Genomic DNA, 57,671 nt, shown 5'->3' with positions numbered 1-57,671 from the left:
CATCTGCAGCGCTCAAGGCGATACCTTCGAGCAGTGCCTGCTGCATGTCTGCCTGTGTCGTCGCCGCCGACATGCCCAGAAACAACGACGCCGCAGTCCGGTCCCAGTGCGGGCAAGCAAGGCCGGAAAGCGCCGGAACGAACACAACGTCACGGTCGATGGCGGGCTCGGCGTCGAACCATTCAAGATCCTTCTCGATGTCTACGATCAGTCCGATACGCCGCGCCCACTCGACCGCCGAACCAGCGTCGTAAACGCCGCCGTCGATCGCATAGGTCATTGTCCCATTGATCGACCAGGCGACGGTCGGCAGTAGCCCCTTTTCAGGCGCATGAGCGATCTCTTTGCCCGTCACGGCCAGCGCAAACGCCCCCGTCCCGAATGTGATCTTCGCATCTCCCGGCTCGCGGCAACCGTGACCGAAAAGTGCAGCCTGCTGATCAACGACTGAGGCAGTGACGGGCACATCATTGATGCGGCCGAAATTTGCGACCGTCGGTCTTATCTCCGGCAACGCCGAGATCGGCACACCGAACAGATCGCAAAGATCGGTGTCCCACTTGCCGGTTTCGAGGTCCATCAATGACGTCCGCGACGCGGTCGTCACGTCCGTTGCAAAGGTCCCGGCGAGACGATCGAGAAAAAATGCGTCCGTCGTGCCGAGCCGCAAACGTCCCGCCGCCAGGGCATCCTTCGCCACCGGAATATTGGCGACGATCCAGGCAAGCTTCGATGCAGAAAAATAGGCGTCGAGCGGCAACCCCGCACGCGAGAGTGTCAGTGACGCTGCGCCTTTATCTTTCAAGCGCCCGACAGCATCGGCAGTGCGATTGTCCTGCCAGACGATAACGGGTGATAGCGCTGCGCCGGTTTCGGCATCCCAGGCAAGGCAGCTTTCGCCTTGATTGTCGATCCCGATGGCATCGACTTCGCCTGCCGCATCGAGACAGCGCCGGATGTTTGTCAGCAGCTCCTCCGGATCGTGCTCGACCCAACCGGGATGCGGATGGAATTGCTGATGCGTCACCGAGGACGCAATCTCAAGTCTCCCATCCGTGTCGGCGACCAGCACACGCGTCGACGTTGTCCCTTGGTCGATCGCGGCTACTCGCATGTGGAACGGCTCCGAATGTCAGTGGCTTGCATTCCCTCGACACCGATGGTGATGTCGGAATTGGCATTCTCGAATGCCGAGATAGGCGCCAGGATTCGCCGCTCCGGCGACGAGGTCAACGGTTGCTTGCAGATGATCTGGCCGTCGGCCATCGCGACCAGCGATCCCGAAACGCTATCCGCCGCACGCAACTGAAGATGCGACAGGCCTTCGCCGCCGGGAACGATCCGTTGAGGCACGACATACCGAATGCCAGGGCCCGGTTTCAGGCGAATCGCTTGATCCGCCGCGGGCAGCCTGGCGTTGAGATCATCGGCGATGAAGCCGCCGACGCGCCGGCCCTCGCGCCACGACCAGCCGGCTGTTTCGACGGGATGCAATATATTCCCTGCCGCAAAGATGCGCGGCTCACTCGTGCGCGCGAATTGGTCGATGACAGGGCCACCTGTTCCCGCGTCGATATCCAAACCCACAGAACGGGCAAGCGAGGCTTCCGGCTTGAACGACCCCGTAAACAGCACACCGTCACATGCGATGTCTTCATGCGTCCCGTCCGGGCACAGCAGCGTGACGGCTTCCACGCGTGACCGACCCTTGATGTCGACGAGATGTGTTCCATAGCGAACGGGGATACCGAGCAACCTCGGCAGCCACATGGAAATAGGTCGCACGGTCGGTTGGTTCCGGCTCTCGATCATCGCCACGGGTTTCGCGCCGATGTTACGGCATGTCAGCAGACTAGAAACAGAGACGAGCTCCGTCCCGACGATCAACGGGCGTCGAAATGGAATGAGCTTCTGCAGATAGGCGTATTCCTGCAGCGCGCCAGTGTTGATGACGCCGATCGGCCGTTCGCCCGAAACCAGCCGCGCCGAGCGAGGCCGTTCGCGAACGCCCGTAGCGATAACGACACGTTTCGCAACGACTGTGAGCGGGCCGCGATTGCTGGCGCATGTGACGACAAGATCGTCGGCATGGTCGATCGAGACGACCGTGCAGCCAAGCTGAAGCTCCACGCCGGATTTCACCGCCCGATCGACGAGCCGCCGCGCATAAGCAGGTCCTGTCATGACCCAACCAAATTCGCGAATGCCGAACGGCGGGTGGCCGCAGTGGCGCGGAATGCCGCCGCCCATCGGTTCGCGCTCTACCACCATGACGTGGGCGACGCCGAGCTTGCGAAGCTGTGTCGCTGCGGACAGTCCAGCTGGACCCGCGCCGATGATAAGAACATCGGCGCTTCGAACTCCGAATGGCGCCGACATCACCCTGCGTCTCCGACCGCGAGAGGCGATGCGAAACAGCCCGCCGTTAGAAGCGCGAGCTGCGCATTGCAGTAAAAGCCCTGGCAACGTCCCATGCCGCAACGCGTGCGCCGCCGCAGGCCGCCGAAATCGCCTGCCGGGATCGACCCTGACAAGGCTTTTTCGATTTCGCGCAACGTCACCATTTCGCAATGGCAGACGATCTCGCCGTATCCGGCGGTCTGCCAATCCCTCGGCCGATGCTCGGCGAGATTGGGCACGCGCGGCATTATGGGGTCGATAATGGCGGCGTGCTGATGTCCCATATCGCTATAAAGACCATAGACATGCCGCGCGATGCCGAGCGATGCCGTGAGCCCCGTCGAGCGGATGCCGCCGACCGTGATCCAATTGCGATCACCTCGCACGTTGATGCGATAGCCTTTCTCCTCGGTCGCCGGACGCAAGCCCGCATAAATCGCCGTGACGTCGACGGTTGCCAACGCGGGGACCATCTCTTCGGCTTTGGCGAGCAGGCCACGCAGCGCTTCCTCCTCGACGGTCGCGCGATCACGGTCGTCCTGTTCTTCCGCAGTCGGTCCGACGAGCACATTGCCGAACACGGTCCGCGTCAGCACGACGCCTTTGGTCCGCTCCGACGGAACCGGGAGAATGATCGTCTTCAAAAGCTTTGACGCCGCCTTGTCGAAGACAACGAATTGGCCTTTCCGCGGCTTGATCTGAAATGACGCCATCCCGAGCAGCGTGGCATCGAGCCGATCGCCGTAAAGACCCGCGCAATTGATTACGGTCCGAGCCCGGCGCGCGCCACGCGTGGTCTGAAGCGTCCAGGTCGTTCCATCGAAGGCGCCGGAAACGACCTCTGCTCCGAATACGATTTCAGCGCCGTGCGCTTCCGACTGTTTCAGATACGCCAGAAACGGCGACCAGGGGTCGATCACATGCTCGCCCGGCACCAGCAGCGCTTCGAGTGCGCGCGGAGAAAGTTCGGGTTCGCGGGCTCGAATTTCTGCTGCCGTCAGGCGGCGGACGTCATTGACGCCGTTTGTCTTCGCTTGTGCCTCGATGCCATCGAGTGCCGCGCGCTCGGCCTCTGACCAGGCGACGACCATCGCGCCCGTCTCCAGCAGCGGCAGGTTAAAATCATCACGGATTTGGAGATATTCGGCATAGCCGGCTTGCATACAACTCAGCTCGACGCTGCCCGGAGGCGCATCGAAGCCGGTATGTAGAATGGCGCTGTTTCCCTTGCTGGCGCCGGAAAGCAGGTCGGCACCGCGCTCCAGAAGGATGACGCGCGCGCCTTCGAGAGTAAACCGCCGCGCCATCGCACAGCCTACGGCGCCCGCACCAACGATGGCGACGTCTGCGACCGACATGACCTTCGTCCTCTAAGCTTCGGCGTCCGCGCCGAAATGAAAATAGAAAAGCCGTGGGCAAAGCCATGCCCACGGCCGTTGTCGTGACGTAATTAGGACGACTCGCCCACAGCACGCTCGGCGGCTGCAATCTCCGCCTGACGCTTCGCGATTTCCGCACCGATCGGCGGGCCCTTGAAGCGGCGCGACTCGAGGCCGAACCACAGAACGACCAGCAGTACGATCAATCCGATCGCGTAGTTGATCAGGATGTCGAACGGAGGCTGGATACCGGCGTACATCAGGATAAATGTGCCGATTATGACCAGAACCGCCATTGGCTTCGAAAACACGCCGAGCCGAAACGGCCCAAACTCGGTCCACGTCTTTCCTTCAGCGAAGAGACCGGCGGCGACCGGCATAGCGTACGACACATAAAGGAAGAGGGCGCACCCGGCCGCGAGTGCAGCAAAGGCCGGAGAGTAGAGCGTGGCCGCAATAGACAAAATCGCAGCCAGCCAGATCGCCGGAACGGGCGTGCGCCATTGTGGACTGACCCGCTTCCACAAGCTTGAGCCGGGAAGGCCGCCGTCACGCGCAAACGCGTAGATCATGCGTGACGTCGAGGTGAGACCGGCAAGTGCGCAGATGAAGTTCGCCAGCACGATACAGATTGCGATGACGTCCTTAAGCGGCGTCGGAGCCGGAAGATTATTGAAGAGGTTGAACCACGCTGCGGCGCCATCCTTCGCCGTTGTTGCAAGGTCTGGGCTCGCCACGACAAATGACACGGCCATTACGAAACCGAACACCAGCGACCAGAATACCGAGTGAATCATCCCGCGCGGCACTGCACGTCGAGCGTCAGTGGTTTCTTCTGACGTATGTGCCGAAGCATCGAAGCCGGTGATTGTATAAAGCGGATAGAGCAAGCCGACCAAGAATGCGATAATCGCCGTCCGCGCCGCCGGAACGTATCCGCCACCGGCGTCGCCAGTGTTGTTCGTAAATGTGAATGCGTGCGAATAGTTACCCGCGCCCCAGACGAAGAACATGACAGTCAGCACCACCGCGACCACCAAGATGAGGTAGCCCGAAAAGTCGGTCAGCAAGGTCGTTAGCTTGATGCCGAAGTGGTTCACCAGCGCTTGCACGATGACGATGGCGCTCACCGCCGCCACCTGCACGTAGTAGGCATGAGCATTATTGGCGTTGACCTGATCGAGCGTCATTCCGGCAGGAAGCGGATCGGTCGACAACGCAGTCCACGACGTCACATCGACATGGAACACGCCAGCTACGACGAGGTCGCGGAAGAGCTGCCAAACGCCGACGTCGACAGACGCCACGACGAAGATGAGACCAAGCAGGTTGATCCAAGCCGTGGCCCACCCCCAGCCGCGCCCGCCGAGAATCGAAGACCAGTGATAAAGCGCGCCTGCCGTCGGATAGGCCGAAGCGATCTGGCCGAGACATGCTGCAACCAGCATCGCGAACAAGCCGCCGACGATCCAGCCGATCGTCGCCTGGAACGCACCGCCCGTTGCCATCGCGAGCGGAAACGACGTGATACCGCCCGCAAGGATACAAATGATCGAAAACGAGATAGCGAAGTTCGAAAACCCGCCCATACGCCGCGACAGTTCTTGCGCGTAGCCCATTGAGTGCAGGACCTTAGTGTCTTCGTCGTGAGTCATGCTCAACCCCCAGTTGCGAAGTGAATCGGGATCTATGCGAACCAAAATTTGCCCATTCGGGCAATTTATTTGTTTGTATGGTCCGACAGAATAGTTGAACAGTCAAATAGAATGACCGAACGGGCAAGGCGAAATGCGACCTACAATTAGACGGGAACGAATCGAACAGGTCGTTCGCGAGCGTGAGCGGGTAACGGTCGATGCTTTAGCCGAACTCCTTGGAACCTCACGGGAAACCATTCGCCGGGATCTGACCGATCTGGCCGAAAGGGGGCGTGTACGGAAGATTCACGGCGGCGCGACGATCTCGGAGCCACGACTTCCCGACGCTGACATCGAAGGATCGTTTCAGGGCAGACTGTTGGAAAATGCCGATGCCAAGCGCACCGTCGCCCGCCGTGCGATCCAGCTTTTTCAACCTGGAGATACGTTGTTCGTCGACACTGGAACGACGACGCTGTGGTTCGCCGAAGAGCTTTCGACGGCGACCGGACTGACGATCATCACCAACTCGGCAGCTATCGCTGCACTCGCGGCGCGAGGCCCATCGAGTTCGACGTTTCTGATCGGCGGCGAATACCGCGCCGACGGAACCGAGAACCTTGGTCCGCTCGCGGTCGAACAGATCAGTCAATTTCACGCGGTCCACGCGGTGTTGGCGGTCGGCTCCATCGAGACGGTCGGGATTCTCGATTATGATGTCCGGGAAGCGGATGTTGCCCGGGCGATGATCGCGCAAGCTAAATCCGTGACGGTGCTCGCAGACGCGACAAAATTCGGGCGCGGCGGCTTAATCAAGGTTGCGCCGCTCGATGCCGTCTCGCGGGTTGTGACCGAAGCGGAGCCACCCGACGATATCGCAGCTGCTCTGAAGGATGCCGGAGCCGAAATCATTGTGGCCTCGTAACCCAGCAGGCCCGTGCATCAACGTTAGTCCTTGTCGAGAAGCCGTCCGGAGCCGCGAACGGGCCGGACGTGCACCGTCGCCCCGGCGTCGAACGTTTCGGTCGATCGGCGGCGCCCCATGTCGATCATCAGCTTCTGGCCGGCATTTGTTTCGACGAACAGCCGGAGCGTCGGACCATAGAAGACAGTCGATAGGATCTGCGCTGCGACCGTGTTGTCCATTGCATCCGGATGAGCGGTCAGCTCCTCCGGCCGCACACATATCAATACCGGCCCGCCTCGGCCTGGCGTAGCGCGAATGCATTCTGCTGGAACTTCGAGGATCATCGAACCCGCAGCGACGCGCACGCCTGTGGTTGTCGTTTCCACGATCTCGGCGTCAAGAACATTCATGCTTCCGATGAAATCCGCCACGAAGCGCGTCGCAGGCGCATCGTAAAGCTCCGACGGCGACGCAATCTGCTCGATCCTCCCGCGGTTCAAGACGACGATGCGGTCCGAGATCGACAGTGCTTCCGCTTGATCGTGCGTGACCATCACGAACGTCGTGCCGAGACGTGATTGCAGCCGCTTCAATTCGATCTGCATCTGCTCGCGCAGGTTCGCATCGAGCGCCGACAGCGGTTCATCGAGAAGAAGCACGCGCGGCGAGCACACCAGCGCGCGCGCCAGTGCAACGCGTTGGCGTTGACCGCCCGACAGCATCGAAACGCGTGCGCTGATTTTGTCGGCGAGCCCGACCAGATCCAGCGCCTCGGCGATTTTCTTTTTAGCATCACCGGCCGGAAGCTTTCGCAGCGATAACCCGAACCCGACGTTCTCCGCGACGTTCATATGCGGAAACAGGGCGTAGTCTTGGAAAACGGTATTAAGCGGCCTGTCATAGGGGCGAAGCGCCGTGATGTCTTTGCCATCGAGCAGGACGCGGCCACTGGTCGGCGCTTCAAAGCCCGCCATCACGCGCAGGCTTGTCGTCTTTCCGCACCCGGAGGGGCCGAGAAGGCTAATGAACTCGCCATGAGCGATGTCGAGCGTAACGTTATCGAGACCGACCGTGCCACTATCGAAAACTTTGGAAACCCCATCGAGGCGCAGCAGTGAATCAGTCGCCATTACGAATCTCGGTCGTCTTTGTCGTGTTGATCCAAACGATTTCGCACCGCTCTTTGCCGCCGTTGTGGAACGAATGTTTCAGCGTGCTCTTGAATGCGAAACTGTCGCCAGCCTTAAGAAGATAGACGACGCTATCGATCGTCAACTCGACCTGGCCTTTTTTGACGAGGCCGAACTCGTAGCCCGCATGACTGTAGGACTCCCCCGTCCCGCCGCCCGGTTCGACATGAACCAGAAGGCCCGTCAGCACCGAACCCGGCGGAGACAGCAACTCCTTACGCATGCCCTGCGATCGAACCGGCACTTCCTTTCTCTTCGTCGCACGGACGACGTAAAGATCGCTGCTCTTGTTCTCGTCGTCGCCAAGCAGGCTGTGCGGCTCGACGCCGAGTGCAGCGGCCAACGGCCAGAGCACGCGAATCCTCAGCGAGGTCAAGCCACGTTCGATTTGACTCAGCGCGCCGACGGAAATTCCGGCGCGCTGGGCAACATCAGTGATGCCGAGCTTTCGTTCGAGTCGTAGCGCACGAATGCGGCGGCCGAGGCGAATGTCCGCCTCGGAGGGGGTCTGATCGGAAGCCTCGTCGCGTGCTTCTTTTACCTTCATCCGCGCCACAGTCGTGACCCTCTATCTGAAAAAGAGCTGCATCTTTTGTCTTCGATTGGCGCGCGATCAGCCGCCAGCCTTGATCTTCTCGAACATCTTGGCGAGTTCGTCGTTCTGCTTCATCGGTCCAGTGAAAACCGTGCTCTTCAGAACGACGTTCGGATCGGCCGGAAGCTGCAGACGGTCAAGCTCTTCCTTCGGAACGAGATCGAATGCCGCCTTCGAAGCGCTGCCGTAGCCGTACTGCGTGATGAGCTCTTTGCCTGAGTCGCCCTCTAGGCGGCTGTTGATGAAGTCATAGGCGAGATCGATGTTCTTGGCGTCCTTCAGCATCACGAACCCGCATGCCCACGTCAGCATGCCTTCCTTCGGCTTCATAAATTCGACCTTCACGCCCTGCTTTTTAAGGGCGGTCGCCGAAGCGTTCCATGTCATCGCCGCGACAAGCTCGCCGCTGGCGAGAGATTGTTCGACCGAGGTCATGTCCGTCGTGTAGGCCCGCAGCAGCGGTCGCTGTTCATGCAGCTTCGCAGCGACTTTTTCGAGGTCGGCTGGCGACATGTCGAACGGATTGACGCCGGCCATGATGGCCGCGACGACAGGCGTATCGTGAACCGCGTCGATCGTCGCAAGGCGTCCAGCGTATTGCTTGTCCCACAGCAGGTTCCACGATGGAGCGGGATCTTTCACGAGATCGGTACGGTAGAGGATAGAGGTATTGCCCCAATCCCAAGGTACCATCCAGACCTTGCCGTCACCGGCTTGAATATCGGGAAGGTCTTTGAAGACCGGGAAAATCGTATCCCAGTTCTTGATCCGCTTCGTATCGATCGGCTGCAGCAGGCCCTCCTTGTTCCAGCGCGCGATCTTGTCGTAGCAGGGATGCGCGAGATCGGGATGAAAACCGGCTTTCACTTTCGTGAAAGCTTCATCGTCATCGCTGAAGACCGACGTTTCGACGCCGTCCGGATGTTCTTTCAGGAAGCTCTTGTTGAAGGCGGGCAGTTCATAGCCCGACCATGTAAAATAGGTGAGCTTGTCGGCGGCAAGCGCCGGTGTTGCGATGGCCGCAACCAGAGACGCCAGGCCGACGGCCTTGCGCAGCGTGTTTCGTAACGTCAATCCCTGCATAACTTGATACTCCCTGTTCGCGTTCAAGAGCTCGGCACACTTCATTTGAAAGAGAGGGGAAGTTCGGTCGCGGATGCGCCGCGCCGCCGGATGATCTCGGCGGTTGTCGCAATGACGACCGAAGCCAAAAGAATGACGGAGCCGAGCGCCATGACGCTCGGAAGCGATTTCGGAAAGCGCAACTGCCCCCAGACGTAGAGCGGCAGCGTCGGCTCGGTTCCGGACAGAAAGAACGCGACGATGAATTCGTCGAACGACGTCAGAAACGACAGCATGAACGACGATGCGATGGCGGGGGCGGCGAGCGGCAGAATGATGCGCCGGAAGGTCGTCCATTCGTGCGCGCCGAGATCCATCGCGACTTCGCTGTAGCTTTTCGGCAGCGACAGGAACCGGCTCCGCATGATGACGACAGCGGTCGGGAGCGCCACGAGAGTATGCCCCAGCACGATGGCCGTGCGCGAAGGGCCAAGTCCGGCGAGATTGACCAGAATGAGCAGAGCAATGCCGACGATGACGCCTGGAATGAGAATGGGCAGCCGCGCCAGCGCCGATATCGCGCGCGAAACGCGATCGCCTGCCGAAATTTCCATGTAGGCGACCGTCATGCCAATAGACGTCGCCAGGAACGCCGCGGAAAATCCGACGATCAGACTCGTCTCGAAGGCGCGGTGAAGATTTTCGTTGTTGACGAGGCTGCGGTACCATTCGAGCGTGAAACCCGACAGCGGGAACGCCGCCTGGATCGAATTGTTGAACGAAAAGATCGGAATGATCGCGATCGGCAGATAGAGAAAAAGCACGTAGGCGAGGATATAACCCTTGAGCCACGTCGCGTTTTTCGAACAAGCCGCGCCCGCGCTCATGTCCGGCTCCCGAAGTGCTTGTCCGCAAGCCGCACAGCCACGACAACGGCGAGGATCACCAGCATCACGATCACCGCAAGCGCCGCGCCAAACGGCCAATCGTTCGCCTTGCCGAACTGCGCTTGGATCATCGAGCCGATCATCGTGCTGTTTGGTCCGCCGACGAGGGCTGGCGTAACGTAGTCACCAACGGTCGGCACGAACACGACGAGCGCCGCTCCCATGACGCCTGGCATCGAAATCGGCAGGATAATCTTGCGGAAGATTGTGAACGGCCGCGCACCAAGATCCTCTGCGGCTTCGATCAGAGAACGCGGCACATTCTCCAGCGCGACGTAAATCGGCAGGATTGCGAACGCCGCATAGGCATGTGCCAGCGTTACGACGACAGCGGCCGGCGTATTGAGAAACGCGAGGATCGGTTCCGACGTGAGCCCGGTCGTCAGCAGGACCGAGTTTAGAACGCCGTTGTACGCCAGCACGACTTTCCACGCGAAAACGCGCAACAGGTAGCTGGTCCAGAACGGCAGCGTGACGATGAAGAGCAACAATCCGCGATGCTTGCCGGCGTGAAACGCCAGATAGTACGCCACTGGATAGGCCGTCACGACCGTCGCAAGCGTAACGAAACCGGCAATCGCCAGCGATCTGAGGATGATCGTTGCGTAAAGTGGATCGGACAACGTGTCTGAGAAATTGCGGAGCGTGAACGCCCCGCCGAGCAGAGAGCCATCATTCGTTCTGAAGCTCAGAAACAGCACCACGCCAAGCGCAAAGAGAACGAGGATGGATGTCGCCAGCGCACCCGGTGCCGACATTCCAAGCTGGAATAGCCCTCTGTGGCGCGCAGAGGCCGCCGGTATTGCGTGGTCAGTTTCGGCGGAAGCGTTCATCAACTCGCAATCCTGAACTGGCAGGATAGTTTTTCACATTTGCGAAAATGTCAATCGCTGTATTACTCAGCGCTCCAGCATGTCGATCAGCCGGTACCACGCGATGGCTGCACCGATGCCGATGTTGCGAAACGCGTGAAACGGGATCGGATTTATCGGCGTGATTGGGAGCGGAATGCATTCGGGATCTCGTGACGCGAGATAGTCGACGAGGCGCGGAGCGAGCGCCGTCATCAGGCCGACGCCGCGCCCTTGGCATCCCGCGGCGACCATCAAGCCGCGCTCCGGTTCGTGAACATGCGGTAAGTAATCGAGCGTGACGGCGACGCGCCCATACCAGCGCTTTTCGATTTTTACATCGGTGAGAGCGGGATAGAGCCGCTTCAGCGCATGTTCGAGGTGCGCCCAGGCTTTCGGGCTCGTTGGCTCCGCCATCGAGCCGCGCCCGCCGAGAAGCATGCGATTGTCCGGTCCTCTGCGGTAATAGGTGACGATGCGGCGCGAATCCGAAACGACCTGGCCGCCGGGAAGAATATTTGCGAGCACCTCGTAGGGGAGCGGCTCGGTTGCAATCTGGAATGAGTGCAGCGGTAACAGCGTGCGCGCGAGGCCCGGAATAAGACCGTCTGCATAGGCGTTCGTCGCAACGATAACGGATTTCGCATGCAGTGTTTTTCCATCTGCTGTCGCAAGCGCCCATGACGAATTTTCGCGCCGCAACCGCGAAATTCGCGTGTTTTCCGCAATGCGAACGCCGGCTGCCACGGCGATGCGCGCAAGCTCGCGTGTGTACGTAAAAGGCTGGATCGCTCCGCCGCGCGGATCTAGCCAGCCACCGAGATAGCCCTGCGCTCCGGTCATCTGTGTCACGTCATCGGCGGTAAGAATTTTTGCCGGCACACCGCGCGCGATCCACTGCGCCGCGCGATCTTCCGCGGCCTTCAATGCCGTTTCAGAATGCGCAGCTTGGATCCAGCCTTTGGCTTGTCGTGGGACGTTAAGGTTCTCGCGCTCGATGAGCCCAAAGACGGCATCGGGCGTCGACGCACCGAACGACACCAGTGCTGATCCTCGCTTGTCGCCAAAATGCTCGATGAGCCAATCAGGATCGTACTTAAATCCCGCGATGACCTGCCCACCGTTGAGACCCGAAGCGCGGTCGGCAATCCGCGCCGCATCGACAATACGGACAGCAAGTCCTTGTCGCGCCGCATGAAGGCCAGAGCAAAGCCCGAGAATCCCGCCACCGACGATCGCAAGGTCGCAATGTTCGTCCGGCCGCAGCGGATCATCGGGAAGCGTCCCTGAAGACGTATCGGCCCATGCCGAAGCGGTCGTGAAAGCTGTCACGAGATGTCCCCATCCTTCCTAAATGAAGAATGGCGAAAGTTTTTCATTTATATGAAAGCTTGTAAAGAACCTGACGGGCCCGCGAACATTCGGTCGCGGGCTATTGGACCGAAATTTCCACCCGCATCAAATCCGCCGAGCCGAGTTGGCGCGCCGCGCCCTCGGAAAGATCGATAATCCGTCCTTTGACGAACGGCCCGCGATCCACGATCGTCACCGTCACGCGTTTACCGTTCGCCAGATTTTTTACTGTTACGCGAGAGCCAAACGGCAGAGAGCGATGAGCAGCGACCAGCGCCGTGCACGGATAGGATCGTCCGCTGGCGGTGCGCGATAATTCGCAAAATTTTGAGGCGATGCCGATTTGTCCTGCGCAGAGGGAATCTGAGGAAAATAGAATAAACACAAGAAATAACGTCGCTTTATACATGGTCGCACTCCTTGCGAACGAAACGCCGTGCCCGCTTGCTTGTTCCGAGAAAAATTGGATCCCCGCCCCCGGAATGGTCAGCCAACAAATAGAGCTGTGTTTCAAGCATTCCCCCGATGTGCATTCCACCAACGGCGGGCAGGGCCGCGGGAACTTTTAAGATTGGTCAGTCGTCTTCATCGCGGCTTTATTGTTCGGAGCAGGGAAGTGCAACGGTCGTCTGCACGCGAGTTTTCAATCGATAGGCAGACGAAGCCAGAACTTGCGGGCGCTCACCTTTGGCCGCTGCTCGCCGTCAATTTCTTTATGGCGGATTTTCAGGCCGGGATCGGTCCGTTTCTCGGCGTCTATCTGCTCGGGCATCACTGGCAAAGCGGACTGATCGGCACTGTGATGACGATTGGTGGCATCGCCGGAATGCTGATGGTCATCCCCGCAGGCGCATTCATCGATCGCACGCATGCCAAACGAGCATGGGTTGTCGTCGCCGGGATCAGCACGATAGCGGCGTCGGCGATCATCTTGCTGTCGCAGGAGTTCTGGGTCGTCGCGACATCGCAAGTCGCAACAGCTATCGCCGGAGCCGCAATCGTTCCAACCATGAACGCCATTACGCTCGGAATTGTCGGGCAGCGCGGATTTAACCGCCAGAATGGAAGAAACCAGGCTTTCAACCATGCAGGCAACGTCATCGGCGCCGCCTTGTCGGGTTATCTGGGATGGAAATTCGGCTATGGCGCCATCTTCGCGTTGGCCGCAGTGTTCGGTGTGCTGTCGATAACATGCATCATGCTGATCCCGCCGTCATCGATCGACCATGCCGCCGCCCGCGGAATGAAGGAAGGTGAAAGCGACTCGTCGGCAAGCAGCCTTGCCGTGCTGCTCGAATGCAAGCCGCTTCTTATTCTCGCGGTCGCTCTTTTGGCTTTTCATCTCGGCAACGGCGCGATGCTGCCGCTTTACGGTATGGCCGTCGTCTCGCACGGACAAGTAAGCGGTCCGTCGTTCGTTGCGATGACGATCATCGTCGCACAAGCCAGCATGATCGTTGCTTCGATTGTCGCGATGCACATGGCTGAAGGCGGCGGGTATTGGCCGGTGCTTTTGATCTCGTTCTTGGCGTTGCCGGTGCGGGGCGTCATCGCTGCACAGCTGCTGACGCCTTGGGGCGTCTACCCCGTGCAAATCCTCGATGGCATTGGCGCAGGTTTGCAGAGTGTTGCCGTCCCGGGATTGGTTGCGCGCATATTGAATGGCACTGGACGCATCAACGCCGGTCAAGGCGCTGTGATGGCGACACAAGGCGTCGGCGCCGCGCTCAGTCCCGCGATCGGCGGGTGGATGGCACAACAATTCGGTTACGCCGCGATGTTTCCGACGCTGGGCGCTTTCGCAGTGCTGTCAGTCGTACTCTGGCTGAAATTCCGCACGGAACTCGTAGCAGCCGAAGCCATCCGCGAGTGATAGCAGGCTATGCAAAGAAACGCCGGGGCTTTCGCTCCGGCGTTTGTCGATCTGGCGGTCATGCACAAAGGCTTTGCAGCCTTGTTACTTGATCAAAAATTCGTTCTGCAGAGGGAGCGATTTTTTCCAGAAGGGCTGCTTGTCGGAGTTTGTGAGCGAAGCCCACAAAGATGTGCCCGCTGGCAAATCTTTATCGAGCTTGACGCTGAAGTCGTTGTGCGCGCCGGCATCGAGCTTCACACTGCCGACGATCGAGTCATTGGCTTTGCCCGAACCACTCGATCCGTAAATCACGAAGTGCCCAGCCGACGGCATAAACGCATACGTGACGTTGATTTGGCCGTCCTTGGGTTTCTGGTTGAACACAATCACTGAAGGCGGCGTTTGCGACATAGTGCTAGAAGGATTCTCTACGAGGGCGTAGGCCGACATCGGTACGGCGAACAGCATAAGAGTGGCGGCGGCGATTCCACTGCTGATTTTCAGACGAGACATAGGGGATCTCCATTCTGGCAAGTTGGCTTCGGCGACTCGAAAACCTCCCCGCGCCCCGTCCGAGTTGCGCGAGCGGGAATTTAAGATCGCTATGTTTGACGTATGGTGCCCGCTGCAGAAAAAAAGTAAGCCGCTTGGCCATATCGGTTCACGTTTGTTTGAGTCCGGCGTGACCCTCTTCGTGGGCCCTAACGCATCATTCTTAAGCTGCGCTTGTGTCGATCATCGGCTAAGTGCCGTCGACCTCGTGGTGGTTAGAAGACCTACATGAGGCCACCGTCGGAGTACGAGCGACGTGCTGACGCCAAAGAGATTGCCCGGCGCGTCCGCCTCGACATCATTTTTCTGTGCATTTTTCATTGTCATCAAACTGACATATTAGAAAGTGAATTAGGCATCATTTTCAACGCGTTAGTGAAGATAAAACACTTTTGCTCTAATGCCGGCGCCGGTCCAACTGGCAGCATAGATTCTCATGAAAGTGCCTATCGTTTTCCGCTTCGGCATCGCCGCCAAAGCCGCGGTGCTCATCGTCTCCCTTGGGGCGCTATCGGCGCTCGCTAACTTCTTCGTGCTTGAAGGGGCGCAAAGTCTCGATCGGGTCAATCGCGCAATGATTGAGCGTGTTGGACCCGCACGCCTCGCGTTGTCCGATGCCAAGGCGGCCCTGAACGATGTCGGCTTGGCTGTTTATAAAAGCATGTCCGCATCGGACTTGGACGATGCGCGGATGGCCAGCCGCGAAGCCATCAATCAAATCGCAGCTGCACGCCGCTGGATCTCCGCCGTCGCCGATTATTTCCCCGCGCGTGGCGCAGATTGCGACCTCATCCAGAGCAAGCTGCGATATCTCGAAGGCACCGTACGTCCGCTTCGCGATGCGATCCTCTCCAGCGACAAGAAACGTCGTGCTGATGAAATGCTCGATCTCCGTTTCGATGCGGCGCTCGACGACGCGCTAGGGCAGATGAACCGGCTGACCAATCTCCTCGGCGCTGAATCCCGTGAGGTCCTTGCCCAGGCGGAAGCCGAGCAGAACGCGATGCTTGAGGTTATCATCGCGATCTTAGCAATCGGCACGTCGTTAATCGTTTTATTGGCGTTGGCGCTCGTTCACTATTCGCAGGCGCGTCCCCTTCGTCATCTCAGTGAAGCTGCGCTGCGAGTTCGAGAAGGCGGGGCGATGTTACTGGATCTTGATGAGGATCTGCTCCGCCGCTCCGACGAGATCGGAACGCTTGCGCGTTCATTCCAATCAATGCTGACGAAGCTTGCCGAGGCCCAACAGTCGCTGGCTGTTCAATACGCCCGTGTCGATGCTGCGATCAACAACCTGCCTCAGGGTCTCTGCATGTTCGACGCTGAGCAAAATCTCATCATCTGCAACCGGCGCTATGCCGAGCTCTACGGTCTGAAGACAGAGCTGACCGTCGCGGGCACGCCCCTCCGATCGATATTGCGGGAGCGCCGTAAGAACGGCCATTTCTCGAAGTTTCAGGAAATGGCTTTGGTCGATCATATCGAGTCGGCCTCCGGCCGCGATCCAATCTATCGAATCGAAGAACTGACCGACGGTCAGGTCATCGCCATTTCCCATCAGCCGATGCGTGACGGTGGCTCAATCGCTATTCATGAAGACATCACCGAGCGGCGCAAGATGGACGCCAAAATCGCCCACATGGCGCATCATGACGCTCTGACCGACCTTCCCAACAGAGTGCGGTTCCACGAGGCTATGGAAATGGCGCTCAAGGGCGCCGAGCACGGTCGCACCGTCTCAATTCTTTGTCTCGACCTCGACAACTTCAAGACGGTCAACGACACGCTTGGGCATCCCGTCGGGGACGCTCTGCTCCAGGCGGTGGCGGATCGGCTGCGCGCCTGCGTCAGAAAACATGACATCATCGCGCGTCTCGGCGGCGACGAGTTTGCAATCGTGCAAATCGATGCCGATCAGCCTCTCGGAGTCACGATCTTAGCGCAGCGCATCATCGCGGAATTGAGTGCGCCGTTCGAAGTGCTCGGGCACCAGGTCGCGGTGGGTGTTAGCATCGGTATTGCAATGGCTCCGACGGACGGCAACACCGTGGATCAGCTGATGAAGAACGCCGATATGGCACTCTATCGCGCCAAAGAAGCGGGTCGTGGCATCTATCACTTCTTCGAGCCTGGCATGGACGCCAAGCTGCAGGAACGCCGCGCGCTCGAAATTGATCTGCGCAAGGCAATTGACGGTAACCAGCTCGAACTCTTTTACCAGCCGCTAATTTCTCTCGACACGAACGAGGTCAGCGGCTTCGAAGCGCTCGTGCGCTGGCAACACCCGACGCGCGGAATGGTTTCTCCGGTGGAATTCATCCCGCTCGCCGAAGAGATCGGTTTGATCGGCGCAATCGGCAACTGGGTGCTGGATCGCGCCTGCGCAGATGCGATGAAATGGCCATCAGACGTCAAGGTCGCCGTAAATCTTTCGCCGCTGCAGTTCAAGAACAATGCGCTCGTTCTTCAGGTTGTCGGTGCGCTGGCGAAGTCAGGCCTGCCTGGGTATCGCCTCGAACTTGAAATCACCGAGACGGTCCTGCTGCGCGATACGGATGCAACGGTTGCGATGCTGAATGAACTGCGCGCCCTCGGCGTCCGCATCTCTATGGACGATTTCGGCACGGGCTATTCGAGCCTTGGTTATCTGCGGAAGTTTCCGTTCGACAAGATCAAGATCGACCGGTCGTTCATTCAGGATCTTGAGGCCAATCCGGATTCCATCGCTATCGTGCGTGCCGTTGCAAGCATCGGCCATGCGCTCGGCATGGCGACGACGGCGGAGGGGGTCGAAACGGAAGCGGAGCTGCTACAGCTTCGCCATGAGGGCTGCACCGAGGTGCAAGGCTATCTCTTCAGCGAGCCACGGCCGGCGGATGAGATTCTGTATCTGATGGCGCATCGGACACCGAAGCTGGAGAAAGAGGCTGTCTGAGCGGCATCTCTCGCGAGATCGCTGCCTTGTCGACTGCAAAAGCAGGACTGGACAGGGCGGCTATCCTGCTGTAGAACAAAAAGGGAACAATCATGTCTGAGGCTCTTTCTCTTTTGCCATGCTGCCGCTCTCGATTTACGCCCCCTCAGCCCCTGTCATTCTTCGCGAAGTCGTCGCCGGGCCGGGGCATGCCGCTGCGGCTGTCGGCTTCGGCCTGACGCTGGCGGCCCAGACGAAGGCAGCAGCGCCGCGCGATGCCATGCTTTTGTGGGTGCGCGAGGCAGCGGCAATCGCGGAAACCGGAGACGCCTATGGTCCGGGCTTGGTCGCGCTTGGCCTGTCTCCCGAGAGCTGCATCGTTGTGGAAGCGCGTTCTTCCGTTGACGGACTGCGCGCCGCTCTTGAAGGCGTGCGTTGCAGTGCGCTGCATGCCGTCATCCTGGAGACGGCCGCTCCGATCGACCTAACGGCCAGCCGACGATTGAAACTTGCTGCGGAGAAGTCGGGAGTCGAGATCGTGCTCATTCGGCACGGTGGCCGCATCGCCCCCAATGCCGCGCAAATCCGCTGGCGCGTGCAGGGTGCACCTCTGATGAAGCCGAACGGCCAGCGGCGGGCAGCCTTCGACGTGTTCGTGCTGAAAAGCTCGTCGGGTCTCGATGAGAGAAGCTGTATCTTGGAGTGGGATCATGAGCGGCGATGTTTCGCGCAGACGGTATCTGTGCCTCTGGATGCCGTTCCTGTCGTCGGATCGTTGGCAGCGTGACAACGGCGGCGGCGCACCTCTGCCGCTGGTCTTCGTTGCCAAGGTCAAGGGCGTCTCGCAATTGGCCGCCGTCGATTCCCGGGCTCTAGCCGTCGGCCTGCGAGCTGGAATGACGCTCGCCGACGCGCGGGCGCGGATGCCGCGATTGCGCGCCATTGAGGCCGATCTCTCAGCCGATACCGCTTTCGTTGCGTATCTTGCCGATCTGGCGCTGGCTTTTACGCCCTCGGTCACCTTGGATCCGCCCGACGGTCTCGCACTCGATATCACAGGATGCGGCCATCTCTTCGCAGGTGAGACGATGCTTGCCGCGCGCCTGCAGAAGGTTTTGCAGACGGCCGGCATCTCAGTCGCGAAACTTGCCGTCGCTCCGACGCCTGATATGGCGCGCGCACTGGCGCGCTTCTCTGACGTCAATCCATGCTTTGTCGAGGACGCTAGGCTTGTGCGGGTACTTCCTGTCGCGGCGCTCGAATGCGCGGAAGAAGACGCAACTGCCTTGAGGCGCGCCGGGCTGAGGACTGTCGCCGAGATTGCCGACCGGCCGTCCTTGCTGTTCACCGCCCGTTTTTCGTCGGCTTTCACGGCCAAGCTCGCCCGCGTGCTCGGAGAGGAAGACAGACGAATCGCGCCTCGCCGCCAGCCTGCGCCTTACAGGGCCGAGCAGCGCTGCGCCGAGCCGGTTGCGAGCCACGAGGTCATTGCCAACATGCTCGACGATCTGGCTGCGTCCGTCTGCGATCAATTGGCAGCGCGAAGCGTCGGCGGCCGCATCTTTACGGGAACTTTTTTTCGGGCTGACGGCGTCGTCCGCCGCATCCGCGTCGAGACAAGCCGCCCGACACGCGATCCTGAAGGGATCTTGCGCCTCTACCGCGACCGTCTCGATGGCCTCGCCGACCCGCTCGATCCTGGCTTCGGTTTCGATCTCATTTGCTTCGAGGCGACGCGCGCTGAACCGTGGACTGAGAGCCAGTGCACGTTCAATGCGCAAGACGACCAGCAAGACAAGGTCGCGCAACTCGTCGACCGGCTGAGCATCATGTTCGGACGCGAGCGCGTAATGCGATTGCAGCCGGTCGATAGCCATATTCCGGAACGGGCGCAGGCTGTGGTTCCGGCTGCGCTTCCCGCGTCGCCACACGAATGGGAGCAGGGGACGATCCAAAGCAGGGCGGGTCTGCGTCCGCCACTGATCTATGCGCGCCCGCATCCAATCGACGTCGAAGCCGATAAAGACGATAGGCTGGAAAGCATCCGCTGGCGCCGCGTTACGCATCGCATTGCGAACGCGATCGGTCCGGAGCGCATTGCCGAAGAATGGTGGCGCCCACAGTTAGACTATGGTGTGCGCGACTACTATCGTGTCGAAAGCTCTGAAGGGCGGCGCTTTTGGATTTTCCGCGCAGCCGTAACGGCGGCCGATGGACAGCCTCGGTGGTTCCTGCATGGAGTGTTTCCATGACGCCCTATGCCGAACTTGCTACCACCACGAATTTCTCGTTTCTGCGCGGCGCCTCAAACCCTGAGGATTTCGTCGCGCGCGCCGTCCTTCTTGGCCATACGGGGATAGGCATTGCCGACCGCAATACACTCGCCGGCGTCGTCAGAGCTTACGGCGCTCTCGAAGACTTGCGGAACGAAGGATTGCCCGCTCCGCAAAAAGTCCGCGAAGGCTCCGGCCCCGGCGAATACGCTTGGATCGACGATGCGAACGCCGCCGATTGGGCCGGCATTTCAGAAGCCGTCAAAGCTCGCGCAAAAAATTTCAAGTTGCTCGTCGGCGCACGCCTCGTCTTCATCGACGGCACCCCGGATATCATCGCCTATGCCGAAAATCGGGCCGGTTGGGCGCGGCTCTGCCGTCTGCTCAGCTTTGGCAAGCTAAAGGCCAAGAAGGGCGAATGCAGTCTGCAACGCGACGATTTGCTTTCGGACTGCGCCGATTTGCAATTGATCCTCATGCCGCCGTCGGTGCGCGGTGGCCTCGAAGCGCATGTGCAAATTGTTTCAGAAGCAGCGCCCGGAAAAACATGGCTTGCCGCTGCAATGCATTTGCGCGGAAACGATCGGGAAGAGCTGCATCATCTGATGAGCGTCGCTGCTTTAACGCATGTGCCGCTGATCGCCACAAACGACGTTCTGTACGACATACCGGAGCAACGGGAGGTGCAAGACATCCTGACGTGCATCCGCGAAGGCTTGCGCATCGAGACGGCGGGCCGGCGCCTCGAAGCCAACGCAGAGCGCCACCTCAAGCGACCCGCGGACATGGCGCAGCTATTCCGCGACTGTCCTTCCGCCATTTCCGCCACGCAGGAACTTCTTCAGCGCATCGACTTTTCTCTTGGGCAGCTTAAATATGAGTATCCCGACGAGCCCGTTCCGCCCGGCTGGACACCGCAAGGGTGGCTTGAGCATTTGACGTGGCAGAAAGCGCACGAGCGCTATCCGGCAGGCATCCCGGATAAAGTGCGAAATCAGGTGGCGGACGAGTTGGCACTCATCGCCAAGCTCGAGTATGCACCGTACTTTCTCACCGTTTACGACATCGTCCGCTACGCCAATGAACAAAAAATTCTGTGTCAGGGACGAGGCTCAGCAGCGAATTCCGCCGTTTGCTACGTGCTCGGGATCACGTCGGTCGATCCTGAACGCAATAACTTGCTTTTCGCCCGTTTCATTTCGAGCGAGCGGCGCGAGCCGCCGGACATCGACGTCGACTTCGAGCATGAACGGCGCGAAGAGGTCATCCAATACATCTATAAGCGCTATGGACGCGAGCGCGCGGGCCTCGTGGCGACGGTGATCCGCTATCGCCCGCGCAGCGCTATTCGTGAAGTCGGCAAAGTTCTGGGCTTGAGTGAAGACATCACCAGCCGCATCGCCGGAACCGTGTGGGGAAGCGGGGGATCGAAACTGTCCGAAGCGCATCTCCGGCAAGCCGGCATTGACCCGCGCAATCCGGTCATCGGCCAGGCGATCGCATTTGCGACACGTATTCTCGGTTTTCCGCGCCATCTCTCGCAGCATGTCGGCGGCTTCGTGCTGGCTCGGGGACGGCTGGACGACATTGTTCCCATCGGCAATGCCGCGATGGATAAGCGGACCTTCATTGAATGGGACAAGGACGACATCGATGTTCTCGGTCTGATGAAAGTCGACGTTCTCGCGCTGGGCATGCTGACCTGCATCCGCAAGGCGTTCGACCTGATCCGCACGCACGAAGGCAAGAGCTTCGATCTCGCCGACCTTCCTGCCGAGCAGTCGGATGTCTACGAAATGCTGCAGAAGGGCGATTCAATCGGCGTCTTTCAGGTCGAGAGCCGGGCGCAGATCAACATGCTCCCGCGCCTGAAGCCGAAAGAGTTCTACGATCTCGTCATCCAGGTCGCGATCGTACGGCCGGGGCCTATCCAAGGCGATATGGTGCACCCCTATCTGCGCCGCCGCAAAAATCCGGAAGAGATAACCTTTCCATCGCCCGCGCCACCGCACGATCCTGATGAGCTTCGCAACGTGCTGTCGCGAACGCTCGGCGTTCCGCTGTTTCAGGAACAGGCGATGCAACTCGCGATGGTCGCGGCAAAGTTCACTGATGCCGAGGCCAATCAGCTTCGTCGCGCAATGGCGACGTTTCGCAATGTCGGCACGATCCATAAATTCGAATCGATGCTTGTCGAGCGTATGGTCGAGCGTGGCTACGATCGCGATTTCGCACAGCGCTGCTTTGAGCAGATCAAAGGCTTCGGCGAATATGGGTTTCCCGAAAGTCACGCCGCCGCGTTCGCCAGGCTCGTCTATATCTCTGCCTTCATAAAATGCCGCTATCCGGCGGCTTTCGCGTGCGCGCTTCTGAATGCGCAACCTATGGGATTTTATGCCCCGGCACAGATCGTGCGCGACGCGCGCAATCATGGCGTCGAAGTCTATCCGGTGGACGTCAACGAAAGCGACTGGGACAATACGCTGTGCGCTGGCGCCGACGGCAAAACGGCGCTGCGTCTCGGTTTCCGGCAAGTCGACGGCTTGTCGGAGGCGTGGTGCAAACGGCTGATTGAGCTGCGCCGAAACGGATATGCCGACCTCGATAACCTGGCGCAGCGCACCCGTCTGCCGCAACGGGCGCTTCGCGTGCTTGCCGATGCCGATTGCTTCCGCTCTGTCGGTATTCATCGCCGAGACGCGTTGTGGGCGGCGCGGCGTTTGCCGGAGGCAGACGAACTGCCGTTGTTCGCTGCCGCGCGCGAGCCGGATCTGGGTGACGAGCCTAATGCGCAATTGCCGTCAATGTCGCTCGGAGAAAACATCGCAGTGGACTACCAGACCGCTCGTTTGTCGCTCAAAGGCCATCCGATGGAATGTCTGCGCGACATCTTCCGGAGCGAAGGCATTGCCACCTGCGCCGAGCTTGCGGCTCAACGTGACGGCAGCCGAGGACGCGTCGCCGGAGTTGTTCTCGTGCGTCAGCGCCCGGGCAAGGGCAATGCCATTTTCATAACTTTGGAGGACGAGACGGGAATTACGAACGCCGTGCTTTGGGTGCGTACGTTCGAGAAGTTCCGCAAGGAGGTTATGGGCGCCCGGTTGCTGCTGATCGAAGGCAAAGTGCAGCGCAGTCCCGAAAACGTTATCCATCTCATGGCGGCGCGTGTCATCGACCGGACGGCTGAGCTTTCTCGCCTTTCAGACGCCTACGAGCCGACGATCGAATTATCTAATGCCGACGAATTCGTGCATCCCCAGCATTCACGTGCGGGCCATCCCCGCAACGTCCGCATTCTGCCGGGCTCTAGGGATTTTCATTGATCGAACGCCCCTTTCAACGAAGGACTTGGTCTCTCAAGATCACAGCCGCAGGCGCCATGAAACAGGCAGGACCATGTGGCTCGCCGAAATCAAGTACGTGTCGGAGAGAAAGACGCCACCGCGGATCCCCGAAGTCGTGACCCAGTTGCATGCCTCGACTGCGAACGAACACACGCAGTCTTCGGCAAGTGGGCAATGTGGAAGCGACATTTCGATTCACTAATCTGTTCACTGAAACCAAACTGCCACACTGCATCCGATAGGCGCCATCGCCTCGGCCATGCGTATTGCATCCCCGCAACTTTCAACATAGTCGTTCGGCTATATCGTTTGCGTAATTGGAGTTGGGGGAATTAGCGAATGTGCCGGCGAAAAGTTCGTGTGTTAGCGTTCACTGCCTTTGCGATGTCATCTGCTGGAAACCTGAAAGCCCAAGAAGCTGCACAAAACGTTCAGGATGCATCGTCCGTCGCCTTGCCGCCCGTCGTGGTGGCAGCTCCGAAACAGCTCATTTCGCAAAAGCCCAGCAGCACATCCGCGGGCATCGACGACGGCAAGTCAAAAGGTACAGCCAGCAAATCTAAAAAAGCCGACGGCGGCACCGATACCGCAGCATCCAGTCAGGGCCTGCCAGGATCCGCAGGCGTTTTTACCCTCGGCCAAATCGATATGGTCGGCGGCACGGCGATCACGAACGACGCTATGTGGACGTTCTCGAAAGCGACCTTGGATCAGTCGCTGTCTCTGGCTCCCGGCGTCGCCGCATCGAATTCAGGCGGCACGCGCAACGAACAGCTGATCTTCGTCCGCGGCTTTGACCGCTGGCAGGTTCCGATCTCGATAGATGGTATCCCGATCTATCGTCCCGCCGATAACCGCATCGACTTCTCAAGCTTCCTGACAGCCAATCTGTCCGAAGTGCAGATTGCGAAGGGTTACACGTCGGTTCTCAACGGACCCGGCGGCATGGGTGGCTGGATCAATATGGTGACCAAAAAGCCGACCAAACCGTTCGAAGGCCAGATCGAAGGCGGCATGATGTTCGGCGGTGACGGACAATACGAGGGTTATAGAACCTACGCGTCGTTCGGAACGCGGCAGCGCGGATACTATGCGCAGGTCAGCGGCTCTGTGCTTGATTTGGATGGCTGGTACCTGTCGGACAATTTCAAGCCGACGTCGGTCGAAAACGGCGGCGAGCGCGATCATTCCAACAAGAGCAATTGGGAAGCCAACGCCAAAATCGGTTTGACCCCGAATGCGACCGACGATTATTCGATCAACTACGTGCGAATGAACAATTCCAAGGGCGCGCCCTACCACGTAACGGATCCCGTCTCGACGCAGCGCTATTGGGATTGGCCGGACACCACGCAGCAAAACATCTATTGGCTTTCACATACGAAACTCTCTCCGGCGTCGTTCGTCGAAACCAAAGTTTACTACACGACTTTCAGCGATAACCTGATGAGCTACGACGATGCGGCTCAGACCACGCAGAAGACTCCAAAAGCCTTCGATAGTATTTATAACGACTGGGCGGGCGGCGGCAGCATCCTGTACGGCCTCGACATCACGCCGTGGGACACGCTGAAGTCAACCTTCCTTTATCGGCGCGATAACCACACGGAATCGCAAGGCTACAACGTCAAGGGCGTATCTTGCGGTAAAACCACGCCCTGCTTCTGGGAACCTGATCAAACCGATCTGGAAGACACCTATTCCGTCGCCTTCGAGAACACGCTCCGCGCCACCAATCGCATCGATATCGTGTCTGGCATCAGCTACGACTGGCGCAGGCTTTACGAGGCCCAGGAGTTCACGACGACCGACGGTCTGTTCGAATATCCAAAGAAAGATACCGACGCGCTCAATTGGCAGTCGGCCATCGTCTATCGCTACAACGATACCGGCACGGTGCACGCGAGCGTTTCCGACCGCACTCGATTCCCCACGATTTTCGAGCGTTTCAGCTCACGCTTCGGCGGCGCCACGTCGAATCCGGGTCTTCAGCCTGAGCGTTCGATCAATTACGAAGTGGGCTGGGCCAACAATTTCGCGCGCAACAGCCAGATGTCGGCTGCTGTGTTCTACAGCGATGTCACCAACCTCATTCAATCGGTGCCGTTCATCTATGATGGGCAGGCGGTGACTCAAAGCCAGAACGTCGGCGACGGCCATTACTACGGCATAGAATATTCAATCGATTATGCAGTGAACGACTCGCTGCTCGTCGGTGGCAACATCACCTGGATCCGCCGTGACGTGCATAATCCCGACAACCCATCATTCGAGCTGACCGGCCTGCCGGCGGTGAAGGGCATTGCCTACGCCACGTACAAGATCACCAACGCCTGGAGCATCACGCCGAACGTCGAATTCGCCACTGATCGCTGGACGGTAAACACCGCCGGCACCGTGTATTACGAAACTGGGGCATTCGCGCTCGCGAACTTTCAGACCGAATACGACATCAACGACAAGACGAGCCTTATCTTTAACGCTCGCAACTTAACGGACGAGAACTACACGCTGACGGACGGCTATCCCGAGCAGGGACGCAACTTCTACGTCGGCATGCGCACGCAATTCTAGGATCACGATCTCAACATATCGCCGGCGCTTCGATAGCGCCGGCCTTCGATAAGGAATAGAGATGTCGCGCAATTTTCCATTACTGAAATCTCTTTTACCGATCGCGGCCTTGGTGGCGGCGTTTTCCGGAGTAGCCTCCGCCGAGACGTGCACCGGTTTTAAATGGTCCGCTGCGACCGAATTGAGTTGGGTCGCCGCGCCGGACGCGGAAGCGGTGGAGACAGGCGGCAAGATCGTGTCGATCCCTGATAAGGCGATCGAGCTGACGCTCAAACCCTCGCCATCAGTCAAGCTACCGGCGACACCTGGCATCAAGAAACAAGCCATAGCGAAAAACAGCTTTTCCGGCTGGTTCTCGATTGCCGATGTGGGCAAGCCCGGGCTCTATCAAATCACGATTCCCAGCCACGCCTGGATTGATGTCGTCCAGAACGATGCGTTGGTTTCCACGGTCGCATTTTCCGGCGACAAGAATTGTAAAAGTTTGCGCAAGAGCGTGCAGTACGATCTTGGCGCTGGGCCTGCGATCATTCAGATCAGCGGGGCGCCGGATAAATCCATGAAGTTGACCATCCATGCCGCGGAAAAAAAATGAAGTGAATGCGTCCCGCAGCATAGCTGTGGCTTGTAAGAGCCGACGGTGGGCCTTCATCGGCTTGTTGGCGGCCACATCAATCGCGACCGCGGTAGCATCCCGTCCTGTCGAGGCCGCAAGCTTGCGTACGCCGATCGAACTTGGCCGGGCGCTTTTCGCAGATCGAAACCTTTCGTTCAGCCGCAAGCAGAACTGCGTAAGCTGTCACTCGCCGGAGTTGGCGTTCACCGATCCACGTGCGCTAGGAGACGTGCAAGGCGCGGTTTCTCGTGGAGGCGACGGTCACTCGCTCGGCGATAGAAATTCGCCGACACTCAGCTACATCATGATGACGCCACCGTTTCATATCTCGGCAGAGCACACGGCGGCAGGCGGAATGTTTTGGGACGGCCGAGCGCGAACCATAACGGATCAAGTGCGCGACCCAATCCTCAATCCAATAGAGATGGGCATGCCAGATGAGGCAAGCGTCGTCGCGCGGCTTCGCGAGAGCGCGGATTATCAAGCGGCCTTTCATGCAATTTTCGGACCTAGCGTCTTGGACGATACGCCAAAGGCATTCGCGGCACTTCAGACCGCATTGGCGGCCTATTTGAAGACGTCCGATTTCGCGCCGTTCGATTCCAGGTATGACAAGTCGCTCCGAGGCGAAGCGGCGCTCTCGCAAAACGAAGCCAGGGGACGCGACTTGTTCTTCGCCGCGAACGGGGCGGGTTGCTCCCGCTGTCATTCGAGCACGGGCGTCGCAGATTCGCGCAACGATGCATTCACAAACTTCCGGTACTATAATCTGGGAGTTCCGGAAAATGTTGCGGTTCGCCGTCTGAACGGAAGCGCCGCTCAACGCGTCGACCATGGTCTCATGCAAAATCCTGCAGCGAATGACCCGACCTATGACGGTGCGTTTAAGGTCCCGACGTTACGCAATATTGCCGTCACCGGCCCTTACATGCACAACGGCGCCTTTCAGGAGCTGCGCACCGCCGTCCTATTTCACTTGAGATTTTCAGCCGGCAGCGTCGGGAAGATTAATCCGGAAACCGGAACAGCGTGGAACGCACCGGAAGACGGCATCAATCTCGCAACCCCCGATCTGAAGGCGCGACCACTGTCCGATGCTGACGTCGATGCTTTGATCGCATTCCTGAAGACGTTGACGGACCGGGCTTACGAATCTCTCGTCGACAACTGAAACGAAATGGCCATCGCGCGGAAATCCGTGCGATGGCCTTGTTTGATCAGTTTCGCCGTGCGAGGGCAGCAGCGGTCACGCCGCTTTAATAGCGACGATAGCCGAGGAACTTTCCAGACATGCCGATTTTCACCCGGTCGCCCTTCTGGTCGGGCTGACGTTCCAGCGTCATATCGAAATCGATTGCCGACATGATGCCGTCGCCGAATTCCTCCTGAATGAGTTCCTTCCAGGTCGTACCATAGACCTGAACCAATTCGTAGAAGCGGTAGATCAGCGGATCGGTCGGCGGTACTTGCGGTAGCGATCCGCGGTAGGGAATTTCCGTCAGAATGATCTTCGCTTCCTCGGGAAGATCCAGCAGCTTCGCGGCACGCTCAGCTTCCTCAGGCTCCAGACGCATCTGTCCGAGAAGGGCCGCTGTGACGACGATCGGTGAGGTCGAGACCGATACGGTTTGCTGAATCTCTGCCCACGTCAGGCCCTTCATCCGTTTTGCGGAAAGCACAAGTTCGGTCACTTCGGCGCGGTTCATGCGCGTCACTCCTTTGGTTTGGATGGCTAAAGATTTCGGTTCAGGCTGTTACGGCAGCGCGGTCGACGGAGGCCGCGGCAGCATCTTTCTCGGCATCGACCCGCATTGGTTTTGCAGTTGGGCGCACGATGGGAGGTCGCATGGGATCGTAGGCCTTGCCCGCGATTTCCTGGTCGAACGTCTTCGAGCGACTGACGAGAAAATCGAGAAGATGGTTCCGCATCGGATAGTAATTGGCATGCCGATGCATCGTCGCCGGTTGCCGGTCTTTCGGCAGCGTATTCTCAACGATCTCCGCGATCTTGGCATGCGGACCGTTCGTCATCAGTACGATCTTGTCAGCGAGCAATAATGCTTCATCGACGTCGTGCGTAATCATAAAGACGGTCTGCTGCGTCTCGGTGCAGATGCGGCGGACTTCGTCCTGCAACGAGCCGCGCGTCAGTGCATCGAGTGCCGAAAACGGTTCGTCCATCAGCAACATCTTCGGCTCGATGGCGAGCGCGCGGGCAATGCCGACGCGTTGCTTCATGCCGCCCGACAACTCAGCTGGTTTCTTCTGCTCAGAGCCTTTGAGATGGACAACATCAATATACGTCTGACAGTGCGCAAGAATTTTCGCCTTCGGCCAATCGGGATGACGGGACTTCACCGCGAACGCGACGTTCTGCTGGACTGTCATCCATGGCAGCAACGAGTGCCCCTGGAAGATGACAGCACGATCGAGGCTCGGTCCCGATATCTCGCGGCCGTCGACGATCACCACGCCATCAGACGGATTGTCGAGGCCCGCTAGAACGTTGAGGATTGTCGTCTTGCCGCAACCCGAATGCCCGATGAGACAGACGAACTCGCCCTTCGCAATCGGCAGCCAGATATTCTCAAAGACGGTAGTCTCGCCGCCGCCATGCTTGGGATAGCGCCGAGCCAGGGCTTCGATGGAGATCAGTGGCTTTTCCATGGCGTCCTCGTGTTCGGGTCTGGGGTGAGTGATTGCAATCTTCCGCTGGCGGACGTCATTCCCGATAGGCGACCAGCCGGGCCGCGCGCGCCAGGATGACGTCCAGCGCCATGCCGGTCAGACCAATCAGCAAGATCGCGGTCAGGATGTTGGAGATCGAGAGATTGTTCCACTCGTTCCAGACGAAGTATCCGATGCCGGTACCGCCAACGAGCATCTCGGCTGCGATAATGACGAGCCACGCGATGCCGATCGAAATTCGCATGCCGGTCATGATCGTGGGAGCGGCCGCCGGCAATATGACCTGAAACGCCTTGCGCAACGGGCTGACCTCAAGGGTGGCTGCAACGTTCAGCCATTCCTTACGCACGCTTGCGACACCGAAGGAGGTATTGAGCAGCATGGGCCAGAGCGCACAGATGAAGATCACGAAGATCGCTGAAATGCTGGAATCCTTGATCGTGTAGAGCGCGAGCGGCATCCAGGCCAAAGGCGAAATCGGCTTCAGGATCTGAATGAAGGGATCCAGCGCGCGGTGGATGAGCGGCGACATGCCGATCACGAATCCTAGCGGAATCGCGACTATTGCCGCAAGAAAATAGCCAAGCAGCACGCGTCCCAGCGAGTAGCCGAGCTGAATGCCGATGCCTTGGTCGTTGGGGCCATGAACGTAAAACGGATTTTTGATTTGGCCCCAGAGCGTCGACGCAAAGTCGGCCGGCGTTGGAAAGCCGGTCTTCTGTCCTTCGGCGGCGGCACCTGAAACAAGAGCTGCGTATTCTGGGTCGACTGACGTCGCGGTGCTAGCGGCCGGCGTCGTTGCGAGCTGCCATACCCCGACTAGCAGGAGGAGGATGACGAGCGATAAGCACGCTGCGCGGATTGCCAGCGGAAACTTCGGCAAGCTGCCGCGCTCTTTGCGCCGGAGGGATGCGCCTGAGGTGGTGATATCTGTCGTGGCCATCTTCAAAGTCTCCGTGAAAGTTCCGGCGCAGTATGAGCGGGAGATCGCGTGGCTCCCGCGAGCGGCAACATCATGCAGCGAGCTTGGCAACGCGCTCGGTTCCCACCCATTGCTCCATGATCAGCGCGCTTGCATCGTCGCGCAGGATGCGCCACTCGCCATAGGCCGAGATCCAGCCTTCGAGCACGATCGGCGTCGATCGCGTCTTCAGGCGAACGGTCGGCATTTTATGAACGTAGCCCTCGTGCTCATGTCCGAGGATAGCTTTGGCAATTGCCTCCGCCTGGCCGCGGATCGGCTCGATATAGCGGCATGGCGCGCCGCCGATGGTCACGCAGTCTCCGAGCGCGTAGACGTGCGCAGCGCTCGTTCTCATCGTTTTCGGATCGACGATGATGCCGCGGTCGAATGCAATGCCGCCGCTGCGTGATAGCCGCTGCTCCGTTGCCAAGCCGGTAGCCGCGACGACATGGTCGGCTGCGATCGTGTCGCCCTTCATGGTCGCAACGAGCAGTTTACCGTTACTTCGCGCGACGCGCTTTACATTCTGTTCGCCCTGGAACGTCACGCCGACGCTTTTAAGTCCAGCGGCAAGCCGCGCGGCAGCGGGCACGGGTAAAAAGGGCCGCATTGGCAGCTTGTCCGGCGCCCAGAGTGTGACGTGATGGCCCGCACGCGCAAGATCTTCGGCCAATTCGCATCCGACCATTCCAGCGCCAACGATGACGATACGTTGAGGACCGGTCGAGAGCGCACGATAAAGCCCGCTCCACGTGGTAAGATCGTTGATGCGCCAAACGAGCTCGGGCGGCAAGCAATCGGGCGCCGCTGAGCGCGCCCCTTGCGCGAGAACGAGATTGTTAAAACGCAGCGTGCCGCGCGTGGTCCGCAGCATCCCGAGATTTGGCGACAGACCGACCGCATACGTCTGCGGCAGCAACTGAACGCCAAGGCGCGCGGCCGCCTCGGTGCCGGTTTCTCGCGTCAGGCTTTCGGGCGTCGCACCACGCGTCAATGCAATTGAAAGCTCAGGCTTATAATAGACATCCCCGCTGCAACCGGTAACGACGGTAATCGGAAGCGTGCCGTCGTGGGCGCGAATGGCTTCCGCCGCTGCCCATCCGGCAGCACCCGCGCCGACAATGACGACGCCTGTTTCGCGCGACCGCACCGCCGTCGATACGGGCATATCCGTAATGGCACGCGGCACGTAGGGATCGAAATCGGCCTTGGTGACGTTACAGATTGGGCATTCCCAATCGTCTGGAATGTCGTCGAAACGCGTGCCCGGCGGAAGTCCGCTGTCGATGTCGCCTTCGGCTTCGTCGTAAATCAATCCACAGACGCGGCAGATGAAACGCTTCCACGGTCCGCGGCCGTCGGTTGGTTCGATCATTCGTGTTTTGGTGCTCATGGTTGCGCTTCCGTTGGCTGCACGTCTTTCGACAGGCGTTCCATCTCGCGCCTCAGATGCTTGATCGCCGGGGTGACGATAGCAACGAAATGCGCTTCCCGGATGCGGCGCTGAGGCGCGGCCGACATCAGATAGCCGCGCGCGCCCTGATGCATCAGCGCCGACTGCGTCGCCCGCAACGCTAGCTCCGCCGCTTGCGCGCGGACGTCGATGACATCCAGAAGAAAATCTTTCGATCGTTCGAATGGGGTTTCGATAAGCTTCGATGCGCGGGTCGAAAGCTCTTGGAACTCCGCTACGATGTCTGCCGGACGATCGGCAAGATACTGATTGACGTGACCGAGCACGCCTTCGACGTCCAGCATCGACTCGATTGCGCCGTCGATGATGCCGAGCGCCATTCCGTACTGTAGAAGAATAAACGCGCCTTGAATCTGACCGATGAACGGCCGCGCCGGATCGGCAATCAAATCCGACTCGTCAATGAAGACGTCGGTCAGTCGCACACTCCACGTGCTCGTGCCTTCCATCCCCGAAAATGCCGGGCACTCTCGCAACTCGACGGGCTCGTCGCAGCGGAGCACGAACATGATCTCGTGCAATGGGGCACCAAAACCATCGAAGACTTGCGCAATCGCGCCAAAATATTGGCCGCGCCCGATATGGCTGACCCACGGCAGGGTGCCCGAAACGCGATATCCACCAGGAGCACGCACGGCCTTCAACGCCATTGGCTCAATCCCGGCGAAGGCCTTCATGGGGTTCGACAGGCCGGTGCCACCGAAGGTCTCGCCCATCGCGTGGGCGGCAAGCATGCGGTCGGCCAGCGATCGGTTCGGCGACTGATCGAGATAGAGTCCGAATACGTCGTGACACCATGTCAGAAAGCCGGTCGAGCCGCACGACTTGCTGACGGCCCGCATCGCCTCGATAGCGACGCCGAAGCGCTCACCGCCGCTTTTGAGATGCGCCGACAGGGCTCCGGCCTCGCCCAAGGCGCGCATCATGTCGAGAGGATAGTGTCCTTTGTCGATGGCGTTGGCCTGGTCGCGCAAAGGGCCTTCGGCAATCGTGCGCGTGCGCGACAGAATCTCCTCGTCTGGCCGGGCACTGACGGGCGGAGCTGCATCGCCGCTCGGCGCGTTCTTTTTTAACGCGAGGACAGTCTGCATTGTGGAACTCCCGCTGAGGAAATGGGGAAGAGACCGGGCAGCCGGTCTCTTCATCGGCAATCAGTCGGCGACTGCGATCTTGAACGGGATCGGGTTGCGCATCGTGTTGGCGACCGGCGAGAAATAGTTCGCATGACGCACGATTTCCGCGAGTTCTTCGCGGCTGGCGTCGCCCTCGACGTCGACCGTAACGCGGATTTCCTGAAAGCCCATCTGCGACGGTTCACGCTCGGCGCCGCCTGCACCCCATGCGGCAGGGTTGCCGATGTCGCCTTCAAGTTTCAGCTCAAGTTTCGACAGCCGCACGTTCTTCCAGGTCGCGACGGCCGTGATGCCGACGGCAAGGCAGCCGCCAAGCGCTGAGAGGACGATCTCGCCCGGAGCCGGAGCGGTGTTCTGACCGAAGAGATGCAGCGGCTCGTCGACGACGACCGGCGTGTGGTCGCCGACATAGCTGAGCGTGCGGTATTGGCCCTCGCACACCGTCTTGACGACGTTGGTGCCGCGGGAGCCGGGGTTGTTACGGCCCTTTTCGGCGAATGCCATCAGGCCGTCGCGGTCGATCGGCCGAAGATAGGTTTCGATGGTCTTGGTCTGGGCAGAGGCGGTCATGCTGTTTCCTCGGTTCTCATGGATTGACGGTCTTTCCGTCGCCTTCGAGGGGATATCCGCAAGCCGCGTGCCAAGACCTCAAGCAATCGTAAACAACCAAAAATTCATAAACATATTCAATTTGTTAGATTGACTGTGGCGCCATATCGGGCGCATTTCGAATGCGCCTCTCTCGCCAACAATTTGTCGACAATGTCGACGGTCTTTTTTTGCTTGGCGATTGGGATGCGAGAGGAGTCCTAGATGGGCTGTCCTAGCCATGGCGAAGGCACTGACAAAATGTCGACGAAAGTCGACAAGAGGCGGGGACTGGCCGCTCTGTCACAGCGTCGCGCTTACGTAGTCAATTGATTCTGCGCGTCTATTTCAAAACTCCAGGCCTTGGCACAGCTGTTGCGAAGCGCCGATCCATGCAACAACTGGGGTGCGATATGGATAAAGACAAAGTGGCAGGCGGTCGAAGCGGATGTTCGTGCGGGGGGCACGACGATCAAGCCGCGCATGACATTGCGACATCGGGTCAAGCCAGCGCCCTTGAGCGAGCGACTGAGCGCGCACTTTTCAGAGCTGTGTTTCCCAATCCGCTGGAGCGGCGCAACTTCCTGAAAGCTGTCGGCGCGACGACAGCTGCGGCCGCACTCAATCATCTCTTTCCGGTCAAGGCAGCGGCCGAAGCGCTGGAGGAAACCGGCAAGCCAGAAAAGACCGACCTCAAGATCGGATTTCTTCCGATCACCTGCGCGACGCCGATCATCATGGCGGCGCCGATGGGCTATTACACCAAACAGAAGCTCAACGTGCAGCTCATGAAGACGCCGGGTTGGGCCATCGTCCGCGACAAGACGATCAACGGCGAATATGACGCAGCGCATATGCTGGCGCCGATGCCGCTCGCGATCTCACTCGGACTCGGATCGACGAAAGCGCCGTTCGTTTCGCCCGCAATCGAGAACATCAATGGTCAGGCCATTTGTTTGGCCAACAAGCACAAGAACAATCGCGATCCGAAGAACTGGAAAGGCTTCAAGTTCGCAATACCCTACGATTTCTCAAATCATAACTATCTGCTGCGCTACTATCTGGCGGAGCACGGCATTGATCCCGATACCGACGTGCAGCTTCGTTTGGTGCCGCCGCCGGAGATGGTCGCCAACCTGCGCGCCAACAACATCGACGGTTTCTTGGCACCCGACAACCTCGTCCAGCGCGCCGTATACGACGGCGTCGGCTTCATTCACATTCTCTCCAAAGAGATTTGGGACGGTCACCCTTGCTGCAGCTTCTCGCTGTCGCGCAAGATGATCGCTGAGACGCCGAACACGTCCGCGGCGTTGCTGCGCGCCATCATGGAGGCGACGGCCTATGCGCAGAAGGCGGAAAATCGCAAGGAGATCGCCGCGGCCATCGCACCAACGAACTATTTAAATCAGCCGCTGACTGTGGTCGAGCAGGTGTTGACTGGGACTTACGCTGATGGTCTAGGCGGCGTTAAAAAGGACCCGGCTCGCATCGCATTCGATCCGTTCCCTTACGAAAGCTTCGCCGTCTGGACGCTGACGCAGATGAAGCGCTGGGGCCAGATCAAGGGCGACGTTGACTATCAATCGGTCGCGCGCGAGGTCTACCTTGTGACGGACGCGGCGAAGGCCATGAAACAAGCAGGTTTGACGCCGCCACAAGCGACGACAAAGACGTTCAGTGTTATGGGCAAGCTATTCGATCCCGCCAAACCGGACGAATATCTGAAGTCCTTTGCAATAAGTCGCGCCGGGTGACACGCTCGATCCGCGATCTTTCGGCACTGGACGCCCGCGCCGCATCGTCGGCGCGGGCGATTTCGCGTTATGAAAGGTCCGGAGATGCAATCGAAAGCGTTATGACGGCGAGCGAGAAGAAATCACAACGCGAGAGCAGCAATTTCTGGCGGGCTCAGGAGCTTTATCTGATTCAGGAAGTCGCGAACCTGATCGGGAAGGGGCTCTACTTCGATCAGGTTGCGCGCGGGGTGCTGCACCTGCTTTCGGAGATGCTTGGGCTGAACCGCGGCCGCATCGTGCTGAAGTCGCCTGACGAAGACATCTACCGCATCGCTTATTACTACGGGTTGACGTCCGCAGAAGCTGCGCGCGGCCGATATGCACTCGGCGAAGGCGTCACAGGTTACGTCATTCAGACCGGCCAACTCATTATCGTCCAGGATATCGATAAAGACCCAAGCTTTCTTGGCCGCGCGGTCGAACGCAGCAAGTTGCCGGAAGGCGTCGTCTCGTTCTTTGCCTGCCCGATCCGCGTCGAAGACCGCACCGTCGGTGCGCTGGCCTGTCACAGGATACGCCATAGGGATCGCCCGCTGCAGGACGATGTTCGCATTCTCAAAATTCTCTCTGCGATCCTCGGTCAATTTCTAACGCTCAACGATCGCATTGATCGGCGGATGCGGGCCATCGAGGCGCGCGATGCAGCGTCGGCACCGGCCGGCGACAAGGCAACACAATACGGCATTGTCGGACGCTCGCCGGCCCTGCTGCGTGCGATCTCGCAGATCGAGCAGGTCGCGGACGCCACCGCGAGCGTTTTGCTGCTTGGCGAGTCGGGAACCGGAAAAGAGCTTTTCGCCCACGCGCTGCACGTCGCCGGGCCGCGAAAAGACAAGCCGTTTATCAAAGTCAATTGCGCAGCCATTCCCGAAACGCTGTTTGAATCGGAGCTTTTTGGGCACGAGCGCGGCGCCTTTACCGGCGCGAGCGAAGCCCGCATGGGTTGGTTCGAGCAAGCCAACGGCGGCACGATCTTTCTCGATGAGATCGGCGAGATGCCGCTGCTCATGCAGACTAAGTTGCTGCGTACGCTGCAAGAGGGGACAGTCGTCCGCTTGGGCGGTAAGCGGGAGATCAAGGTCAACATGCGTGTGGTGGCGGCCACCAATCGCGATCTTGCCGGAGCGGTCGAGAGCGGCGACTTTCGCGAGGACCTTTACTACCGTCTCAACGTCATTCCCATTCTTCTACCGTCGCTGGCGCAGCGCCAGAGCGATATTCCCGAACTCGTCCGTCATTTTTTGAGCCGCGCGAACGTTGCGAACAAGCGGGAGGTCGCGTTGACGGCCGACGCGATGCACTATCTCGTCGAACAGCCATGGCCGGGAAATGTCCGTCAACTGTCGAACTTCATCGAACGTCTGGTTCTTCTCGCGAGCGCACCGGTTCTCGGACGTGTCGAGGTTTCCGCCTTGCTGACCGATCGCGTCTTCGATATCAGTCCGCCGAGCGAGCACCATCAGACGCGGCAACCGATGTCATCCGTGATGCCTGTTCGCCCCTATCTTCCGGCGGCGTCGCACGGACCCGACGATCTTAAGCGTGCTCTAGAATTTTCCGGCGGCAACAAATCGCGAGCCGCGCAACGGCTCGGTTTGACGGAGCGGCAGTTCTCGTATCGGCTTCGCAAGTTCAAGGCCGAAGGTACGAAATTCTAAGTCGACAAACTTTGACATTGTCGACACTTTGTCTTGCGTACAATGCCGGCCATCGCGAAAAGCTCACTGATAAGCGCCTGAATTCAAGCGTTACGAGCTGCCGCCGTTTCTGCCAAAATTGGCACATCGATTGCAACCTCCCTCTCTCAGGCGACGGATGAACCGGGGGGTACAGCATGAACGCCATCACAGAGATCACCGCTCTCGATAGCCGAGAGTCGGTTGACCGCCCGCTACTGCCTCTCGGCAACGAGCGGATAATCGACACTGCCGCCAGACACAAATCGAAGCATGGAATCTGGACGCGGAGTCGATCATTGAAACGAGCTACCGAACTTCTTTGCATTGCTGTTGTCGCAGGAGTGTGTGTCGCTGCGGCTACCCCCTCTCAGGCGGCTGACCTTGGCGGTGATTGCTGCGCGGATTTGGAAGAGCGCGTTGCCGAGCTTGAAGCAACGACGGCGCGCAAAGGCAATCGCAAGGTCTCACTGACGATCTCGGGCTACGTGGCTCAAGAGATGACCTGGTGGGACGATGGCGCTGAAAGCAACGTCTACCTGCATGGCCTCGGCCCGACGCAGGCCACGCATGTGATCTTCAACGGCAAGGCCCAGATCCTGCCCGGATGGACCGCCGGCTACCTGCTGCGCATCCAGAACCTCGCTGATAATCCGTTTGGACGCAACGCCTCGACCGGCGCGGCGATGAACCAGAATTCGGCGGACTTCAACCAAGGCCTCAATGTCCAGATGTCGTTCTGGTATTTGAAGAGCGAGCAGCTCGGCAGCTTGAGCGTCGGCCGTCAGGCGAACGCCTCCAAAAGTGCGGCCATGTTCACGGACAAATCCGGCACGCAGGTCATCGACAACTACACGTTCTTCGACGGCTTTCCGCAGTTCAAGCTGCGCCAGAAGGGCGGCGGCTATGCACCAGGCAATATGACTTGGGGGCAGCTGTCTTATTGTTATTCGCAGGATGCGCCGATCGGCGGCGATTGCGACGGCATCGTGATGAACGCGGTGCGCTATGATTCACCCGTGTTTGGCGGCTTCTCAGTCTCGGCGAGTTGGGGCGAAGACGACGACTGGGAGCTTGCGGCGCGCTATGCTGGCAAGTGGAACGACTTCAAGGTCAACCTTGGCGTCGGCTATTCTGAGAACTCTGATGAGCGCATCAGCGGCACGGCCGTGCTGACCTCGAAGGACAGTCAATACTTCCAGGCCGGTGGCTACATCGAGCATATGCCGACGGGTCTGTTCTTCCACGGCGCGTACGGCCGTGAAGACAACAACGACGCCAAGCTTGTGAACGGTGCGACCGCACCCGACAGCCATCACTGGTACATCAAGTCGGGTATCCGCCGGAACTGGACGCCGCTGGGTGCGACGATCGTCTATGGCGATTATGCCGAATACGATGACCAGCTTGGACCGGCTGCGCTGGCGCTTGGCGCGACGGGGAGTTCGTTCCAGCGTTACGGCGGTGGCATAGCCCAGGAGATCGACGCAGCAGCGATGACGGTCTACGTCAAATATCAGCACTACGATGCGGATGTGTCGGGCGTGTCCAGTCTATCCGACCTCGAAGGCCTCGACCTCGTCAGCTTTGGTGGGCTGATCAATTTTTGATCGAAGCTTCCTTCCGCAACTTCGGCGGAATGCCAGCGACCAGCTAAATCCCGGGCTGCTCGCTGGCGCTTGATGAACTCCAGGCTATCAGATCATCGCCGTATGCGCGATCTTTCACTCGGATAAGTGCAGCTCAGTTTGCCTTCACGACCTCGGGCGGGCTCCAACTCCCATCCAGAATCGAAGGGCTCGTTTCCTTAGGCCAATACATCCGCAGCATCGGCAGGAATGCACCTTTCGGAGCCGGGAGCCAATTGGACTCCTTATCGGCGCCCGGCGATTCATTCTGGAAGTAAAGCGTAACGGAGCCGTCGGGATTGGCTTTCAAATCGTTGCGCGGACTGACCGTAAATTTGTTCAGTGCATTCGGTACGAACCACCACCCCTGGTCGATTTGGTACATCGTGATCGACCAGAAACCGTTGACCGGCGGCTCCTGGCCCTTTGCAAACGTCAGCGTATATTTGTCCGCGCCGCTGAGCGGCTGCCCGGCGTTGTCGACTTCCGTATAAGGATAGACTGCGTCAGCCTGCAAATTGGCCGGCCATCCAAAAGCCGCGACGAGCGCGCGCTTCATGTAGTCGGTGCCGTATTCACCAAGACCCTTGGTGAAGATCCATCTCTTGACCTCCACTCCCATCGCAGCCTTGTTCGCTCCGATTTTATCGAGCGCCTGCTGCGGCAACGCTTTCAACGCTGCCTGAACATCAGGATCGAGATGAGCCAAGCTGAATGTCTTGCACGGTTCAATGCCGATTTTCGCCATCTCTGCGAGGATAGGTGCGTCCTCAGTCGCCGGGGGCGCATCCTTGCACATCAATCGCGCCATCATATTGAAGTAGCCTTCGGTTCCAAGGCCAAGAATGACGTCCTGTGGTTTGTCGGTCATGGAGAAACCCGGATTGGGATCCACCGGCGGGGCCACATACGTGTAATCAGCGCCGACCGCCGAGAGCGGCCGGAGGTCGTACTCAGCCTGCAGAGCATTCACGGCTTTGTAGTCGGCCTCGCTTCCGTGCGTACGTCCGTCCGAGAATCAGCATGTAACGCGTGGGAGATTTGATCTCCGTCATGCCGGACGGCACCTCGCCTTTCCATCCCGGGCCGGTCAGCAGGAATTTCTCTGCTGCGCCGCCCGTCGTGCGGGTGCCAGGAGAATGGATCACAGGCATCCAAAGACTATACATGGGAAACAGATAGTATCGCTTCCCCATATCCGGATGAGAGAAAACGGTCGGACCTTTTTCCAAATCTATCCAAGCGAGCGAATAAAGCGTATCGGCATTCGGCGCTGATACGCCGCGATAGTCCGCAGGCGGATAACGCGGAATATTAACAAACTTGCCCATTGGCCCCCGCGTGCCGTCGGGCTTGTCGACGTTCGTCATTTGAACGCGCGTAACTTCAGTAGTGATGAGAGAATAACCATAGATATAGGCATCCATCGCAATCGCTTTGGATTCGTCCACCGTCAAGGCGTGAGCGGCGCATGAAAAAAAGCGGCACTCATGTGAGCCGCCGACGCAATTTTAAATTGCTTTTTTATTACCACGCTGTCTCTCCATTTCACATTTTTGCGAGAGAATACGATGCAGGCGGAGGAATAATTCGCTTTATGCGCCAGACGGTGTAAAATAGCCAAGGTTCGCTTGTTCGTATCGCTGCTCGCATGATCTCAAGCTTTCCCTTGGTGCGCGCGTCCGATATCGCGCCTTTCGTTCGATGGGTTCAAAAAAACGGACGGTCGCTCGACGACGTGCTCGCGTGGGGAGGGCTATCGGCCCCGCCTTGGGACGCGACCGCCCGCCCGATTTCCCTGATCAAAGCTCTTTCAGTGATGCGGATGCTGTCCCTGCAGGAAGGACCCGAAATCGCGACGCGCGTAGTGACAGACACGAGCATTCTCGATCTCGGAGAGCTGGGTCAACTCATGCTTGGCGGCAGGACGCCGCGCGAGGCACTCACTCTTGTCTGTGAAGCGATACCCCGTCATTGTACACACGAATTTCTATCGATCACGCCGGCCGCCGCAGGCGCGTTCATTCGTGAGGAACTCACTCTCGATGTGGACGATGTCACGCGGCACACTGTACAACAATACGTGGCCGCACTGATCCGTTCGCTCTGTAAAATGACGGGTTACGCAGGCGAGCCACTCGGCAAGATAGAACTCACGCCGCATCCGGAATTCGGCTTGTCACATCTTAACGGGCGCCTCGGACCACAGCCGACGCCGAGCGACACGAACGCGCTCACAGTCTTTATATCCGATGATGCTCTGGATCGGCCGTTCCCGAGTTCCATCCGGAAGTTCGGAGGCGATTGGCCCAGAGATCATTGGGATCCGCTCGACAGTGCAAACAGTTTCGCGTGTACGGCGCGTGCATTCATCGATTTCATGCTCGATGATGGCGAGCCGACCGTTGAGCGGTTTGCCGAGGCGAGTGGCTTCAGCGTGCGAACATCGCAGCGGCGACTTGCGGCCGAAGGCACGAGCTTTTCGGATCTTCTGGATGAAGCGCGAAGGGCCCGCGCGCTCGTTGCGTTGAGCGGCACTTCGAAATCGATCACGCACGTTGCCGCGGATCTGGGTTATTCCGGGCAGCCCTCTTTCGTCCGCGCCGTCCGCCGGTGGACGGGCGTATCGCCGCGACGGTATCGGAACGGCGCCGTTTGAGCAGAACGGCCCGGCGCAAATTTCTATGCAATCAACGGTCCGTCGTCCGACCATGTCGCGACCCTAGTTCCGGCCCTGAGCACTTGCGGGCAGTTGACCGCGCGCGGAAATCGTGTACCCGAGACAGTCTTCTTGGTGGACACGGGCATGCACGCAGGGCCGAAACGACTTTCCATCTTGGTCATAGATGAAAACCGTCTGCGCGCCTCGGTCATCGAAGCGGGCCTGCGGGAAGCCGGCTATGATCACCTCACCGTCGTCCACGACGTCGCGGGAATTGCGCGCCGTATTTCCGAGATTGAGCCGGACGTCATCGTTATCGATCTCGAAAATCCCAACCGCGATATGCTCGAGAACATGTTCCAACTTTCTCGTGCCGTGAACCGCCCCATCGCGATGTTTGTCGACCGTTCGGACAGTGCATCGATCGAGGCGGCGGTCGAAGCGGGGGTATCGGCTTACGTCGTTGACGGACTGAAGCAGGAGCGCGTCAAGCCGATCCTCGAGATGGCGATCAGTCGCTTTAACGCCTTCTCGCGCATGACCCGGGAACTTGAAGAGGCGCGTTCGGAGCTTGAAAACCGCAAGCTCATCGACCGGGCGAAGGGCATTCTCATGACTACGCGCGGTCTCTCCGAGCCCCAGGCTTACGCCTTGCTACGCAAGACTGCGATGAACCAAAATAGAAAGCTCTCCGAAATCGCCGAAAGCTTGATAACGGCAGCCGGGCTTCTCGCCCCACCCGACGAGGAGGAGTGACGATGGCGAGCCTTTACCAGATCACTGCCGGGTTCATGCCGCTCCTCGACAGCGCGGTTCTCGTGACCACAAAGGAAATGGGTTTTGCCGAGGCCGAGGAAATCGACCTGACGCTCGTGCGCGAGATGTCGTGGGCCAATATTCGCGATCGGCTGGCGGTAGGGCATTTCCAGGTCGCCCACATGTTGGCGCCGATGCCGATTGCCTGCAATCTTGGCCTGACACCGCTGGCTGTTCCAACCATCGTTCCGATGGCGCTCGGTCTGGGCGGCAACGCCGTTACCGTGTCGAATGCCCTGTGGGACGCGATGGCAGACAACGGCGCAAAGGCCGACTTCGATCCTGCGACGAACGGCAAGGCTCTAAAGGACGTCGTTCGTACGCGCACGGCCCAAAACAAGATGCCGTTGCGGTTCGCTGTCGTCCATCCACACTCAGGGCATAACTACGAGCTTCGCTATTGGCTGGCCGCCTGCGGCATTGACCCATCGCGCGATATCGAGATTGTCATCGTGCCCCCGCCGTTGATGGTGGACGCTCTCGCGAGCGGCACGATTGACGGCTATTGCGTCGGCGAGCCGTGGAATTCTGCCGCGGCTCTCCTGGGGCACGGCCATATAGCGACCGTGAAGGCCGCCATTTGGCGGTCGAGCCCCGAGAAAGTTCTCGCCGCCGGCGCGCACTGGGCGCAAGAGAATCCTGAAGCGCTGTCCGCCTTGTTGCGCGCGTTGAATAACGCCGCCCAATGGTGCGCCGACGCGCACAATCGTAATGATCTGGCACGCATTCTGGCCGAGCGGACGTATGTCGCTCAGCCTGTCGAATGGATGCTGCCTGCGCTGCAGGGCCAGTTGCCCGTCGGCAATGAACACGCCGTCGCCGTCTCCGACTTCTTTGTACCGTTTGCCAAAGCAGCGACGTTCCCATGGAAGAGTCATGCGCTCTGGTTTTATTCGCAGATGGTTCGTTGGGGGCAGGTGCAGCACAGCGCGGAGAACGCAAAAATTGCGCGCGAAACGTATCGGCCGGATCTTTATCGTGCCGCGCTGAAGCCGTCAGGCATTGCGCTCCCGGTGGCGAACGCGAAGGTCGAAGGGGCGCTGACGGCGCCCACTCCCGTCGGTTCATCCGGCGCGAGCCTGGTGCTCGGGCCGGACGGGTTCTTCGACGGCGGCTTGTTCGATCCCGACAAGCTCGACGCCTACATCACAAGCCAGAAGCGGTGACGATCCCCCGACCTGCGTCAAACGTGCACTGCACAAAATTTGCGCCGACGGGTCGTGAAATTGCTAAATGTTTGGACTTGCGAAGCGTTCGCTACTGCCGCAATCCTGGCAGGGACTCGAGTTGAAGGTTTGTAATTTCAGCTCGCCTAAGCTGCGTGATTTCCGCGCTTAGGGTTTCGTCCGCGTCCAATGACGGGCGCTCAATAGGCAAAGCTGCCGTTCAAGCCTTCCTACCCTCTTTGCCGAGGGTGTGAGCGCTTGGCCGGCAGCTTTTTTGTTTTTGGCGCCACGACCGGGAGCAATCGATGCGCACACAGGAAAGTTCGGGATTATCGCTGTCCACGGCTGAAGGGCGCGCCCTTTGGATTTCGACGATCGCTTTCACGGCCTGCTTCGCAGTCTGGACGATCTTCGCGATCATCGGCATTCGCATCAAGGCGCAGCTCGGATTGAATGAAACCGAGTTCGGTCTACTGGCGGGAACGCCCATTCTGACGGGCTCGCTCGCCCGCATCTTCCTCGGCATCTGGACCGACCGCTACGGCGGACGGGTCGTGTTCACGCTCAACATGATCGCTGCAAGCATCGCGACGGCGCTTCTCGTTTTCGCGCACACCTATACGCAAATGCTTGTTGCGGCGCTTGGAGTAGGTCTCGCGGGCGGCTCATTTGCGGTCGGTATTGCCTATGTCTCGCGCTTCTATCAATCCGGACAGCAGGGCACCGCACTCGGTATCTTCGGCGCCGGCAACGTCGGTGCGGCCGTCACCAAATTTCTTGCCCCGTTCGCACTCGTTGCCTGGGGCTGGCATGCCGTCGCGCTGATCTGGGCGGCTGTACTGGCGGTGATGGCCATCGTCTTCTGGTTTACGACGACCGACGACCCGGTCACCGCTGAGCGCCGCCGCACAGGCGAAGCGCCAAAGGCGTACGCAATGGAACTCGCGCCGCTGAAGGATATCCGCGTTTGGCGGTTTTCCTTCTACTACTTCTTCACGTTCGGCGCTTTCGTCGCCCTCGCACTCTGGCTGCCGCGTTACCTGATCGGCGTCTATGGTTTCGACATCGAAACCGCTGGCATGATCGCTGCCTCCTATTCGATTCCGGCGAGCATATTCCGCGCTTACGGCGGCGTGCTGTCGGATCGCATCGGCGCCCGCGCTGTCCTGTACTGGTGCTTCGGCGTCTCCGCCATCGCGACGCTAGCTCTGTCGCTGCCACCGACCGATTACGTCATGCACGGCACGCACGGACCGATCTCTGCGCACTTCGAGATCAGCCCCTTAATATTCGTCGGAATCGCGATGGTGCTCGGGTTCTTCATGAGCATCGGCAAGGCCGCCGTCTATAAGCACGTCGCGACGTACTACCCGGACAACGTCGGCTCTGTCGGCGGCCTCGTCGGCATGATCGGCGGCCTGGGAGGTTTCGTTCTGCCAATCGCCTTCGGCTTTCTCAATCAGGTGACGGGCCTTTGGACGAGCTGCTTCATGCTGCTGTTCGTCATCGTCGTCGCTCTGTTCGTCTGGATGCACCTTTCGATCCGAAGCATGGAGCGCGATGACGCCTCCCCGAAATCCGCAACCAATACCGACAGCGCCCTGGCCCAAATCGCCGGCCAGGCATGAGAGCGGGAACAACAGTCATGACGGAAAAACTCGTCATAATCGGCAATGGCATGGCGCCTGGGCGGATGCTTGAGCATCTGTTCGAGACATCACCCGGCCGCTTCGCCGTCACGATTTTTAACGCCGAGCCGCGCGTCAATTACGATCGCATCATGCTCTCTCCCATTCTGTCCGGCGAGAAGAGCTATGAGCAGATCATCATTCACGGCGACGGCTGGTACATCAAAAACGGCATCACGCTCTATAAGGGCCACAAGATCGTCGCTATCGATCGCGACGCCAAAACCGTGACGTCCGATCACGGCGTCGTCGAAACTTATGACAAGCTCGTCATCGCGACAGGATCGGTGCCGTTCATTCTGCCGGTGACGGGTAACAATCTGCCGGGCGTCTTGAGCTATCGTGATTTGGATGACGTAAACGCCATGCTGCTTGCGGCGCAGTCGCGGGCCAAGGCGGTCGTTATCGGCGGCGGCCTCTTGGGATTGGAAGCTGCGGCAGGTCTTGAAGCACAGGGCATGGACGTCACTGTCCTGCATTTAATGCCGACGCTGATGGAGCGCCAGCTCGATCCCGCGGCAGGTTATCTCTTGCAGCGCGCGATTGAAGATCGCGGCATCAAGGTCATCTGCAAGGCCAACACGAAAGCCATTCTCGGCGACAGACGTGTCGAAGGTGTCGAGCTTGCTGATGGTCGTATCATTCCAGCGACGCTCGTCGTCATGGCGGCCGGTATCAAGCCGAATGCCGGGCTCGCAAAAGAGGCTGGTCTGGCCACCAATCGCGGCGTTCTCGTCAACGCCGGCATGCAGACATCCGATCCTGATATTTATGCTGTCGGCGAGTGCGCCGAAGTCGGTGGGCACGTTTACGGCCTCGTCGCACCGCTTTACGAAATGGCGCGCGTGGCAGCGGCCCACCTCGCAGACGAAAAAAGCACGGCGGCGTTCGTCCACAACGACACGCCGACGAAGCTCAAAGTCACCGGTATCGAGCTTTTCTCGCTCGGTGACTTTGCTGACGGAGAAGACCGGCACGAGATCGTCCTGCGCGATGCCTCGGCCGGTGTCTACAAGCGCATCATTCTGAAGGATAACCGCATCATCGGTACTGTCCTTTATGGGGAAACTGCCGATGGCGCGTGGTTCAACGACCTGAAGAAGAAGCAGGTCGATATCTCCGACATGCGCGACACCTTGATCTTCGGCCAGGCCTATCAGGGAGGAACGCCCCTCGACCCTATGGCGGCCGTTGCAGCCTTGCCCGATGACGCAGAAATCTGCGGCTGCAACGGCGTATGCAAAGGCAAGATCGTCGGTGCCATTCAGGGGAAGGGCCTGACGTCGCTCGATGACGTCCGGGCTCACACCAAAGCTTCTGCCTCGTGCGGCTCGTGCACGGGCCTCGTTGAGCAACTCATGGCTCTGACGCTCGGGGATACCTACAACCCGACCGCCGTGCAACCGATGTGTGGATGTACAACCCTGGGCCATGACGATGTTCGCCGATTGATCAAGGCGAAAAGCCTCAAGAACATTTACGCCGTCATGCAGGAGCTTGAGTGGACGACGTCGTGCGGCTGCGCCAAGTGCCGCCCGGCGTTGAATTACTATCTCGTCTGCGACTGGCCCGGCGAATACGCCGACGACTATCAATCGCGTTTCATCAACGAGCGTGTGCACGCAAACATCCAGAAGAACGGCACGTATTCCGTCGTGCCGCGCATGTGGGGCGGCGTTACGAGTGCAAATGAGCTGCGGGCCATCGCGGACGTCGTCGACAAGTTCAACATTCCGACCGTGAAGGTGACCGGCGGCCAGCGCATCGACATGCTGGGCGTGAAGAAAGAAGACCTGCCCGCCGTCTGGGCCGATCTCGGCAAAGCGGGCTTCGTATCGGGTCACGCTTACGCGAAAGGTCTGCGAACCGTGAAGACGTGTGTCGGCACCGACTGGTGCCGCTTTGGCACGCAGGATTCGACCGGCTTCGGCATCCGCATCGAGAAATTCATGTGGGGCTCGTGGACGCCTGCGAAGGTCAAGATGGCAGTCTCAGGCTGTCCGCGAAACTGCGCCGAAGCAACCTGCAAGGACGTAGGTGTCATCTGTGTGGACTCCGGCTACGAGATTCATTTTGCAGGCGCGGCCGGTCTCGACATCAAGGGCACGGAACTTCTGGGTCTCGTCAAAACCGAGGACGAAGCCCTCGAAGTCATTGTTGGGCTCGTGCAGATGTACCGCGAGCAGGCGCGCTATCTCGAACGCATCTACAAATGGGCAAAGCGCGTCACCATCGACGAGATTCGTCGCCAGGTTCTCGATGATACCGAGAAGCGCCGCGGCTATTACGACCGCTTCGTCCATTCGCAGAAATTCGCACAGGTCGACCCGTGGTCGGAACGCGTTTCCGGCCTGCACAAGCATGAGTTCAAGCCGATGGCAACCGTCGGCATGGCAGACGCGGCGGAGTGATGGACATGAGCTGGGCATTGATAGGCAGCATCACCGATATTCCGCGACGCGGTGCGCGCTGTGTCGAGACGCCGCAAGGCAAGGTCGCGGTCTTCCGCACGGCGGAAGATCGCATCTTTGCAATCGAGGATCATTGTCCGCACAAGGGCGGGCCGCTGAGTCAGGGCATCGTCCACGGCGCCGCCGTAACATGCCCGCTTCACAACTGGGTCATCTCGCTCGAAACCGGCAAAGCGCTCGGCGCCGATGAAGGTAGCGTGCGGACGATCCCGGTCAAGGTCGAAGGCGACCAACTCTTTATTGCCTTGGCTTCCGAAGCCAAAGCCCATCGCGCGGCGTGAGGCAAATAGAGATGACCATGCCTCAGCCAACCAAGACGACGTGTCCGTACTGCGGTGTCGGCTGCGGTGTGCTCGCAGAGGCGTCGGCTGTTGGCGAGGTCACGGTGAGCGGCGATCCGGATCATCCGGCGAACTTTGGCAGGTTATGCTCGAAGGGTACGGCGCTTGGTGAAACCGTCGCTCTCGACGATCGCCTGCTATATCCCAAAGTCGGCGGTCAGCGCGTGAGCTGGAACGCGGCGCTCGATCTCGTCGCTTCTGGTTTTTCAAAGACGATCGCCGAGCACGGCCCCGACTCGGTCGGGTTTTACGTCTCCGGCCAGCTTCTCACCGAAGATTATTACGTCGCCAACAAACTGATGAAGGGCTTCATCGGCTCGGCGAATATCGACACGAATTCGCGGCTGTGCATGGCGTCGTCTGTTGCGGGGCACAAGCGCGCATTCGGCACCGATACCGTACCTGGCTGCTACGAGGATCTCGAATGCGCGGATCTCATCGTGCTCGTCGGCTCGAACCTCGCGTGGTGTCATCCGGTTCTCTATCAACGCATCGTCTCGGCAAAAGAAAAGCGGCCGAGCATGAAGATCGTGCTGATCGATCCGCGGCGAACGATGACCGCCGATCTCGCTGAGATGCATTTGACGATCAAGCCTGATGGCGACGTCGCGCTGTTCGTCGGCTTGCTCAATCATCTGGCTGATGTGGGCGCAATCGACGACGCCTTCGTTTCCGCACACACAACGGGGTTCGAAGGCACACTCAACACTGCGCAATCTGTCGATGCGCTGACCGTCGTTGAGCGAACCGGACTGTCGCACGCACGGCTTAAAGACTTCTTCGATCTCTTCGCGCGCACGGAAAAAGTGGTCACCGTCTTCAGCCAGGGTGTCAATCAGTCGTCCTGCGGCACCGACAAGGTCAACGCCATCATCAATTGTCACCTCGCGACGGGCCGCATTGGTAAGCCAGGCATGGGACCGTTTTCCATTACCGGCCAGCCAAACGCCATGGGCGGTCGCGAAGTTGGCGGTCTGGCAAACACGCTCGCCGCTCATATGGAATTCGACAGGGTAGGCGACGGCGACCGCGTCCAACGCTTCTGGCAATCTCCGGTGATCGCGGCAAGGGCCGGCCTCAAAGCCGTCGATATGTTCCGCGCCGTCGCCGATGGACGCATCAAGGCGATCTGGATCATGGCAACGAATCCCGCCGTTTCGATGCCAGACGCAGGCGACGTTGAAGAATCATTGCGCAACTGCCCGTTCGTTGTAGTCTCGGACGTCATCGCGAAGACAGACACCGTGCGCCATGCTCACGTCACGCTTCCCGCCGCAGCATGGGGAGAGAAAAGCGGCACCGTCACCAATTCCGAGCGGCGCATCTCGCGACAGCGCAGTTTCCTACCGCTACCCGGCGAAGCACAACCCGACTGGTGGATCATGTGCGAAGTCGCAAAGCGCATGGGATTCGGCGGCGCCTTCGCGTTCCAATCGCCGTCAGAGATTTTCGCTGAGCATGCGGCGCTCTCCGCATTCGAGAATAAAGGCACCCGCGATTTCGATATCGGCGCATTCAGCAATATTTCCGGGGACGATTTCGACGCACTCGAACCGTGTCAGTGGCCTCGCCGGATAGGCGAGAGTTCCCGCATCCGCTTCTTTGCGGACGGAAACTTTTTCACGCCTGATCGCAAGGCACGCTTCGTAAACACTAGGATCGGCAGCGGTCGGCGCGAACTTTCAGCTTTTCCTCTGACTCTCAATACCGGTCGCATTCGCGATCATTGGCATACGCTGACGCGCACCGGTAAAAGTCAACGCCTGTCGCAGCACTACGGTGAGCCATTCGCCGAAATCCATCCAGATGACGCAAAGCGTCACGGTATTGCAGATGCCGATCTCGTTCGCGTTTCGACGGGCTCTGCGGCCATCCTGGTGCGCGCGTTGATTTCGGCGCGACAGCAACCGGGCTCGATATTCGTTCCGATGCATTGGACAGACCAGTTCGCTTCGAAGGCACGGGTCGATACGCTCGTGCCTTCTATCGTTGACCCAATCTCGGGTCAGCCGGCTTCGAAGAACGTCGCCGTCCGTATCGAGCGCTTCGTCGCCGAAACATACGGCTTTGCGGTTCTTGCCCGCAAGCCCGAGTACATCGATGCGGAATACTGGGCACTTGCCAAGTGCAACGGCGGCTGGCGCATCGAGCTTGGCTTTGCGTCGGCGCGCGAAGATTGGGCCGTGTTCGCCAACGCGCTTTTCGGTTCGTCGTCCGACGCCGATACGATCGCCTTTCACGACCGCCAAAGCGCAAGCTACCGCTTCGCTTGCTATCGCGATGAAACGCTGTTGGGCGCTGTTTTCCTCGCTCCCGAGCCGGTGGCCGTGTCCCGCGATTGGGCTGTTGCACAACTCGCGGCGGCACATCAGCGCGCTGCTCGCTTTAGGATCATCGCTGGTCGTCCGGGCGCTGGCGGTGCCGATAAGGGCGCAACGGTCTGCTCGTGTTTCGGGGTCGGCGCCAACGACATCGCTGCTGCTGCGCGGCGCGGCTGCCGTACCGTGGCAGACATCGGCGAGACGTTACAGGCCGGAACAAATTGCGGCTCATGCCGTGCCGAAATCAAAACCATTATCGAAGCGCAGAACCTTCAGGCAGCGGAGTGAATCTTTGAAGCGAGCAAGCAAATATCTTTCTGTGATGCTGGCGTTTGGTGCGTTGCCGAGTTTCTCTACCCCGTCTCAGGCAGCCGACCTTGGCGGTGATTGCTGCGCGGATTTGGAAGAACGCGTTGCCGAGCTTGAAGCAACGACGGCGCGCAAAGGCAATCGCAAGGTCTCGCTGACGATCTCCGGCTACGTGGCTCAAGAGATGACGTGGTGGGATGATGGTGCTGAAAGCAACGTCTACCTGCATGGCCTCGGCCCGACGCAGGCCACGCATGTGATCTTCAACGGCAAGGCCCAGATCCTGCCCGGATGGACCGCCGGCTACCTGCTGCGCATCCAGAACCTCGCTGATAATCCGTTTGGACGCAACGCCTCGACCGGCGCGGCGATGAACCAGAATTCGGCGGACTTCAACCAAGGCCTCAATGTCCAGATGTCGTTCTGGTATTTGAAGAGCGAGCAGCTCGGCAGCTTGAGCGTCGGCCGTCAGGCGAACGCCTCCAAAAGTGCGGCCATGTTCACGGACAAATCCGGCACGCAGGTCATCGACAACTACACGTTCTTCGACGGCTTTCCGCAGTTCAAGCTGCGCCAGAAGGGCGGCGGCTATGCACCAGGCAATATGACTTGGGGGCAGCTGTCTTATTGCTATTCGCAGGATGCGCCGATCGGCGGCGATTGCGACGGCATCGTGATGAATGCGGTGCGCTATGATTCACCTGTGTTTGGCGGCTTCTCAGTCTCGGCGAGTTGGGGCGAAGACGACGACTGGGAGCTTGCGGCGCGCTATGCTGGCAAGTGGAACGACTTCAAGGTCAACCTTGGCGTCGGCTATTCTGAGAACTCTGATGAGCGCATCAGCGGCACGGCCGTGCTGACCTCGAAGGACAGTCAATACTTCCAAGCCGGCGGCTACATCGAGCATATGCCGACGGGTCTGTTCTTCCACGGCGCGTACGGCCGTGAAGACAACAACGACGCCAAGCTTGTGAACGGTGCGACCGCACCGGACAGCCATCACTGGTACATCAAGTCGGGTATTCGCCGGAACTGGACGCCGCTGGGTGCGACGATCGTCTATGGCGATTATGCCGAATACGATGACCAGCTTGGACCGTCTGCGCTGGCGCTTGGCGCGACGGGGAGTTCGTTCCAGCGTTACGGCGGTGGCATAGCCCAGGAGATCGACGCAGCAGCTATGACGGTCTACGTCAAATATCAGCACTACGATGCGGATGTGTCGGGCGTGTCCAGTCTATCCGACCTCGAAGGCCTCGACCTCGTCAGCTTTGGTGGATTGATCAATTTTTGAAGCCTGAAATTTGGATCGGCGATGGCTGAGGACTTCTCCATGCAATCAGATGCGACGACGTTTTCGCAGCCGGCCGCAAGTTCAGGGCAGTTGTCATTGCTCCGAATGTTCGGTTTGGCTTTAAAGGCCGCCGTGGCGCCGGTTGCCGCAATGCTGAAGGGTTCAGCAGCGAAGATCGGCTCGACAATAAAAGGCGACAAGCCGCGCGGTTGCGTTACGCTGGTCGGCGCGGGGCCCGGTGATCCCGAGCTTCTGACGATCAAGGCGTTGCGCGCCATAGAAGCAGCGGATGTCATTCTATTCGATGCGCTTGTCTCCGACGCCATACTCAAAATGGCATCGGGAAACGCCGAGCTGATTTGCGTTGGCAAGAGAGGTGGACGGCCGAGTTGCCGCCAAGACGACATCAATCGGCTGATGGTCGAATACGCCAGCGCGGGCAGTCATGTCGTTCGCCTGAAAGCCGGAGATCCCGCGATCTTCGGAAGGGCAGGAGAAGAAGTATCGTATCTCGCAGCACAAGGTCTGGAGGCACGAATCGTGCCCGGCATCACAGCGGCATCGGCGATGGCTTCCGCGTTCGGAATTTCGCTGACGCATCGCAATCACGCAAAATCAGTACGCTTCGTGACCGGGCATTCGAAAAACGGCGGCCTGCCGGAAGATCTCGATTGGCAAGCGATCGCCGATCCTTCGGCGACGACGGTTTTCTATATGGGCGCGCCTCTCGCCGCAGAAATTTCCGAGCGCCTCATCGCGCTCGGGATGTCAGAGGATACACCCGTTGGTGTGGCGTCTTCGCTCAGTCGTCAAAATCAGAAGGTTGCGAGCTGTCAGCTTAAAGAGCTTGAAAGTGTTGTTGCGACGTTCGATCGTTCGGAACCGCTTGTACTCGGAATCGGATCAGTATACGCGGGAACCGAAACCGTAGCCGCGCATTGCCTGCCGCAGAGTGGATACGCGGCTGTTTGAGCGTGCGCTTTGCGCTGCGGTTTTTTTGAGGGATATACCACCTGCAGAACGACCCACCCTGCGACGGAGACCCCTTTCAGCCTGCATGCGAAGGCGATCGAGACGCTGTTGGAGACCAGCCTCAGCCAAAAGCGGAGGTAATAGCAACCTACCGCACTCCGCAGTGCGCCCTTTCTAGTTCGTAAGGTGACCCGGGCTGCTCAATCGCACTAGTCGCATTGAGCGAAAATCCTACTCTTGGCCCGGCAGTTGGGGTCGCAGCCGCCGCGTTGGCGGATAATCTCATGCGGGAAGATGATGACTGCGAAGGGCGCGCTGCCTCGTCGGAGGAGGAGTTATCCCGCCGGGCAGTGCAACCGACCAATCGTATTGCGTCCGGACACTAGCAAATTTCGGAGTTGGCCCGGTGGATCGCCGTAGCTTTGTCCATATCGTGCTTCCGCAATAATGGCACAAGCATCGGGACGCGCTGACGGTAGTGATTATACTCGTCGCCAAAGAGTTCGCTCAAGTCTCGCTCCTCGAGTGCGATGCCCACCAGGATGTAGGCGGTTGCCCCCACGGCGAAAAGCAGATGCCCCGCTGTCATCAGCGGCGTTGCCCACATCGCGATGACAAAGCCGAGATAGAGGGGATGTCGGACAATTTTGTATAGCATGGGTGTCCTGAATTGAGGCTCCGCTTGACGTTGCCCCGTCAGATTGAGAAGGACTTGCCGCAAGCCAAACAACTCTAAATGGCTGATCAGGAACGTGCTGGCGAAGACGAGCAACCAGCCAAACAACGACAGCCCAAACAAGACTATCGCCAGAGTTGGTTCACTCATGTGCCATACAACGTGAGTAATCGGTCGCCACTGCCAGAACAGCAGAATGAGCGCCAAACTGGACAAGAGAACGTATGTGCTGCGCTCGACTACAGAAGGAATGAACTGCGTCAGCCATTTCTTGAACGGCTTCCTGGCCATCACACTATGTTGCACAGTGAACACCGAAAGGAGAAGAATGTTCACAATGAGTGCTTCACTGAGAGGCGCAGCTTGGCCGGTGTCGATCGTCTTTGGAACGCCAAAACCGCTAACGAAGCCGATAGTGTACAAGATTGTGCCAAGGAACGCGCAGTAAGATGCGAGTCCATAGGCGAAGGTAATTCCTCGACCCATTGAGATTCCTCCTCGTTTGGGGCAGGCCGAATTTGTCGGCCGAGTAGGCGCATAGCCGTCTCCTCGGAGACTGGTATAGTTGAAGCCCCGTTGGACACCTATGATCAGTTCACCGAACGTCTTGCTCAAAACGCCGGAATATGTTGGTCGGCAATGGATGCGCTGTCAGATGTCCTGAGAGTTGTTCGGCTACGAGGCGGTGTGTTCTTGCACGCCGAGTTCGCTGCGCCGTGGTGCGTCTCCTCTCATCTCGGCGAAGAGGAAAGGCGAGTCTTGACCAAGGGCGCGGAGCACCTTGTTCTCTACCATTACGTCGTTGAAGGACGCTTGCTGGCACAGGTTCCGGGCGAAACTCCCGTAGCTATCGAGGCTGGCGAGGTTGTGATCCTCCCGCATAATCACATCCATCTTCTGGGCAGCACACTAGATCTGACGCCCGTGCCGACACGGCAGGTAATGAGCGTTACGCCTGGTGGCGGGTTTTGGACGGCTCGTCACGGTGGCAATGGCGAACGCACACGCATTGTGTGCGGCTTCCTGGGTTGCGATCGCCTCGATGGCAATCCCCTAACGGAGAGGCTTCCGCCGTTGCTTCGCTTCGACATCCGACAGGGGAGCGCCGCGGCCTGGATGCGAAGCTCGCTCGAGTTCGCGGCCGACGAGGTCGCAGCCAACAGAGCTGGCTCCGAGACCGTGTTGGCAAAGCTGTCGGAACTCCTTTTTATCGAAACTCTGCGGAGGTATGTCGAAGGTCTTCCCGACGAACACACGGGATGGCTCGCGGGCTTGAAAGATCCATTCGTATCGCGTGCTCTTTCCTTGCTTCATACTCAGATCGCCGACGAATGGACCGTTGAGAGCTTAGGGCGCGAGGTCGGCCTTTCCCGCTCGGCGTTAACGGACCGCTTCGCGCGCCTAATTGGTGAGCCACCAATGCGCTATCTAGCGCGCTGGCGAATCCAGGTCGCCGCGCATCACCTGCGCAACAGCGAAATGTCCTTAGCGCGCATAGGTGAGCAAGTAGGATATAAGTCCGAAGCTGCCTTCAACAGAGCCTTCAAGCGCAGCCTGGGGTTCCCTCCGGCCACGTGGCGCAACAACCTTTATAAGGTCGAATAGGAACGGCCGCTGCAACGGCTGAACTAATTTAGCTTTTTGGAGTGGCGCGCCGGTGATGATGAAGATGAGAACTTTTGCGTCATTGTTAAGGTTGCTTGAAACAGCCTGACCCACATAACGCTTCAAGGCGCAGCTTCGGTGACGGGCTCGTCGGCGGTAGGTGTCTTGTAGCTCTGCAGCCCAGCAGCGCGCGTCGTTTTTCCGACATATATTAGCTCGTGCCGGGCTGCTGACCCTTCAGGCCGTTCTGCCCCACAACTGCGCGAGGACACGTCCGCGATCCTCAATACGTCATTCGTCGCGCAGACTGGAAAGCACGGGATTTCGTTGACAGCAGCCGCGAAAGCCGCACTGCGATCGCTTGCGCGCACCTGGTCGTTCGAGTTCCTCGATCGCAAGATCCGTGTCAATGCCCACGTCAGGAAAGGTATGCTTCATGATCGCTCGTGCCCCGTTGCGGACGTACGGTAGTTTTATGGCAACGTATTCACTCAAGACGCGCCGTAGCGTAATCCATCGACAAGGAGGGCAACAATTCGTCGAGCGCGCGCCAAGCCCTCCTTTCCCTCGGCGGACATGCACAGGCTCGGAACCGCGCGCAGCAGATCGTCCGGCTCTTCCCCCGCTCGGATCTCGCCTGCTCTAACCGCATCATCCAGCAGCGCGCAAAGCGCGGGCTTGAGATGCTGGTCAAAATATCCTCTCAGCGGCTCGTAGGCCGGATCGCCCGAGTGGAGTGCGCTTGCCAGGCCCCGCTTGTTCGCAACGAAATCGACGTAACGCTGCATCCAACGAGCCAATGCTTCGCCCGGCTTGTGCTTGGCAGACAAAGTCTGCGCGGCCTCTGCGCAGGCGTCGATCTCACGTTGCATGATTGCGACGATCAGATCAGATCGCTGAGGAAAGTGTCGGTAGACGGTGCCGAGGCCGACGCCGGCTTTCTCAGCAATCTCTCGAACCGGCGCGTCTACTCCTGATGTCGCGAAGACTTCCTTAGCGGCTTGCAGCAACGAGTCGACGTTGCGCCGCGCATCTGCGCGCTTCGAATGTTCCGATCCCTCTTCGCGATGCGCCGGTTTGTCCTTCACATGCGCCTCTTGCTAATCGGAACATTGTTCCATATAAACGGAATCGTGTTCCGCTTGATCTCTATAGCGTGGCACGCTTGAGTTGACCACATCGGAGCAAAGAACCAGCAATGCAATATCGCTCATTGGGACGAACAGGCATCAAGGTCAGCCCATATTGCCTGGGTGCGATGATGTTTGGAAAACTTGGAAACCCCGATCACGACGATGCTGCCCGCATCGTCCACAAAGCGCTGGACGCTGGCATCAACTTCATCGATACCGCCGACCGTTACAGCGCTGGCGAGTCCGAAGAAATTATCGGCAAGGCGCTGAAGGGACGTCGAGATAAGATCGTGCTCGCGACAAAAGTGCATGGGCCGATGGGCGATGACCCAAACATGCAGGGCAATTCGCGGCGCTGGATTACCCGCGCGGTTGAAGACTCGCTTCGCCGGCTGCAGACGGACTACATCGACCTCTACCAGATTCACCGGCCTTCACCCGATACCGATATCGAGGAGACGCTTTCCGTGCTCACCGATCTGATGCGCGCGGGCAAGGTGCGCGCGATCGGCTCCTCGACCTTCCCCGTCTCCGAGATCGTTGAAGCGCAGTGGGTGGCAGAGCGGCGCGGCGTCGCTCGCTTCCGTACCGAACAACCGCCTTACTCGATCCTCGACAGGGGAATTGAGCGGGACATGCTGCCGACATGTCAGCGCTATGGCATGGGCGTATTGGTCTGGAGCCCGCTTTCGAAGGGCCTGCTCACCGGGCGCTACCGCAAGGGGCAGCCGCTGCCTGATAGCCTGCGGGTGAAAGTGTTTCCGAAACAGATGTCGGATGAGCGGAGCTTGGATGCCGTGGAGGAGTTGATTCTGCTTGCGGTCGAAGCAGGGCTATCACTCACCCACATGGCGATGGCGTTCGTGATGGCGCACCCGGGCGTGACGTCCGCCATTCTCGGCCCGCGCACGATGGAGCATCTCGACGATCTCCTCGCCGGTGCAGAGTTGCGCCTCAGCGATGATCTTCTCGACCGAATCGACCAGATCGCCCCGCCGGGCAACGATATCGCTGTAAACGGGGCAGCCTACAATCCGCCGGCAATCTTGAAAGCCGACCTGCGCCGCCGGCCCGCGGTCGAACGCGCCGCCGTGTAGATCAGCGGTATCGCCCGACAACCCAGACAATTCGTAACTTCGAAGGAGAATGGCTATGCTCGACAAACGCGTAACCCTGGTCACGGGCGCCAATCAGGGGAACGGCCTCCAGATCTCAATGGATCGTTGACGATGCTGGCGTCCGGCAACTCTTCGTTCAAACTTGTCTTTCTTTCCGTTGGGTGAAATTTCGCTTTGGCCCGAGCGGAATTGGTCTTTGGCGTTTTGCGCAAACGCTTTTTGGTCAGAAAGAAGATGTTCTGCCAACTTCTTCCCGAGCCGTGATTTGAGTGGTGGTCGACTGCGGCCCTCTCGCCATATGGTGCGCCGGACAAGATGAAAGTACGAACACTTATGTCATTGAAGTTTCATTTTAATTTCGACGCCTTCGGTGACGTTGAGTTCGGATTTTTAGGCTGCTACCTCGGCGGCTTGGAGCGTAGGGACGCAGTGGAGTTCCCACGCGATGTGGGTTCGCACGCTGTGGTATCCCTTCAAGCTAATGGCAGGCAGGTTGAAACGCCTGTTGCTCGCCTCAGCTAATTTTCTTGGTCAGAGGGCTCAATTTTAGTGTAACTTGTAAAATCCGAAATCAATGGTTACTTAGTGGGTTGAAGTTTTTCTTGAAAGTCCATGACAACCAACCGTCCGCCCCCGTTTTTCATTGCTGACAATTTGGGATTAGACTTCCTGAACTCTATCGCCGTTCCGGTGGACGAGA

The 57,671-nt window shown here is 59.2% G+C and carries 47 protein-coding genes (2 of these 47 only partly in view); 25 read left to right on the top strand and 22 right to left on the bottom strand.

The features are described 5' to 3' along the window. The 4 genes from ACLB1Z_RS18205 to ACLB1Z_RS18190 all read right to left on the bottom strand — a co-directional run. Positions 1–1,114: the 5' portion of an FGGY-family carbohydrate kinase gene (locus tag ACLB1Z_RS18205; RefSeq protein WP_409561108.1), read on the bottom strand. 311 nt of this gene lie to the left of the window's left edge; only the first 1,114 of its 1,425 coding nucleotides appear in the window; the start codon lies at positions 1,112–1,114; the stop codon falls past the left edge of the window. Then, positions 1,105–2,379, bottom strand: a complete 1,275-nt coding sequence (locus ACLB1Z_RS18200; protein WP_409561107.1) for an NAD(P)/FAD-dependent oxidoreductase — start codon at positions 2,377–2,379, stop codon at positions 1,105–1,107. The genes ACLB1Z_RS18205 and ACLB1Z_RS18200 overlap by 10 nt, the downstream gene beginning before the upstream one ends. Next, entirely contained in the window at positions 2,379–3,758 is a 1,380-nt protein-coding gene (locus tag ACLB1Z_RS18195; RefSeq protein WP_409561106.1) for an NAD(P)/FAD-dependent oxidoreductase, read from the bottom strand. The genes ACLB1Z_RS18200 and ACLB1Z_RS18195 overlap by 1 nt, the downstream gene beginning before the upstream one ends. 92 nt (positions 3,759–3,850) lie before the next feature. Further along, the gene (locus tag ACLB1Z_RS18190) at positions 3,851–5,434 is read right to left on the bottom strand and encodes an amino acid permease (RefSeq protein ID WP_409561105.1); all 1,584 of its coding nucleotides are present in this window, start codon (positions 5,432–5,434) and stop codon (positions 3,851–3,853) included. Positions 5,435–5,567: 133 nt separating this feature from the next. On the opposite strand from ACLB1Z_RS18190, the gene ACLB1Z_RS18185 reads away from it, so the two are divergent. After that, positions 5,568–6,341 carry a DeoR/GlpR family DNA-binding transcription regulator gene (locus ACLB1Z_RS18185; protein ID WP_409561104.1) on the top strand — a complete coding sequence of 258 codons (774 nt, stop codon included), beginning with the start codon at positions 5,568–5,570 and terminating at the stop codon, positions 6,339–6,341. 23 nt (positions 6,342–6,364) lie between these two features. On the opposite strand, the gene ACLB1Z_RS18180 is transcribed toward ACLB1Z_RS18185, so the two are convergent. The 7 genes from ACLB1Z_RS18180 to ACLB1Z_RS18150 all read right to left on the bottom strand — a co-directional run bounded on the left by ACLB1Z_RS18180 (position 6,365) and on the right by ACLB1Z_RS18150 (position 12,835). Beyond that, the gene (locus tag ACLB1Z_RS18180) at positions 6,365–7,453 is read right to left on the bottom strand and encodes an ABC transporter ATP-binding protein (protein ID WP_409561103.1); all 1,089 of its coding nucleotides are present in this window, start codon (positions 7,451–7,453) and stop codon (positions 6,365–6,367) included. Continuing rightward, positions 7,443–8,060 carry a cupin domain-containing protein gene (locus ACLB1Z_RS18175; RefSeq protein ID WP_409563308.1) on the bottom strand — a complete coding sequence of 206 codons (618 nt, stop codon included), beginning with the start codon at positions 8,058–8,060 and terminating at the stop codon, positions 7,443–7,445. The genes ACLB1Z_RS18180 and ACLB1Z_RS18175 overlap by 11 nt, the downstream gene beginning before the upstream one ends. Positions 8,061–8,126: 66 nt before the next feature. Beyond that, positions 8,127–9,191, bottom strand: a complete 1,065-nt coding sequence (locus tag ACLB1Z_RS18170) for an ABC transporter substrate-binding protein (RefSeq protein WP_409561102.1) — start codon at positions 9,189–9,191, stop codon at positions 8,127–8,129. A 41-nt stretch (positions 9,192–9,232) separates the two neighbouring features. Beyond that, entirely contained in the window at positions 9,233–10,057 is an 825-nt protein-coding gene (locus tag ACLB1Z_RS18165; protein WP_409561101.1) for an ABC transporter permease, read from the bottom strand. Continuing rightward, positions 10,054–10,950 (bottom strand): ABC transporter permease, encoded by an 897-nt coding sequence (locus tag ACLB1Z_RS18160; protein WP_409561100.1) that lies wholly within the window; start codon positions 10,948–10,950, stop codon positions 10,054–10,056. The genes ACLB1Z_RS18165 and ACLB1Z_RS18160 overlap by 4 nt, the downstream gene beginning before the upstream one ends. Before the next feature lie 66 nt (positions 10,951–11,016). Further along, positions 11,017–12,300: an NAD(P)/FAD-dependent oxidoreductase gene (locus tag ACLB1Z_RS18155; protein WP_409561099.1), complete on the bottom strand. Its 1,284-nt coding sequence runs from the start codon at positions 12,298–12,300 to the stop codon at positions 11,017–11,019. 100 nt (positions 12,301–12,400) lie between these two features. After that, positions 12,401–12,835: a septal ring lytic transglycosylase RlpA family protein gene (locus ACLB1Z_RS18150; protein ID WP_409561098.1), complete on the bottom strand. Its 435-nt coding sequence runs from the start codon at positions 12,833–12,835 to the stop codon at positions 12,401–12,403. A 102-nt stretch (positions 12,836–12,937) separates the two neighbouring features. Here ACLB1Z_RS18150 and ACLB1Z_RS18145 point away from each other — a divergent pair, with 102 nt between their 5' ends. Then, positions 12,938–14,194, top strand: coding sequence for an MFS transporter (locus ACLB1Z_RS18145; protein ID WP_409561097.1), 1,257 nt, complete (start codon positions 12,938–12,940; stop codon positions 14,192–14,194). A gap of 84 nt (positions 14,195–14,278) precedes the next feature. On the opposite strand, the gene ACLB1Z_RS18140 is transcribed toward ACLB1Z_RS18145, so the two are convergent. Continuing rightward, positions 14,279–14,689, bottom strand: a complete 411-nt coding sequence (locus ACLB1Z_RS18140) for a hypothetical protein (protein ID WP_409561096.1) — start codon at positions 14,687–14,689, stop codon at positions 14,279–14,281. Between the two features lie 475 nt (positions 14,690–15,164). Between ACLB1Z_RS18140 and ACLB1Z_RS18135 the strand changes: the two genes are divergently transcribed. The 7 genes from ACLB1Z_RS18135 (at position 15,165) to ACLB1Z_RS18105 (ending at position 27,620) form a co-directional block, all read left to right on the top strand. After that, positions 15,165–17,663, top strand: a complete 2,499-nt coding sequence (locus ACLB1Z_RS18135; protein ID WP_409561095.1) for an EAL domain-containing protein — start codon at positions 15,165–15,167, stop codon at positions 17,661–17,663. A 118-nt stretch (positions 17,664–17,781) separates the two neighbouring features. After that, a complete protein-coding gene (locus ACLB1Z_RS18130) occupies positions 17,782–18,429 on the top strand; it encodes an ImuA family protein (RefSeq protein ID WP_409561094.1) in 648 nt (215 codons plus the stop codon). After that, on the top strand, positions 18,353–19,894 hold the full coding sequence (locus ACLB1Z_RS18125; protein ID WP_409561093.1) for a Y-family DNA polymerase: 1,542 nt from the start codon (positions 18,353–18,355) through the stop codon (positions 19,892–19,894). The genes ACLB1Z_RS18130 and ACLB1Z_RS18125 overlap by 77 nt, the downstream gene beginning before the upstream one ends. Beyond that, positions 19,891–23,238: an error-prone DNA polymerase gene (locus tag ACLB1Z_RS18120; RefSeq protein ID WP_409561092.1), complete on the top strand. Its 3,348-nt coding sequence runs from the start codon at positions 19,891–19,893 to the stop codon at positions 23,236–23,238. Before ACLB1Z_RS18125 ends, ACLB1Z_RS18120 begins: the two co-directional genes overlap by 4 nt. 381 nt (positions 23,239–23,619) lie before the next feature. Next, the gene (locus tag ACLB1Z_RS18115; protein ID WP_409561091.1) at positions 23,620–25,833 is read left to right on the top strand and encodes a TonB-dependent receptor; all 2,214 of its coding nucleotides are present in this window, start codon (positions 23,620–23,622) and stop codon (positions 25,831–25,833) included. Between the two features lie 61 nt (positions 25,834–25,894). Then, positions 25,895–26,428 (top strand): hypothetical protein, encoded by a 534-nt coding sequence (locus ACLB1Z_RS18110; protein WP_409561090.1) that lies wholly within the window; start codon positions 25,895–25,897, stop codon positions 26,426–26,428. Positions 26,429–26,549: 121 nt separating this feature from the next. After that, the gene (locus ACLB1Z_RS18105; RefSeq protein WP_409561089.1) at positions 26,550–27,620 is read left to right on the top strand and encodes a cytochrome-c peroxidase; all 1,071 of its coding nucleotides are present in this window, start codon (positions 26,550–26,552) and stop codon (positions 27,618–27,620) included. 85 nt (positions 27,621–27,705) lie between these two features. Here ACLB1Z_RS18105 and cynS read toward each other — a convergent pair whose 3' ends face one another. The 6 genes from cynS to ACLB1Z_RS18075 form a co-directional block, all read right to left on the bottom strand. Then, positions 27,706–28,155 carry a cyanase gene (gene cynS / locus ACLB1Z_RS18100; RefSeq protein WP_013949587.1) on the bottom strand — a complete coding sequence of 150 codons (450 nt, stop codon included), beginning with the start codon at positions 28,153–28,155 and terminating at the stop codon, positions 27,706–27,708. Between the two features lie 40 nt (positions 28,156–28,195). Further along, entirely contained in the window at positions 28,196–29,116 is a 921-nt protein-coding gene (locus ACLB1Z_RS18095) for an ABC transporter ATP-binding protein (protein ID WP_409561088.1), read from the bottom strand. A 55-nt stretch (positions 29,117–29,171) separates the two neighbouring features. After that, a complete protein-coding gene (ntrB, locus tag ACLB1Z_RS18090) occupies positions 29,172–30,080 on the bottom strand; it encodes a nitrate ABC transporter permease (RefSeq protein ID WP_409561087.1) in 909 nt (302 codons plus the stop codon). Positions 30,081–30,150: 70 nt separating this feature from the next. After that, positions 30,151–31,494, bottom strand: a complete 1,344-nt coding sequence (locus ACLB1Z_RS18085; protein ID WP_409561086.1) for an FAD-dependent oxidoreductase — start codon at positions 31,492–31,494, stop codon at positions 30,151–30,153. Next, positions 31,491–32,666 (bottom strand): acyl-CoA dehydrogenase, encoded by a 1,176-nt coding sequence (locus tag ACLB1Z_RS18080; RefSeq protein WP_409561085.1) that lies wholly within the window; start codon positions 32,664–32,666, stop codon positions 31,491–31,493. The genes ACLB1Z_RS18085 and ACLB1Z_RS18080 overlap by 4 nt, the downstream gene beginning before the upstream one ends. Positions 32,667–32,726: 60 nt before the next feature. Beyond that, entirely contained in the window at positions 32,727–33,278 is a 552-nt protein-coding gene (locus ACLB1Z_RS18075) for an OsmC family protein (RefSeq protein ID WP_013949582.1), read from the bottom strand. A gap of 431 nt (positions 33,279–33,709) precedes the next feature. On the opposite strand from ACLB1Z_RS18075, the gene ACLB1Z_RS18070 reads away from it, so the two are divergent. The 3 genes from ACLB1Z_RS18070 (at position 33,710) to ACLB1Z_RS18060 (ending at position 38,381) form a co-directional block, all read left to right on the top strand. After that, positions 33,710–35,053 (top strand): CmpA/NrtA family ABC transporter substrate-binding protein, encoded by a 1,344-nt coding sequence (locus ACLB1Z_RS18070; protein ID WP_409561084.1) that lies wholly within the window; start codon positions 33,710–33,712, stop codon positions 35,051–35,053. Positions 35,054–35,154: 101 nt separating this feature from the next. Then, a complete protein-coding gene (locus ACLB1Z_RS18065; RefSeq protein WP_409563307.1) occupies positions 35,155–36,753 on the top strand; it encodes a sigma 54-interacting transcriptional regulator in 1,599 nt (532 codons plus the stop codon). A 317-nt stretch (positions 36,754–37,070) separates the two neighbouring features. After that, a complete protein-coding gene (locus ACLB1Z_RS18060; RefSeq protein WP_409561083.1) occupies positions 37,071–38,381 on the top strand; it encodes a porin in 1,311 nt (436 codons plus the stop codon). Between the two features lie 133 nt (positions 38,382–38,514). On the opposite strand, the gene ACLB1Z_RS18055 is transcribed toward ACLB1Z_RS18060, so the two are convergent. Together ACLB1Z_RS18055 and ACLB1Z_RS18050 are read right to left on the bottom strand one after the other, a co-directional pair. Then, complete coding sequence (locus ACLB1Z_RS18055; RefSeq protein ID WP_409561082.1) at positions 38,515–39,270, bottom strand: DUF1214 domain-containing protein; 756 nt, start codon at positions 39,268–39,270, stop codon at positions 38,515–38,517. An 82-nt stretch (positions 39,271–39,352) separates the two neighbouring features. Then, positions 39,353–39,850 (bottom strand): DUF1254 domain-containing protein, encoded by a 498-nt coding sequence (locus ACLB1Z_RS18050; protein WP_409563306.1) that lies wholly within the window; start codon positions 39,848–39,850, stop codon positions 39,353–39,355. Between the two features lie 200 nt (positions 39,851–40,050). Here ACLB1Z_RS18050 and ACLB1Z_RS18045 point away from each other — a divergent pair, with 200 nt between their 5' ends. The 9 genes from ACLB1Z_RS18045 (at position 40,051) to cobA (ending at position 52,439) form a co-directional block, all read left to right on the top strand. Next, positions 40,051–41,058 carry a helix-turn-helix transcriptional regulator gene (locus tag ACLB1Z_RS18045; protein ID WP_409561081.1) on the top strand — a complete coding sequence of 336 codons (1,008 nt, stop codon included), beginning with the start codon at positions 40,051–40,053 and terminating at the stop codon, positions 41,056–41,058. A gap of 147 nt (positions 41,059–41,205) precedes the next feature. Further along, positions 41,206–41,817: an ANTAR domain-containing response regulator gene (locus ACLB1Z_RS18040; RefSeq protein WP_409561080.1), complete on the top strand. Its 612-nt coding sequence runs from the start codon at positions 41,206–41,208 to the stop codon at positions 41,815–41,817. A 2-nt stretch (positions 41,818–41,819) separates the two neighbouring features. After that, complete coding sequence (locus tag ACLB1Z_RS18035) at positions 41,820–43,043, top strand: CmpA/NrtA family ABC transporter substrate-binding protein (protein WP_409561079.1); 1,224 nt, start codon at positions 41,820–41,822, stop codon at positions 43,041–43,043. Positions 43,044–43,348: 305 nt separating this feature from the next. Beyond that, the gene (locus ACLB1Z_RS18030; protein WP_409561078.1) at positions 43,349–44,671 is read left to right on the top strand and encodes an MFS transporter; all 1,323 of its coding nucleotides are present in this window, start codon (positions 43,349–43,351) and stop codon (positions 44,669–44,671) included. A 17-nt stretch (positions 44,672–44,688) separates the two neighbouring features. Then, complete coding sequence (gene nirB, locus ACLB1Z_RS18025) at positions 44,689–47,142, top strand: nitrite reductase large subunit NirB (RefSeq protein WP_409561077.1); 2,454 nt, start codon at positions 44,689–44,691, stop codon at positions 47,140–47,142. Beyond that, complete coding sequence (gene nirD, locus ACLB1Z_RS18020) at positions 47,142–47,483, top strand: nitrite reductase small subunit NirD (protein WP_409561076.1); 342 nt, start codon at positions 47,142–47,144, stop codon at positions 47,481–47,483. Before nirB ends, nirD begins: the two co-directional genes overlap by 1 nt. Before the next feature lie 11 nt (positions 47,484–47,494). Next, complete coding sequence (locus ACLB1Z_RS18015; protein ID WP_409561075.1) at positions 47,495–50,152, top strand: molybdopterin-dependent oxidoreductase; 2,658 nt, start codon at positions 47,495–47,497, stop codon at positions 50,150–50,152. Between the two features lie 4 nt (positions 50,153–50,156). Next, positions 50,157–51,467 (top strand): porin, encoded by a 1,311-nt coding sequence (locus ACLB1Z_RS18010; RefSeq protein WP_409561074.1) that lies wholly within the window; start codon positions 50,157–50,159, stop codon positions 51,465–51,467. A 39-nt stretch (positions 51,468–51,506) separates the two neighbouring features. Next, entirely contained in the window at positions 51,507–52,439 is a 933-nt protein-coding gene (gene cobA, locus ACLB1Z_RS18005) for a uroporphyrinogen-III C-methyltransferase (RefSeq protein ID WP_409561073.1), read from the top strand. 382 nt (positions 52,440–52,821) lie between these two features. Here cobA and mddA read toward each other — a convergent pair whose 3' ends face one another. After that, the gene (gene mddA / locus ACLB1Z_RS18000) at positions 52,822–53,601 is read right to left on the bottom strand and encodes a methanethiol S-methyltransferase (protein ID WP_409561072.1); all 780 of its coding nucleotides are present in this window, start codon (positions 53,599–53,601) and stop codon (positions 52,822–52,824) included. A gap of 153 nt (positions 53,602–53,754) precedes the next feature. Between mddA and ACLB1Z_RS17995 the strand changes: the two genes are divergently transcribed. Both ACLB1Z_RS17995 and ACLB1Z_RS17990 read left to right on the top strand, forming a co-directional pair. Next, positions 53,755–54,720 carry an AraC family transcriptional regulator gene (locus tag ACLB1Z_RS17995; RefSeq protein ID WP_409563305.1) on the top strand — a complete coding sequence of 322 codons (966 nt, stop codon included), beginning with the start codon at positions 53,755–53,757 and terminating at the stop codon, positions 54,718–54,720. A 210-nt stretch (positions 54,721–54,930) separates the two neighbouring features. After that, entirely contained in the window at positions 54,931–55,191 is a 261-nt protein-coding gene (locus ACLB1Z_RS17990; protein WP_409563304.1) for an SDR family oxidoreductase, read from the top strand. A gap of 20 nt (positions 55,192–55,211) precedes the next feature. Here ACLB1Z_RS17990 and ACLB1Z_RS17985 read toward each other — a convergent pair whose 3' ends face one another. Then, positions 55,212–55,808, bottom strand: a complete 597-nt coding sequence (locus ACLB1Z_RS17985) for a TetR/AcrR family transcriptional regulator (protein WP_409561071.1) — start codon at positions 55,806–55,808, stop codon at positions 55,212–55,214. Positions 55,809–55,918: 110 nt separating this feature from the next. On the opposite strand from ACLB1Z_RS17985, the gene ACLB1Z_RS17980 reads away from it, so the two are divergent. Together ACLB1Z_RS17980 and ACLB1Z_RS17975 are read left to right on the top strand one after the other, a co-directional pair. Then, entirely contained in the window at positions 55,919–56,950 is a 1,032-nt protein-coding gene (locus ACLB1Z_RS17980; protein WP_409561070.1) for an aldo/keto reductase, read from the top strand. Between the two features lie 633 nt (positions 56,951–57,583). Next, a protein-coding gene (locus ACLB1Z_RS17975) for a CGNR zinc finger domain-containing protein (protein ID WP_409561069.1) crosses the window boundary here: on the top strand, positions 57,584–57,671 show its 5' end (the start). It continues 587 nt past the right edge of the window; the window shows 88 of its 675 coding nt (coding positions 1–88); the start codon lies at positions 57,584–57,586; its stop codon lies off the right edge, out of view.

The organism is Hyphomicrobium sp. MC8b, assembly GCF_905067615.1.
Lineage (GTDB): Bacteria > Pseudomonadota > Alphaproteobacteria > Rhizobiales > Hyphomicrobiaceae > Hyphomicrobium_B.
Note: the sequence above shows the minus strand (reverse complement) of the source record. Positions and strands in the feature narration are given on the sequence as shown.

Excerpts from the sequence above, each read along its gene's own strand:
- ACLB1Z_RS18200 (WP_409561107.1), bottom strand. The coding sequence starts at position 2,379 with ATGTCGGCGCCATTCGGAGTTCGAAGCGCCGATGTTCTTATCATCGGC.
- ACLB1Z_RS18195 (WP_409561106.1), bottom strand. The coding sequence starts at position 3,758 with ATGTCGGTCGCAGACGTCGCCATCGTTGGTGCGGGCGCCGTAGGCTGT.
- ACLB1Z_RS18190 (WP_409561105.1), bottom strand. The coding sequence starts at position 5,434 with ATGACTCACGACGAAGACACTAAGGTCCTGCACTCAATGGGCTACGCG.
- ACLB1Z_RS18185 (WP_409561104.1), top strand. The coding sequence starts at position 5,568 with ATGCGACCTACAATTAGACGGGAACGAATCGAACAGGTCGTTCGCGAG.
- ACLB1Z_RS18180 (WP_409561103.1), bottom strand. The coding sequence starts at position 7,453 with ATGGCGACTGATTCACTGCTGCGCCTCGATGGGGTTTCCAAAGTTTTC.
- ACLB1Z_RS18175 (WP_409563308.1), bottom strand. The coding sequence starts at position 8,060 with ATGAAGGTAAAAGAAGCACGCGACGAGGCTTCCGATCAGACCCCCTCC.
- ACLB1Z_RS18170 (WP_409561102.1), bottom strand. The coding sequence starts at position 9,191 with ATGCAGGGATTGACGTTACGAAACACGCTGCGCAAGGCCGTCGGCCTG.
- ACLB1Z_RS18165 (WP_409561101.1), bottom strand. The coding sequence starts at position 10,057 with ATGAGCGCGGGCGCGGCTTGTTCGAAAAACGCGACGTGGCTCAAGGGT.
- ACLB1Z_RS18160 (WP_409561100.1), bottom strand. The coding sequence starts at position 10,950 with ATGAACGCTTCCGCCGAAACTGACCACGCAATACCGGCGGCCTCTGCG.
- ACLB1Z_RS18140 (WP_409561096.1), bottom strand. The coding sequence starts at position 14,689 with ATGTCTCGTCTGAAAATCAGCAGTGGAATCGCCGCCGCCACTCTTATG.
- ACLB1Z_RS18135 (WP_409561095.1), top strand. The coding sequence starts at position 15,165 with ATGAAAGTGCCTATCGTTTTCCGCTTCGGCATCGCCGCCAAAGCCGCG.
- ACLB1Z_RS18130 (WP_409561094.1), top strand. The coding sequence starts at position 17,782 with ATGCTGCCGCTCTCGATTTACGCCCCCTCAGCCCCTGTCATTCTTCGC.
- ACLB1Z_RS18125 (WP_409561093.1), top strand. The coding sequence starts at position 18,353 with ATGAGCGGCGATGTTTCGCGCAGACGGTATCTGTGCCTCTGGATGCCG.
- ACLB1Z_RS18120 (WP_409561092.1), top strand. The coding sequence starts at position 19,891 with ATGACGCCCTATGCCGAACTTGCTACCACCACGAATTTCTCGTTTCTG.
- ACLB1Z_RS18110 (WP_409561090.1), top strand. The coding sequence starts at position 25,895 with ATGTCGCGCAATTTTCCATTACTGAAATCTCTTTTACCGATCGCGGCC.
- cynS (WP_013949587.1), bottom strand. The coding sequence starts at position 28,155 with ATGAACCGCGCCGAAGTGACCGAACTTGTGCTTTCCGCAAAACGGATG.
- ACLB1Z_RS18095 (WP_409561088.1), bottom strand. The coding sequence starts at position 29,116 with ATGGAAAAGCCACTGATCTCCATCGAAGCCCTGGCTCGGCGCTATCCC.
- ntrB (WP_409561087.1), bottom strand. The coding sequence starts at position 30,080 with ATGGCCACGACAGATATCACCACCTCAGGCGCATCCCTCCGGCGCAAA.
- ACLB1Z_RS18085 (WP_409561086.1), bottom strand. The coding sequence starts at position 31,494 with ATGAGCACCAAAACACGAATGATCGAACCAACCGACGGCCGCGGACCG.
- ACLB1Z_RS18080 (WP_409561085.1), bottom strand. The coding sequence starts at position 32,666 with ATGCAGACTGTCCTCGCGTTAAAAAAGAACGCGCCGAGCGGCGATGCA.
- ACLB1Z_RS18075 (WP_013949582.1), bottom strand. The coding sequence starts at position 33,278 with ATGACCGCCTCTGCCCAGACCAAGACCATCGAAACCTATCTTCGGCCG.
- ACLB1Z_RS18070 (WP_409561084.1), top strand. The coding sequence starts at position 33,710 with ATGGATAAAGACAAAGTGGCAGGCGGTCGAAGCGGATGTTCGTGCGGG.
- ACLB1Z_RS18065 (WP_409563307.1), top strand. The coding sequence starts at position 35,155 with ATGACGGCGAGCGAGAAGAAATCACAACGCGAGAGCAGCAATTTCTGG.
- ACLB1Z_RS18055 (WP_409561082.1), bottom strand. The coding sequence starts at position 39,270 with ATGACCGACAAACCACAGGACGTCATTCTTGGCCTTGGAACCGAAGGC.
- ACLB1Z_RS18045 (WP_409561081.1), top strand. The coding sequence starts at position 40,051 with ATGATCTCAAGCTTTCCCTTGGTGCGCGCGTCCGATATCGCGCCTTTC.
- ACLB1Z_RS18040 (WP_409561080.1), top strand. The coding sequence starts at position 41,206 with ATGCACGCAGGGCCGAAACGACTTTCCATCTTGGTCATAGATGAAAAC.
- ACLB1Z_RS18035 (WP_409561079.1), top strand. The coding sequence starts at position 41,820 with ATGGCGAGCCTTTACCAGATCACTGCCGGGTTCATGCCGCTCCTCGAC.
- ACLB1Z_RS18030 (WP_409561078.1), top strand. The coding sequence starts at position 43,349 with ATGCGCACACAGGAAAGTTCGGGATTATCGCTGTCCACGGCTGAAGGG.
- nirB (WP_409561077.1), top strand. The coding sequence starts at position 44,689 with ATGACGGAAAAACTCGTCATAATCGGCAATGGCATGGCGCCTGGGCGG.
- nirD (WP_409561076.1), top strand. The coding sequence starts at position 47,142 with ATGGACATGAGCTGGGCATTGATAGGCAGCATCACCGATATTCCGCGA.
- ACLB1Z_RS18015 (WP_409561075.1), top strand. The coding sequence starts at position 47,495 with ATGACCATGCCTCAGCCAACCAAGACGACGTGTCCGTACTGCGGTGTC.
- cobA (WP_409561073.1), top strand. The coding sequence starts at position 51,507 with ATGCAATCAGATGCGACGACGTTTTCGCAGCCGGCCGCAAGTTCAGGG.
- mddA (WP_409561072.1), bottom strand. The coding sequence starts at position 53,601 with ATGGGTCGAGGAATTACCTTCGCCTATGGACTCGCATCTTACTGCGCG.
- ACLB1Z_RS17995 (WP_409563305.1), top strand. The coding sequence starts at position 53,755 with ATGGATGCGCTGTCAGATGTCCTGAGAGTTGTTCGGCTACGAGGCGGT.
- ACLB1Z_RS17980 (WP_409561070.1), top strand. The coding sequence starts at position 55,919 with ATGCAATATCGCTCATTGGGACGAACAGGCATCAAGGTCAGCCCATAT.